The sequence below is a fragment of the Paucisalibacillus globulus genome (assembly GCF_900184735.1).
Lineage (GTDB): Bacteria > Bacillota > Bacilli > Bacillales > Amphibacillaceae > Ornithinibacillus > Ornithinibacillus globulus_B.
Genome location: NZ_LT855393.1, coordinates 1 through 57,274, shown reverse-complemented (window position 1 = coordinate 57,274; position 57,274 = coordinate 1). Strand labels below are relative to the sequence as shown.

General features: G+C 36.8%; 66 protein-coding genes and 1 other annotated feature (1 of these 67 cut by a window edge). Of the genes, 36 read left to right on the top strand and 30 right to left on the bottom strand.

The features are described 5' to 3' along the window. The 5 genes from BN999_RS12735 to BN999_RS12715 all read left to right on the top strand — a co-directional run. On the top strand, positions 1 to 515 hold the 3' portion of the coding sequence (locus BN999_RS12735; RefSeq protein ID WP_096271923.1) for a GNAT family N-acetyltransferase. It extends 157 nt beyond the left edge of the window; only the last 515 of its 672 coding nucleotides appear in the window; its start codon lies beyond the left edge, outside the window; its stop codon occupies positions 513 to 515. Between the two features lie 23 nt (positions 516 to 538). Next, positions 539 to 1,162: a LysE/ArgO family amino acid transporter gene (locus BN999_RS12730; RefSeq protein ID WP_096271921.1), complete on the top strand. Its 624-nt coding sequence runs from the start codon at positions 539 to 541 to the stop codon at positions 1,160 to 1,162. Positions 1,163 to 1,282: 120 nt separating this feature from the next. After that, complete coding sequence (locus BN999_RS12725; RefSeq protein ID WP_096271919.1) at positions 1,283 to 2,098, top strand: lipid II flippase Amj family protein; 816 nt, start codon at positions 1,283 to 1,285, stop codon at positions 2,096 to 2,098. 48 nt (positions 2,099 to 2,146) lie between these two features. Next, positions 2,147 to 2,485, top strand: coding sequence for a hypothetical protein (locus BN999_RS12720; RefSeq protein ID WP_096271917.1), 339 nt, complete (start codon positions 2,147 to 2,149; stop codon positions 2,483 to 2,485). A 74-nt stretch (positions 2,486 to 2,559) separates the two neighbouring features. After that, positions 2,560 to 2,961, top strand: a complete 402-nt coding sequence (locus BN999_RS12715; protein WP_096271915.1) for a DUF1761 domain-containing protein — start codon at positions 2,560 to 2,562, stop codon at positions 2,959 to 2,961. Between the two features lie 69 nt (positions 2,962 to 3,030). Here BN999_RS12715 and BN999_RS12710 read toward each other — a convergent pair whose 3' ends face one another. Beyond that, positions 3,031 to 3,750, bottom strand: a complete 720-nt coding sequence (locus tag BN999_RS12710; protein ID WP_096271913.1) for a YebC/PmpR family DNA-binding transcriptional regulator — start codon at positions 3,748 to 3,750, stop codon at positions 3,031 to 3,033. A gap of 671 nt (positions 3,751 to 4,421) precedes the next feature. Between BN999_RS12710 and BN999_RS12705 the strand changes: the two genes are divergently transcribed. Further along, entirely contained in the window at positions 4,422 to 6,317 is a 1,896-nt protein-coding gene (locus BN999_RS12705; RefSeq protein ID WP_096271911.1) for a PrkA family serine protein kinase, read from the top strand. A 175-nt stretch (positions 6,318 to 6,492) separates the two neighbouring features. Continuing rightward, a complete protein-coding gene (gene yhbH / locus BN999_RS12700) occupies positions 6,493 to 7,662 on the top strand; it encodes a sporulation protein YhbH (protein WP_096271909.1) in 1,170 nt (389 codons plus the stop codon). An 857-nt stretch (positions 7,663 to 8,519) separates the two neighbouring features. Here the strand turns inward: yhbH and BN999_RS12695 are convergent. Then, positions 8,520 to 8,870: a hypothetical protein gene (locus BN999_RS12695; protein WP_096271907.1), complete on the bottom strand. Its 351-nt coding sequence runs from the start codon at positions 8,868 to 8,870 to the stop codon at positions 8,520 to 8,522. Positions 8,871 to 9,086: 216 nt separating this feature from the next. On the opposite strand from BN999_RS12695, the gene htpG reads away from it, so the two are divergent. Further along, positions 9,087 to 10,967, top strand: coding sequence for a molecular chaperone HtpG (htpG, locus tag BN999_RS12690; protein WP_096271905.1), 1,881 nt, complete (start codon positions 9,087 to 9,089; stop codon positions 10,965 to 10,967). Between the two features lie 68 nt (positions 10,968 to 11,035). On the opposite strand, the gene BN999_RS12685 is transcribed toward htpG, so the two are convergent. Further along, positions 11,036 to 12,028 (bottom strand): metal ABC transporter solute-binding protein, Zn/Mn family, encoded by a 993-nt coding sequence (locus BN999_RS12685; RefSeq protein ID WP_096271903.1) that lies wholly within the window; start codon positions 12,026 to 12,028, stop codon positions 11,036 to 11,038. Positions 12,029 to 12,171: 143 nt separating this feature from the next. On the opposite strand from BN999_RS12685, the gene BN999_RS12680 reads away from it, so the two are divergent. The 4 genes from BN999_RS12680 to arsC all read left to right on the top strand — a co-directional run bounded on the left by BN999_RS12680 (position 12,172) and on the right by arsC (position 15,812). Beyond that, complete coding sequence (locus BN999_RS12680; RefSeq protein WP_096271901.1) at positions 12,172 to 13,587, top strand: SpoVR family protein; 1,416 nt, start codon at positions 12,172 to 12,174, stop codon at positions 13,585 to 13,587. A 130-nt stretch (positions 13,588 to 13,717) separates the two neighbouring features. Beyond that, complete coding sequence (locus BN999_RS12675; protein WP_096271899.1) at positions 13,718 to 14,062, top strand: ArsR/SmtB family transcription factor; 345 nt, start codon at positions 13,718 to 13,720, stop codon at positions 14,060 to 14,062. Positions 14,063 to 14,087: 25 nt separating this feature from the next. Continuing rightward, positions 14,088 to 15,377, top strand: a complete 1,290-nt coding sequence (locus BN999_RS12670; protein WP_096272392.1) for an arsenic transporter — start codon at positions 14,088 to 14,090, stop codon at positions 15,375 to 15,377. Positions 15,378 to 15,392: 15 nt separating this feature from the next. Beyond that, entirely contained in the window at positions 15,393 to 15,812 is a 420-nt protein-coding gene (arsC, locus tag BN999_RS12665; RefSeq protein ID WP_096271898.1) for an arsenate reductase (thioredoxin), read from the top strand. Positions 15,813 to 15,977: 165 nt separating this feature from the next. Here the strand turns inward: arsC and BN999_RS12660 are convergent, their stop codons facing one another. The 9 genes from BN999_RS12660 to BN999_RS12620 form a co-directional block, all read right to left on the bottom strand. Next, positions 15,978 to 16,658 carry a SagB/ThcOx family dehydrogenase gene (locus BN999_RS12660; RefSeq protein WP_096271897.1) on the bottom strand — a complete coding sequence of 227 codons (681 nt, stop codon included), beginning with the start codon at positions 16,656 to 16,658 and terminating at the stop codon, positions 15,978 to 15,980. A gap of 48 nt (positions 16,659 to 16,706) precedes the next feature. Beyond that, a complete protein-coding gene (locus BN999_RS12655) occupies positions 16,707 to 17,075 on the bottom strand; it encodes a hypothetical protein (RefSeq protein WP_096271895.1) in 369 nt (122 codons plus the stop codon). Positions 17,076 to 17,281: 206 nt separating this feature from the next. Continuing rightward, positions 17,282 to 18,274, bottom strand: coding sequence for a S66 family peptidase (locus tag BN999_RS12650; protein WP_096271893.1), 993 nt, complete (start codon positions 18,272 to 18,274; stop codon positions 17,282 to 17,284). Between the two features lie 169 nt (positions 18,275 to 18,443). Then, positions 18,444 to 18,668 carry a hypothetical protein gene (locus BN999_RS12645; protein ID WP_096271892.1) on the bottom strand — a complete coding sequence of 75 codons (225 nt, stop codon included), beginning with the start codon at positions 18,666 to 18,668 and terminating at the stop codon, positions 18,444 to 18,446. Positions 18,669 to 18,889: 221 nt separating this feature from the next. Continuing rightward, positions 18,890 to 19,627 carry a hypothetical protein gene (locus BN999_RS12640; RefSeq protein ID WP_096271890.1) on the bottom strand — a complete coding sequence of 246 codons (738 nt, stop codon included), beginning with the start codon at positions 19,625 to 19,627 and terminating at the stop codon, positions 18,890 to 18,892. Beyond that, entirely contained in the window at positions 19,620 to 20,132 is a 513-nt protein-coding gene (locus BN999_RS12635; protein ID WP_096271888.1) for an RNA polymerase sigma factor, read from the bottom strand. Before BN999_RS12635 ends, BN999_RS12640 begins: the two co-directional genes overlap by 8 nt. A 74-nt stretch (positions 20,133 to 20,206) precedes the next feature. Next, positions 20,207 to 21,400 carry an MFS transporter gene (locus BN999_RS12630; RefSeq protein ID WP_096271887.1) on the bottom strand — a complete coding sequence of 398 codons (1,194 nt, stop codon included), beginning with the start codon at positions 21,398 to 21,400 and terminating at the stop codon, positions 20,207 to 20,209. A gap of 12 nt (positions 21,401 to 21,412) precedes the next feature. Further along, positions 21,413 to 22,456 carry an ArsR/SmtB family transcription factor gene (locus BN999_RS12625; RefSeq protein ID WP_096271886.1) on the bottom strand — a complete coding sequence of 348 codons (1,044 nt, stop codon included), beginning with the start codon at positions 22,454 to 22,456 and terminating at the stop codon, positions 21,413 to 21,415. A 137-nt stretch (positions 22,457 to 22,593) separates the two neighbouring features. Then, positions 22,594 to 23,763, bottom strand: coding sequence for a DUF4179 domain-containing protein (locus BN999_RS12620; RefSeq protein ID WP_096271885.1), 1,170 nt, complete (start codon positions 23,761 to 23,763; stop codon positions 22,594 to 22,596). Between the two features lie 166 nt (positions 23,764 to 23,929). On the opposite strand from BN999_RS12620, the gene BN999_RS12615 reads away from it, so the two are divergent. The 5 genes from BN999_RS12615 to BN999_RS12595 are packed head-to-tail and all read left to right on the top strand — an operon-like array spanning position 23,930 to position 27,777. Then, positions 23,930 to 24,280, top strand: coding sequence for an ArsR/SmtB family transcription factor (locus tag BN999_RS12615; RefSeq protein ID WP_096271883.1), 351 nt, complete (start codon positions 23,930 to 23,932; stop codon positions 24,278 to 24,280). 19 nt (positions 24,281 to 24,299) lie between these two features. Next, on the top strand, positions 24,300 to 25,589 hold the full coding sequence (locus tag BN999_RS12610) for an NAD(P)-binding domain-containing protein (protein WP_096271881.1): 1,290 nt from the start codon (positions 24,300 to 24,302) through the stop codon (positions 25,587 to 25,589). After that, positions 25,582 to 26,100, top strand: a complete 519-nt coding sequence (locus tag BN999_RS12605) for a GNAT family N-acetyltransferase (protein WP_255247460.1) — start codon at positions 25,582 to 25,584, stop codon at positions 26,098 to 26,100. Before BN999_RS12610 ends, BN999_RS12605 begins: the two co-directional genes overlap by 8 nt. An 18-nt stretch (positions 26,101 to 26,118) precedes the next feature. Continuing rightward, the gene (locus tag BN999_RS12600; RefSeq protein ID WP_096271879.1) at positions 26,119 to 26,316 is read left to right on the top strand and encodes a hypothetical protein; all 198 of its coding nucleotides are present in this window, start codon (positions 26,119 to 26,121) and stop codon (positions 26,314 to 26,316) included. A 54-nt stretch (positions 26,317 to 26,370) separates the two neighbouring features. After that, positions 26,371 to 27,777, top strand: coding sequence for a LysM peptidoglycan-binding domain-containing protein (locus BN999_RS12595; RefSeq protein ID WP_096271877.1), 1,407 nt, complete (start codon positions 26,371 to 26,373; stop codon positions 27,775 to 27,777). A gap of 61 nt (positions 27,778 to 27,838) precedes the next feature. Here BN999_RS12595 and BN999_RS12590 read toward each other — a convergent pair whose 3' ends face one another. The 5 genes from BN999_RS12590 to BN999_RS12570 form a co-directional block, all read right to left on the bottom strand. After that, positions 27,839 to 28,318, bottom strand: coding sequence for a tetratricopeptide repeat protein (locus BN999_RS12590; RefSeq protein ID WP_096271875.1), 480 nt, complete (start codon positions 28,316 to 28,318; stop codon positions 27,839 to 27,841). Between the two features lie 24 nt (positions 28,319 to 28,342). Continuing rightward, entirely contained in the window at positions 28,343 to 28,723 is a 381-nt protein-coding gene (locus tag BN999_RS12585) for a DUF4440 domain-containing protein (protein ID WP_096271873.1), read from the bottom strand. 282 nt (positions 28,724 to 29,005) lie between these two features. Next, positions 29,006 to 29,092: a hypothetical protein gene (locus BN999_RS21225; protein ID WP_373453635.1), complete on the bottom strand. Its 87-nt coding sequence runs from the start codon at positions 29,090 to 29,092 to the stop codon at positions 29,006 to 29,008. Between the two features lie 174 nt (positions 29,093 to 29,266). Next, entirely contained in the window at positions 29,267 to 29,461 is a 195-nt protein-coding gene (locus BN999_RS12575; protein ID WP_096271869.1) for a hypothetical protein, read from the bottom strand. 70 nt (positions 29,462 to 29,531) lie between these two features. Then, positions 29,532 to 29,933, bottom strand: a complete 402-nt coding sequence (locus BN999_RS12570; protein ID WP_096271868.1) for a hypothetical protein — start codon at positions 29,931 to 29,933, stop codon at positions 29,532 to 29,534. Between the two features lie 122 nt (positions 29,934 to 30,055). On the opposite strand from BN999_RS12570, the gene BN999_RS12565 reads away from it, so the two are divergent. Next, positions 30,056 to 30,793: a class I SAM-dependent methyltransferase gene (locus tag BN999_RS12565; RefSeq protein ID WP_096272387.1), complete on the top strand. Its 738-nt coding sequence runs from the start codon at positions 30,056 to 30,058 to the stop codon at positions 30,791 to 30,793. 134 nt (positions 30,794 to 30,927) lie between these two features. Continuing rightward, entirely contained in the window at positions 30,928 to 31,722 is a 795-nt protein-coding gene (locus tag BN999_RS12560) for a formate/nitrite transporter family protein (RefSeq protein ID WP_096271866.1), read from the top strand. Between the two features lie 55 nt (positions 31,723 to 31,777). Here BN999_RS12560 and BN999_RS12555 read toward each other — a convergent pair whose 3' ends face one another. The 4 genes from BN999_RS12555 to BN999_RS12540 all read right to left on the bottom strand — a co-directional run bounded on the left by BN999_RS12555 (position 31,778) and on the right by BN999_RS12540 (position 35,323). Then, positions 31,778 to 32,479, bottom strand: a complete 702-nt coding sequence (locus BN999_RS12555; RefSeq protein ID WP_096271864.1) for a class I SAM-dependent methyltransferase — start codon at positions 32,477 to 32,479, stop codon at positions 31,778 to 31,780. A gap of 99 nt (positions 32,480 to 32,578) precedes the next feature. After that, the gene (locus BN999_RS12550; RefSeq protein WP_096271862.1) at positions 32,579 to 33,589 is read right to left on the bottom strand and encodes a hypothetical protein; all 1,011 of its coding nucleotides are present in this window, start codon (positions 33,587 to 33,589) and stop codon (positions 32,579 to 32,581) included. Then, entirely contained in the window at positions 33,582 to 34,061 is a 480-nt protein-coding gene (locus BN999_RS12545; RefSeq protein WP_373453632.1) for a sigma-70 family RNA polymerase sigma factor, read from the bottom strand. The genes BN999_RS12550 and BN999_RS12545 overlap by 8 nt, the downstream gene beginning before the upstream one ends. A gap of 188 nt (positions 34,062 to 34,249) precedes the next feature. Beyond that, the gene (locus BN999_RS12540; protein WP_096271860.1) at positions 34,250 to 35,323 is read right to left on the bottom strand and encodes a helix-turn-helix domain-containing protein; all 1,074 of its coding nucleotides are present in this window, start codon (positions 35,321 to 35,323) and stop codon (positions 34,250 to 34,252) included. Between the two features lie 299 nt (positions 35,324 to 35,622). Between BN999_RS12540 and BN999_RS12535 the strand changes: the two genes are divergently transcribed. The 3 genes from BN999_RS12535 (at position 35,623) to BN999_RS12525 (ending at position 37,613) form a co-directional block, all read left to right on the top strand. Continuing rightward, a complete protein-coding gene (locus BN999_RS12535) occupies positions 35,623 to 36,210 on the top strand; it encodes a sigma-70 family RNA polymerase sigma factor (protein WP_096271858.1) in 588 nt (195 codons plus the stop codon). Further along, positions 36,195 to 36,986: a hypothetical protein gene (locus BN999_RS12530; RefSeq protein WP_096271856.1), complete on the top strand. Its 792-nt coding sequence runs from the start codon at positions 36,195 to 36,197 to the stop codon at positions 36,984 to 36,986. Before BN999_RS12535 ends, BN999_RS12530 begins: the two co-directional genes overlap by 16 nt. A gap of 204 nt (positions 36,987 to 37,190) precedes the next feature. Then, complete coding sequence (locus BN999_RS12525) at positions 37,191 to 37,613, top strand: hypothetical protein (protein ID WP_096271854.1); 423 nt, start codon at positions 37,191 to 37,193, stop codon at positions 37,611 to 37,613. Positions 37,614 to 37,656: 43 nt separating this feature from the next. Here the strand turns inward: BN999_RS12525 and BN999_RS12520 are convergent, their stop codons facing one another. Then, positions 37,657 to 38,376, bottom strand: a complete 720-nt coding sequence (locus BN999_RS12520; RefSeq protein ID WP_096271852.1) for a CAP domain-containing protein — start codon at positions 38,374 to 38,376, stop codon at positions 37,657 to 37,659. 152 nt (positions 38,377 to 38,528) lie between these two features. Between BN999_RS12520 and BN999_RS12515 the strand changes: the two genes are divergently transcribed. Both BN999_RS12515 and BN999_RS12510 read left to right on the top strand, forming a co-directional pair. Beyond that, positions 38,529 to 39,203, top strand: a complete 675-nt coding sequence (locus tag BN999_RS12515; RefSeq protein ID WP_096272384.1) for a response regulator transcription factor — start codon at positions 38,529 to 38,531, stop codon at positions 39,201 to 39,203. Beyond that, positions 39,196 to 40,557: a sensor histidine kinase gene (locus BN999_RS12510; protein ID WP_096271851.1), complete on the top strand. Its 1,362-nt coding sequence runs from the start codon at positions 39,196 to 39,198 to the stop codon at positions 40,555 to 40,557. The genes BN999_RS12515 and BN999_RS12510 overlap by 8 nt, the downstream gene beginning before the upstream one ends. Before the next feature lie 71 nt (positions 40,558 to 40,628). On the opposite strand, the gene BN999_RS12505 is transcribed toward BN999_RS12510, so the two are convergent. Beyond that, positions 40,629 to 41,858 carry an MFS transporter gene (locus tag BN999_RS12505; protein WP_096272382.1) on the bottom strand — a complete coding sequence of 410 codons (1,230 nt, stop codon included), beginning with the start codon at positions 41,856 to 41,858 and terminating at the stop codon, positions 40,629 to 40,631. Between the two features lie 74 nt (positions 41,859 to 41,932). After that, positions 41,933 to 42,199: a binding site (T-box leader), on the bottom strand. A 300-nt stretch (positions 42,200 to 42,499) separates the two neighbouring features. On the opposite strand from BN999_RS12505, the gene BN999_RS12500 reads away from it, so the two are divergent. From BN999_RS12500 to BN999_RS12460, 9 genes are all read left to right on the top strand, one after another. Beyond that, positions 42,500 to 43,183: a zinc metallopeptidase gene (locus BN999_RS12500; RefSeq protein WP_096271849.1), complete on the top strand. Its 684-nt coding sequence runs from the start codon at positions 42,500 to 42,502 to the stop codon at positions 43,181 to 43,183. A gap of 17 nt (positions 43,184 to 43,200) precedes the next feature. After that, positions 43,201 to 43,629 (top strand): YwnF family protein, encoded by a 429-nt coding sequence (locus BN999_RS12495; RefSeq protein ID WP_096271847.1) that lies wholly within the window; start codon positions 43,201 to 43,203, stop codon positions 43,627 to 43,629. A 21-nt stretch (positions 43,630 to 43,650) separates the two neighbouring features. After that, the gene (locus BN999_RS12490; protein WP_096271845.1) at positions 43,651 to 43,938 is read left to right on the top strand and encodes a hypothetical protein; all 288 of its coding nucleotides are present in this window, start codon (positions 43,651 to 43,653) and stop codon (positions 43,936 to 43,938) included. A 40-nt stretch (positions 43,939 to 43,978) separates the two neighbouring features. Further along, the gene (locus tag BN999_RS12485) at positions 43,979 to 44,395 is read left to right on the top strand and encodes a Spx/MgsR family RNA polymerase-binding regulatory protein (RefSeq protein ID WP_096271843.1); all 417 of its coding nucleotides are present in this window, start codon (positions 43,979 to 43,981) and stop codon (positions 44,393 to 44,395) included. A 378-nt stretch (positions 44,396 to 44,773) separates the two neighbouring features. Then, positions 44,774 to 45,940 carry a TraB/GumN family protein gene (locus BN999_RS12480; RefSeq protein WP_096271841.1) on the top strand — a complete coding sequence of 389 codons (1,167 nt, stop codon included), beginning with the start codon at positions 44,774 to 44,776 and terminating at the stop codon, positions 45,938 to 45,940. A gap of 58 nt (positions 45,941 to 45,998) precedes the next feature. Next, on the top strand, positions 45,999 to 46,640 hold the full coding sequence (locus BN999_RS12475; RefSeq protein WP_096271839.1) for an alpha/beta hydrolase: 642 nt from the start codon (positions 45,999 to 46,001) through the stop codon (positions 46,638 to 46,640). Positions 46,641 to 46,739: 99 nt separating this feature from the next. Further along, positions 46,740 to 47,987 (top strand): hemolysin family protein, encoded by a 1,248-nt coding sequence (locus tag BN999_RS12470; protein WP_096271837.1) that lies wholly within the window; start codon positions 46,740 to 46,742, stop codon positions 47,985 to 47,987. A gap of 1 nt (position 47,988) precedes the next feature. Then, on the top strand, positions 47,989 to 48,291 hold the full coding sequence (locus tag BN999_RS12465) for a TFIIB-type zinc ribbon-containing protein (RefSeq protein WP_096271835.1): 303 nt from the start codon (positions 47,989 to 47,991) through the stop codon (positions 48,289 to 48,291). Positions 48,292 to 48,401: 110 nt separating this feature from the next. Next, positions 48,402 to 48,518: a DUF4023 family protein gene (locus tag BN999_RS12460; protein ID WP_096271833.1), complete on the top strand. Its 117-nt coding sequence runs from the start codon at positions 48,402 to 48,404 to the stop codon at positions 48,516 to 48,518. A gap of 1,128 nt (positions 48,519 to 49,646) precedes the next feature. On the opposite strand, the gene BN999_RS12455 is transcribed toward BN999_RS12460, so the two are convergent. The 5 genes from BN999_RS12455 to BN999_RS12435 all read right to left on the bottom strand — a co-directional run bounded on the left by BN999_RS12455 (position 49,647) and on the right by BN999_RS12435 (position 55,031). Beyond that, entirely contained in the window at positions 49,647 to 50,264 is a 618-nt protein-coding gene (locus BN999_RS12455; protein WP_096271831.1) for an NADPH-dependent FMN reductase, read from the bottom strand. A 20-nt stretch (positions 50,265 to 50,284) separates the two neighbouring features. Then, positions 50,285 to 50,839, bottom strand: coding sequence for an NADPH-dependent FMN reductase (locus BN999_RS12450; RefSeq protein WP_096271829.1), 555 nt, complete (start codon positions 50,837 to 50,839; stop codon positions 50,285 to 50,287). A 234-nt stretch (positions 50,840 to 51,073) separates the two neighbouring features. Then, positions 51,074 to 52,774, bottom strand: a complete 1,701-nt coding sequence (locus BN999_RS12445) for a methyl-accepting chemotaxis protein (RefSeq protein WP_096271828.1) — start codon at positions 52,772 to 52,774, stop codon at positions 51,074 to 51,076. A gap of 150 nt (positions 52,775 to 52,924) precedes the next feature. Next, entirely contained in the window at positions 52,925 to 54,439 is a 1,515-nt protein-coding gene (gene dacB / locus BN999_RS12440) for a D-alanyl-D-alanine carboxypeptidase/D-alanyl-D-alanine endopeptidase (protein WP_096271827.1), read from the bottom strand. A gap of 118 nt (positions 54,440 to 54,557) precedes the next feature. Then, a complete protein-coding gene (locus tag BN999_RS12435) occupies positions 54,558 to 55,031 on the bottom strand; it encodes a GyrI-like domain-containing protein (RefSeq protein WP_096271826.1) in 474 nt (157 codons plus the stop codon). A gap of 154 nt (positions 55,032 to 55,185) precedes the next feature. Between BN999_RS12435 and BN999_RS12430 the strand changes: the two genes are divergently transcribed. From BN999_RS12430 to BN999_RS12420, 3 genes are all read left to right on the top strand, one after another. Next, positions 55,186 to 55,590: a hypothetical protein gene (locus BN999_RS12430; RefSeq protein ID WP_096271824.1), complete on the top strand. Its 405-nt coding sequence runs from the start codon at positions 55,186 to 55,188 to the stop codon at positions 55,588 to 55,590. Positions 55,591 to 55,947: 357 nt separating this feature from the next. After that, the gene (locus BN999_RS12425; protein WP_096271822.1) at positions 55,948 to 56,139 is read left to right on the top strand and encodes an H-type small acid-soluble spore protein; all 192 of its coding nucleotides are present in this window, start codon (positions 55,948 to 55,950) and stop codon (positions 56,137 to 56,139) included. A gap of 16 nt (positions 56,140 to 56,155) precedes the next feature. Beyond that, complete coding sequence (locus tag BN999_RS12420) at positions 56,156 to 56,335, top strand: H-type small acid-soluble spore protein (RefSeq protein WP_096271820.1); 180 nt, start codon at positions 56,156 to 56,158, stop codon at positions 56,333 to 56,335. Between the two features lie 40 nt (positions 56,336 to 56,375). Here BN999_RS12420 and BN999_RS12415 read toward each other — a convergent pair whose 3' ends face one another. Then, a complete protein-coding gene (locus BN999_RS12415; RefSeq protein ID WP_096271818.1) occupies positions 56,376 to 56,942 on the bottom strand; it encodes a YpjP family protein in 567 nt (188 codons plus the stop codon). Between the two features lie 97 nt (positions 56,943 to 57,039). Continuing rightward, positions 57,040 to 57,274 (bottom strand): hypothetical protein (locus BN999_RS20875; protein ID WP_217988480.1); only part of this gene is annotated, 235 nt, incomplete at its 5' end.

The following is a 57,274-nucleotide window of genomic DNA, read 5'->3' as shown; positions in this document are numbered from 1 at the left end:
AATTGCGTAATCATGTGAGCCTGTTTCCAGAGGGTGCATTATGTGTAGAAGTAAATGGTGTGTTAGCTGGTTCTATGACAGGGTTATTGGTAGACTTTGACCCTACCAACCCTTTTCATACATGGGAAGAAATCACAGATGATGGCTATATTCGAAATCATAATCCCAATGGCAATACGTTGTATGTCGTTGATATTTGCATTCGACCATCTTATCGCAAATTAGCATTAGGTAAATTACTGATGCATTCCATGTATGGAGTTGTGATTCATCAAGGGTTAGAAAGGTTGCTTGGTGGTGGACGAATGCCTGGTTATCATAAACATGCGGATAGATTATCGGCTGAAGAATATTTGGAAAACGTGGTCAGTGGTAAATTAACGGATCCAGTGATTACCTTTTTATTAAATACGGGAAGAAGGCCGATTGGTGTAATCCCTAATTATCTGGAGGATGAGGAATCCTTGAATTATGCTAGTTTAATGGAATGGAAGAATCCATTTAAGATTTCATAGATTCATAGAAGGATGGGGAAGTAGTGGAAGCATTTTTACATGGAGTTATTTTAGCTTTTGGTCTAATCCTTCCTTTAGGGATACAAAATGTATTTATTTTTAACCAAGGTGCTATACATACTAAGCTGAGAAAGGCTTTGCCGGCGGTCGTTACTGCATCTATTTGTGATACCATACTGATTACATTGGCTGTAGCTGGAGTGTCTGTAATGGTTCTTCGTTTTGATGGTATTGGTCTGGTATTGTCGTTGATTGGTTTTCTCTTTTTGCTCTATATGGGTTGGGTTATGTGGAGGAGTAATCAAGGTGGAGGTCAAGCAGATCGTAGTCGGTATTCAGCTAAGCGTCAGATTACATTTGCAGCATCTGTCTCATTACTCAATCCTCATGCTATCTTAGATACGATTGGTGTTATAGGGACGAGTTCGATTGTTTATGAGGGGTATGACAAGCTGGTGTTTGCTTTATCTTGTATTATCGTATCTTGGATTTGGTTTTTCGGACTGGCAATTGTTGGGAGCCGAGTAGGGCAATTAGGGAAATCTGGTGCGTTACTGAAAAGGCTTAATCAGGTATCTGCAATTATTATTTGGATTATGGCCTTGTATATGGGATATCGATTCATAGATAGTGAACTACTTTGGTGAGCTAAAGTCTTCCGATTAGGAAGGCTTTTTATTATGTGAAACCATACCAGGAAATTGGGAAGAAAAATGATCACTATGGTACAATTTGGGTATTCAATTTTCGTGAGAGAGGTTACCTAAATGGAATTCTTCAATGAAAAATTATTATATATAGCTTTGTTTATTTTTATCATCCATTCAATAGAAACCCTAGCTTATGCTGTAAGGTTATCAGGTGCAAGAGTCAAAATGATAGCTTCCGCTTTATCGCTCTTTAATATAATGGTCATCGTATCAAGACTAGCAAATATGATGCAACAACCTTTTACTGGGAGCCTAATTGATACTGCTCCGAAAGAAAATGCACTAGAGTTTGTAGAAACCCAATTTCGAATACTGATTGGTGCATCAACGGTGGGAACTGTGTTTGGAATAATTCTACTTCCTACTTTTATAGCTTTATTTTCACGGGCGATTATTCATTTATCAGAGGAAAAAGGGTCTGTTCCTTCCCTAATGAAAAAGATTTTCTCATTACATTATATAAAACGAGGCATTACCCATTTTAGTCTACCTAAATTCTCCTATTTACGGGACACTAGAGCGAAAGATATACCAATTAAATTATTTTTTGTAAATATGATAATTACATCCATATATACAATCGGTGTATTATCTGCACTATATGCAGCACTATTAGCTCCTGAAAGGGCTTCTACGGCAATTATGGCATCAGGTTTGATAAATGGGATAGCAACAATACTTTTGGTTGTTTTTATTGATCCGAAAATCTCTGTAATAGCAGACGATGTTGTTAACCAAAGAGGAAGCTATAATAAGCTGAAGAGTATGTCGTTAATGATGGTAACGTCAAGGTTGTTTGGAACGATACTTGCCCAATTCCTTTTCGTTTGGGGAGCTAAATATATAGCATGGTTTACGAAATTTATCGTATAACGACTAACAAGCATAAATAAGGTTTTGTTTAGTAGGGAGGGGATTGTCATGAAACGCTATATAGGTTTTCTTTTAGCTTTAACTATAAATGGATTAAGTGTTTTCTTCTCCGTTAATTTTGAAAAGAGCTTTACCCCTTATATTTGGATATCATTATTCTTCTGCATCATCTTATTTCTTTGGTGTATGTACGAAGCTTATAAAGACCGAGGTGTAACACATATTCCAATTTTATTGAGCATATTGGTTTTATGTGCATTACTCACATTTTTTGAGGTTCCTAATTTTATTCTTATCACAATGGCATATACTTTTGTCTTGTTTCTATATTTTATTACCTTTAATAAGAAAGAAAGTATACAGAGAGAAGAAACCATTCAGAAGTAGCTGATATTGCTTTTCATAATATTTTTTTTAATAATGGAAAAGCTTGTAAGAACTAATACGTTGGAGGTAATAAAGTGGATTTTGACGCAATCAATTTTTTAGCAGTAATAATAAGTGCGGTAGCAATCTGTATTCTTGGTTCCATCTGGTATTCGCCTAAGGTTTTCTGGAATACATGGCAAACGTTAAAGGGATTGAAGGATGAAGATCTTCCTAGCGTGGGAAAAGTGATGACAGGCTCGATTTTGATGGCTATTATTAATTCCTTTTTGTTAGCAATAATTGCAGAATGGGCAAATATCGATAGTTGGGTAGACGGATTATGGCTCGGGTTGGTAGTAGGTCTTGTTATTGCTGGTACTTCTGCAACGAATGCGCTTTATGAAGGGATGAAGTGGAAACTATATTTCATTACTGCTGGTTTTCATGTTGTTAGTATGATACTTGCAGGGGTCATTATTGGGAGCTTTTCTTGATAGATACTTTTAATAATAAAACGGTCACTCAAGTAGAGTGACCGTTTGGTCTTCATTGTTCCGTTAGGTTTATTCACCTAAATCAACATTATGGTAAACCTGTTGAACATCCTCAAGGTCTTCTAACACATCAATCAACTTCTCAAATTGGGCCTTAGACTCTTCGTCTAATTCAACCTCGTTTTGTGGAAGCATTGTTAATTCAGCAACAGTAAACTCTGTAATGCCAACGTTTTTGAATGCTTCTTGTACAGCATGGTATTGGTCTGGCTCTGCATATACAACCACGATTTCATCTTCTTCTAATACATCACGAACATCTATATCAGCTTCCATTAATAGCTCCAGAACATCATCAGCAGTTTTGCCTTCAATTCCAAATACTGCCGTTGCATCGAACATATAAGCAACAGAACCACTTACACCCATATTACCGCCATTTTTACCGAAGGCAGCACGTACTTCAGATGCCGTTCTGTTTACGTTATTAGTTAAGGTGTCCACGATAAGCATAGACCCATTTGGTCCGAACCCTTCATAACGAAGCTCATCATAGTTTTCGTCGTCTCCACCTTTAGCTTTATCGATTGCTTTTTCGATAATATGTTTTGGAACACTGTATGTTTTCGCACGTTCTAAAACAACCTTCAAAGCCTGGTTAGCTTCAGGATCTGGTTCCCCTTGCTTAGCAGCAACATAGATCTCACGGCCGAACTTAGCATAAATGCGACTAGTATTTTTGTCCTTTTCTGCTTTCTTATCCTTAATATTATTCCATTTACGTCCCATAGAAGAACATCTCACTTTCTTGTCTTTTGTCTTACTAAAATAATGGAGTATCAACTGATTGACTATCCTATTATACAACATCTTAATCAGATTTTCTCGGGGAAATTTAGTTGGAGGGTGGATTATTTATAAGAATGTTTGTGTTGGAAACCGGTTGTTAAAGCGCCTCATGATGTTTCTGGAGAGATAATTGAGTGAAAAGATGATGAGGAGAGTTCTCGTGATGATTTTGAGAGATATTTGGTTTGAAAAGGTGATGAGAGGTGCTCTCATGACGATTTGGAGAGGTAATTTGGTTTGAAAAGATGATGAGGAGAGCTCTCATGATGATTTGGAGAGGTAATTTGGGGAGAAAAGATGATGAGAAGTGCTCTCATGACATTTTAGAGAGAAAAATTGGAGAGAAAAGATGATGAGGAAACCTCTCATAACGATTTAGAGAGATAATTTAGAGTGAAAAAATGATGACAATGTCCCTCATGATGTTCTAAGAGATTTACCTGGAGAAGAAGTAATGCTAAAGAGGGCCAGTCATTATCCAATCCGGTAAGTACCTATAAAAGTATTAATCAAACTGCCACTTGGACAACCTTTCGCCTAAATTCTCGGCATCTCGACAGGAAGTCTTGCATAAGCTATATAAACCGCGTCCAAGATGGAGGGAAGATAATATGGATATTCTTAACAAGGTAAAGAGCTTTCGTGAAGAGGAGAATCGTTTAAAGTGGGAAGGTACATTCGCGGAGTACTTAGGGTTAATAAAAGAAAGACCTGAAGTTGCCCAGACTGCTCATTCGCGAGTTTATAATATGATCAAAGCAGCTGGGGTAAAGGAACGAAATGGTCGGAAGATGTTTGAGTTCTTTGGAGAAGAGATATTTGGTTTAGAAGATGCTATTGAACGACTTGTTGAGGAATACTTTCATCCTGCTGCAAAGCGGCTAGATGTAAGAAAACGTATTCTATTATTAATGGGCCCGGTTAGTGGTGGTAAATCTACTATTGTAACCATGTTAAAACGAGGTTTAGAAAAATATTCACGAACAGATGAAGGTGCAGTTTATGCCATTAAAGGCTGTCCAATGCACGAGGATCCACTCCATTTAATCCCACATCATTTACGGGAAGACTTTTTCCATGAATATGGTATTCGAATTGAAGGTAGTCTATCCCCGTTAAACACGATGCGTCTGGAGAAAGACTATGGCGGACGTGTGGAAGATGTAATGGTGGAGCGTATTTTTCTATCGGAGGATAAACGTGTTGGAATTGGAACCTTTAGTCCGTCTGACCCGAAGTCCCAGGATATAGCAGACCTAACTGGGAGTATTGATTTTTCAACGATAGCGGAATATGGATCGGAATCAGACCCGAGAGCTTACCGGTTTGATGGAGAATTAAATAAGGCTAACCGTGGAATGATGGAGTTTCAGGAAATGTTGAAATGTGATGAGAAGTTCTTATGGCATTTACTATCTTTAACACAGGAAGGTAATTTCAAAGCAGGTAGGTTCGCACTAATCTCAGCCGACGAGCTGATTGTTGCACATACGAACGAATCGGAATATCGCTCCTTTATTTCCAATAAGAAGAATGAAGCACTGCATTCTAGAATCATTGTGATGCCAATTCCATATAACCTAAGGGTAAGTGAAGAAGAAAGAATTTATGAAAAGATGATCAATCAGAGTGATATGTCCCATGTTCATATTGCCCCACATGCATTACGCGTTGCAGCTATCTTCTCTGTCTTAACGAGATTAGAAGACTCGAAGAAACAGGGAATGGATTTATTGAAGAAAATGCGCTTGTATGACGGGGAGAATGTAGAAGGATATAACCAAGTTGATGTGGAGGATTTGAAGCGTGAGTTCCCAACAGAAGGAATGGATGGAATTGATCCTCGTTATGTCATCAACCGAATCTCCTCTGCTATTATCCGTAAAGAAGTGCCATCAATCAATGCTCTAGATGTATTACGCTCCTTGAAAGAAGGTCTTGACCAACATGCATCGATTTCAGACGAAGACAGAGAAACTTATATGAACTATATCTCCATAGCTAGGAAAGAGTATGACGAAATTGCTAAGAAAGAAGTTCAGAAAGCATTCGTTTACTCTTACGAAGAATCGGCAAAGTCGTTAATGGATAACTATCTTGATAATGTAGAGGCATTTTGTAATAAAAATAAGCTACGGGATCCATTAACCGGTGAGGAAATGAATCCAGATGAAAAGTTAATGCGTTCAATTGAAGAGCAAATCGGTATTTCTGAAAATGCCAAACGTTCTTTCCGTGAAGAAATTCTCATTCGAATCTCTGCTTATGCAAGAAAAGGGAAACGATTTGATTATAATTCACATGATAGGCTACGGGAGGCTATCCAGAAGAAGTTATTCGCAGATTTAAAAGATGTGGTGAAAATAACCACCTCGTCTAAGACACCAGATGAGTCACAACTGAAGAAGATTAATGAGGTAATTGCTAGATTGATAGATGAATATGGATATAATTCGGTATCAGCGAATGAGCTCTTACGATATGTGGGAAGTTTGTTGAATCGATAATTATGCATGATGATATGGTAACAAGAGTGGCCGAAAGCTAGTCTTGTTACCTTTTTTTAATCTATTATTATTAATAAATTGCAATAATATGCGCCTAACTGCATATTATAGAGAAAAGTATCGAAATCTTCTTAGATGTCGGTACTTTTATCAACAATGAATAGGAGGGGATGTTGTGCAGGAAGGTAAACAGAACTTTGTCATCTCCGAGGAAAACTGGTCCCTCCATCGCAAAGGCTTTCAAGACCAACAGCGACACATGGATAAAGTAAAGGAAGCCATTAAAAATAATTTACCTGATTTAATAAGTGAAGAAAGTATCGTGATGTCTAACGGGCGAGATGTAATCAAAATTCCAATCCGTTCACTAGATGAATACAAAATCCGATACAACTACAACAAGTCAAAGCATGTAGGGCAAGGTAATGGAGACAGTAAAGTAGGAGATGTAGTAGGAAAAGATCCGAACGCAAAAGGTCAAGGAAGACCAGGTCCTGGCGATGGAAAGAAGGCAGGCGATCAGCCTGGCAACGACTACTATGAAGCTGAGGTATCGTTAGAGAAGTTAGAGGAAGCCCTATTTAAGGAATTAGAATTACCCAATCTAAAGGAAAAAGAGAAGTCAGAGATTATAACAGAAAAGATTGAGTTTAATGATGTGCGGAAGAAAGGCTTAATGGGAAATATTGATAAGAAACGAACGATATTAACTGCCTTAAAACGGAATGCAAGAGAAGGGAACCCTGGAATTACTCCAATTTATAATGATGATTTACGTTTCAAAACATGGAATGAAGTAATCAGACCAGAATCAAAGGCAGTGGTGCTTGCCATGATGGATACCAGTGCTTCCATGGGATCATTTGAAAAGTATATGGCAAGAAGCTTCTTTTTCTGGATGACACGATTCTTAAAAACCAAATACGAACATGTAGATATTGCCTTTATAGCTCACCATACCGAAGCAAAAGAAGTGACGGAAGAGCAATTTTTTAATAAAGGAGAAAGTGGCGGTACCATTTGTTCCTCCGCCTATGCAAAAGCAATCGAATTAATTGATAGTCGCTATAACCCTTCACGCTATAATATTTATCCTTTTCACTTTTCAGATGGTGAGAATATCACCTCTGACAACCCAAAATGTATCCGTCTCGTAAATGAAATTATGGATGTTTCCAATATGTTTGGCTATGCCGAAGTAAATATCTATAACCGTCATTCCACCCTGATGCGTGCCTATAGCACCATTGAAAATGAAAAGTTTCGCCACTTTATTTTAAAAGAAAAACGAGATGTCTATCATGCGATGAAGAGCTTCTTCCAGCGTGAAGCCATGACGGTGTAATATATGAAAATCCCTAGGAGAACATTCCTAGGGGTTTTTCTGGGCTTGTAATAGGGGGAAATTAATGTTCTTACATTAGTTCAGTACTTATTTTAGTTCGAAATGATAGAGAGCATTGAGCATTGTTATTTATCATCTTATCTGTATTAGCTGATCAAAATGATGTACAAGGTTCTTTCATACTTCATTTCATTTACTTTGCCTGTTCAAAATGATGCATAGGGCACTCTCGTATATCATTTCATTCACAGTGCTTGTCCAAAATGAAGTATAGGGTGCTCCCAAACGTCATTTCATTTACACAACCTATTCAAAATGATGCATAGGGTGCTCCCAAACATCATTTCATTTACATGGCCTATTCAAAATGAAGTATAGGGTGCTCCCAAACATCATTTCATTTACGTGGCCTATTCAAAATGAAGTATAGGGTGCTCCCAAACATCATTTCATTTACATAGCCTAATCAAAATGAAGTATAGAGTGCTCCCAAACATCATTTCATTTACATGGCCTAATCAAAATGAAGTATAGGGTGCTCCCAAACATCATTTCATTTACATGGCCTATTCAAAATGAAGTATAGGGTGCTCCCAAACATCATTTCATTTACACAGCCTAATCAAAATGAAGTATAGAGTGCTCCCAAACATCATTTCATTTACATGGCCTATTCAAAATGATGCATAGGTTGCTTCTATACATCATTTCATTTACACAGCCTATTCAAAATGATGCATAGGTTACTTCCATACATCATTTCATTCACAAAGCCTTTCCAAAATGATGTACAAAGTACTCACATGATTCATTTCAATCAAAAACCCCGTTCATAAAGATGTTTAAAGCTCACTTACTCAAGCTAACTCAATCTTATAAACCCCACGCTCTGTCGTGATGAAAAATTTCTCCCCATCATATTCGTACAGCGAATTATTCTGAAGCGGAATTTCATATACAGATGATGGAAGCGGCTGGGTACTCATGGCTGCCAGTGTTTCAATATGTCCATCCCCGTTTAGAAGTAAATTATGCATGGGTACATAATCGTCTATTCGTCGTGTGTTCTGTTCGTAGGATACGTCACTTAGATTCATTACCGTTTGGTCCACATCATCCATTTCGTGTTTGGTTATTTTTATGGATCTGCCATTCCATTGTTGTATTAATGCATTAAACTCCTCGATTGATAAAAATTGATGATTCATGCTATCCCTCCTGCCTTTAAATTTTCCTAATTCCATTGGAAATATGCGGTTTCGTTATTTCCGTATCTTAGAGAATAAACCAATTGACATGTTCAGGATGAATATGATATTTATTTGGTAGTGAAAAAATTAGCACTCTAACCTTGAGAGTGCTAAAATAAAAATGTCCATCTCATAACACCAAACAAAAATAACGTATTGAAGGAGTTGTTGGAAATGGGAAAAAGGAAATTTAAAGCAGAATCGAAACGATTACTTGAATTAATGATTAACTCCATCTATTCACAACGAGAGGTTTTTCTTCGAGAATTAATCTCTAACTCAAGTGATGCGATTGATAAGATTTACTATAAGGCGTTGACGGATGATAATTTAACGTTTAATCAAAGTGATTATTATATAAAGCTTGAAGCGGACAAGGAATCTCGTACTTTAAAGATTGTAGATACAGGTATTGGGATGACACAGGAAGAGCTTGAAAAGAACCTAGGTACGATTGCGAAAAGTGGATCCTTCAGCTTTAAATCGGAAAATGAAATTAAAGATGGCCATGATATTATTGGTCAGTTTGGTGTTGGATTCTATGCGGCATTTATGGTTGCCGATGTTGTAACCGTGGTAAGTAAAGCACTTGGAAGTGATGAAGCTTTCAAATGGGAATCGAAAGGTACGGACGGGTATACGATTGAGCCTGCTGAAAAAGATACAGTAGGTACAGAAATTACCCTGAAACTAAAAGATAACTCAGAAGATGAGAATTATGATGAGTACTTAGAAGAATACCGACTAAAAGAGATCATTAAAAAATATTCTGATTTTATTCGCTATCCAATCAAAATGGAAGTTACCAAGAGTAAAAAAGAAGATGATAGCGATGAATATGTGGAGTATAAAGAAGAAGAAATCATCAACAGCATGGTTCCAATTTGGAAAAAGAATAAGAGTGAGCTGACAGATGAAGATTATGAAAACTTCTATCAAGAAAAACGATATGGCTTTGATAAGCCACTGAAGCATATTCACTTAAGTGTGGATGGAACCATTCGCTATAATGCGATTCTTTTCATTCCAGAAAACCGTCCGTTTGATTACTACTCTCAAGATTACCAAAAGGGGCTTGAGCTATATTCAAATGGTGTACTGATTATGGAAAAATGTGCCGATTTAATCCCAGACCATTTTAGCTTTGTAAAAGGGCTAGTAGATTCAGAAGATTTATCTCTAAATATCTCTAGAGAAATGCTTCAACATGATAGACAACTTAAGCTTATTGAGAAAAATATTAATAAGAAAATCAAGCAACAATTACTTAGTCTGCAAAGAGATGATAGAGAGAGCTATGAGAAGTTCTTCCAAGCATTTGGTCGTCAATTGAAGTTCGGAGTTTATAATGAGTTTGGTGTTAATAAGGATACCTTGAAGGATCTCTTGTTATTCTACTCTTCCAAAGAGAAGAAACTCGTTACATTAGCAGAATATGTATCTAGAATGCCAGAAGATCAAAAGTATATTTACTATGCAACAGGTGAGTCCATTGACCGTATTGACAAGCTTCCACAAACAGAGCTTGTAGCGGATAAAGGATACGAAATCCTTTATTTCACCGAAGAAATCGATGAATTTGCTATTCGTGTCTTAATGAACTATGAGGAAAAAGAATTTAAATCGGTATCTAGTCATGACCTTGGTATTGATTCCGAAGAAGAAAAGGCATCTGAACAAGAGACAGAAGAAAACAAAGAGCTATTCGGTTATATGAAGGACAAATTATCAGGAAAAGTGAAAGAGGTTCGTGTATCTAAACGCCTAAAGTCACATCCAGTTTGTTTAACAGCTGATGGTGAAATTTCCATTGAAATGGAGAAAGTCATTAGTGCCATGCCTGATAATCAACAAGTAAAAGCGGAAAAGGTACTCGAAATTAATCCGAATCATGAAGTCTTCCAAACATTAAAGGATGCATTTGAGAATGATAAGGAAAAATTAGACCTGTATACGAATATCCTGTTTAACCAAGCTTTACTAATCGAAGGATTACCAGTTGAGGATCCAGTTGAATTTACTAATAATATGTGTAAAGTAATGGTTGCGCAATAATAAAGAGAAAACCCAATGTTGGAATGATGATTCCAACATTGGGTTTTTCAAATAGTCGCTTGCGCTATTTATTTTAATGCTCTATCTAAAGTCTCTAGGTTCTTCTTCATTAAACTAAAATAGTCTTCCTCATTCTCCAGGTCATCCGCTGTTAAAGTCGATAGATTATGCAAGTATAGTGGCTCTGCATTGATTTCATTCTGAATCACTTCGGCTACTTTTGGTGTGACGTTTTGTTCAAAGATAATATACTTAAAGCCTTTATCTTTGGCTAATTTAATAAGCTGTGCCAGTTCGCTTTGAGAAGGCTCTTGGCTTGAGGATAACCCTGCAATGGGTATTTGTTTAATGCCATAGCTTTCTTCCCAATAACCGTAGGCAGCGTGGGAAACAAGCATTTCAGGGTTTTCTTTTGTTTCTACTACATGATGAAATTGCTCATCTAAATCCTCTAAATTACTCTTTAACGCTTCAAAGTTTTTCTCAAAATCTTCTTTTGCATCTGGCTTCAAGTTTACTAGAGAATCCTTAATATTCTCAGCAAGCAGGATAGCTCGGTGCGGGTCTAGCCAAATATGTGGATCCTCATCTCCATGGTGATGGCTGTCCTCTTCCTCGCTATGATCATGTTCAGTGGTTTCTTCATGGTCATGGTCATGTTCCTCATCCTCGTGATCATGGTCATGCTCATGAGCTAATGCTTCCACCCCATCGGATGCGATAACCATTAATACATCCTCATTTATTAGCGTGTCATGAATGGATTCTGCATAAGATTCCATCCCAAGTCCGTTATAAATAAATGCATCAGCTTTAGCAATGTCCAATACTTCTCTTGAGGTCGGCTCATATGTATGGCTATCTGCACCCGGAGGAATAAGGGTTTGAACTGTTACATGAGAACCGCCAATTTTTTTAGTGAAATCCTCTAATGGATAAATCGACGTAAAGATGGACAATGTACCTTCCTCTGCCGATTTATCAGAATTCACCTTGTCACTACATGCCCCTAAAATGATGATTAAAACGAAGAGACCAATCAAATACAAGTTTCTTTTCAATACGTAAACTCTCCCTTTTTTTAAAGTCAAATCAGATTATATCGTAATGATTCCGATTTGTAAATAGTAATCATTACGATTTATGTTTATTCCATATCTTGTTCATCATTCCTATTTTTGTTCATAAACTGTATAAAGCACACATGGAGGGATCATCATTGACGGAATCAAAAGAGCTTCATAAAGCCATTGCGGAAATCACGGAAATTGCAGAAGGTTTTGGCTTGGATTTTTACCCGATGCGGTATGAAATTTGTCCTGCTGAAATCATTTATACATTTGGTGCATACGGAATGCCGACGCGTTTCTCCCATTGGAGCTTTGGAAAACAATTTCATCGAATGAAGCTACAATATGATTTAGGCTTAAGTCAAATATATGAATTAGTGATAAACTCGGATCCTTGTTATGCATTTTTGTTAAACACCAATAGCTTGATACAAAATAAACTCATAATTGCACACGTCTTAGCGCACTGTGATTTCTTCAAAAACAATGTCCGTTTCTCTAATACGAGAAGAGATATGGTAGAAAGCATGACGGCAACAGCGGAAAGGATTGCGGAATATGAAATCATACATGGAAAAGAAGAAGTAGAAACATTTTTAGATGCAGTGCTAGCCGTGCAAGAACATATAGACCCATCAATCGTTCGTCCTAAGTTGCCAGCGTATGCTTGGGAAGATGAGGAATCACCGATAAAGAAGGCGAAATCTCCTTATGATGATCTATGGGGGTTAGATGATAAACCAAAAGAGACAAAGCCAAGGGTAAAACGCCGAAAAAAATTTCCACCGAAACCTGAAAAAGATATTCTTCTATTTATTGAGCAATACAGCACGGAGCTGGAAGACTGGCAACGAGATATTCTAACCATGATGCGAGAGGAAATGTTATACTTCTGGCCTCAACTAGAGACGAAAATCATGAACGAAGGCTGGGCTTCCTATTGGCACCAACGCATTATGCGTGAGTTGGACTTAACGTCTAGTGAGACAGTTGAATTTGCAAAGCTAAATGCAAATGTCGTGCAGCCTTCTAAACAACGAATTAATCCATATTATTTAGGCTTAAAGATTTTTGAGGATATAGAGGAACGATACAATAATCCTACTGAAGAAATGAAAGCCAGAGGTGTCAAACCTGGTTCAGGGCGAGAAAAGATGTTTGAAGTAAGAGAAATCGAATCGGATATCTCGTTCATCCGAAACTACCTCACAAAAGAACTAGTAGAACAAGAGGATATGTATTTATTTGAAAAGCAAGGCATGTATTATCGAATTTCGGATAAGGATTATGAAAATATTCGGGACCAATTAGTATCTATGCGGGTGAATGGCGGTTTTCCATACATCACAGTGGTGGATGGGGATTATATGCGTAATGGAGAGTTGTATTTAGTACACGGATATGAAGGAACAGAACTGGATCTTCACTATTTGGAAAATGTGTTGCCTTATCTTTATCAACTATGGGGTCGGAAGGTTTATATGGAGACGTATGTGGATGAAAAGTTGACGGTTTATTCTTATGATGGGGACCGGGTTTTTAAGAGATAGATAACTAAAGGGCTTACTTCGTGTAAGCTCTTTTACTATTTAGTCTTGCAATATTCTTAAGTATTATCTATTGAATATATAAGCAAATAACTATATACTTATATACGAATATATTAGGTGGTGAAAAGTTATGCTAAAAACTTCCATTGAAATGGAAAATGCGGCATCTGTTTTGAAGTTAATGGGGGACAAAACACGTTTAACGATGATGAAGATTATGGACAAACATGATTGTTGTGTGTGTGAATTTGTAGAGATATTTAATATGAGTCAACCATCCATCAGCCAACATCTACGTAAATTAAGGGACCTAGGCTTAGTAAAGGAAGAACGTAGGGGACAATGGATATTTTACTCGATGAACAAAAAGAATATGTATTACCCATTTATTCAACAGATTCTCGAGCATCTACCTAGTCAAGATGATAAATTACAGAAATTAGAAGAACAAGGGACTCGAATTTCTTGTTGTTAATTTAGGGGGAACTACTTTGTCAGCTATGGTTATACTAGCAATACTTATCTTTTTGGCAACACTTGTATTAGTCATTTGGCAGCCAAAAGGATTAAATATAGGATGGTCTGCTTGTGGCGGAGCTATCCTGGCACTACTTGTAGGTGTAGTCGATTATCATGATGTGATGGAAGTGACTGGAATTGTATGGAATGCTACCTTAGCGTTTGTTGCTATTATCCTTATTTCACTGATTTTAGATGAGATCGGATTTTTCGAATGGGCATCCTTGCATATGGCAAGAGCTGCTAAAGGTAATGGAATTAGAATGTTTGTTTATGTCAGTATCCTTGGAGCAATAGTAGCGGCATTTTTCGCCAATGATGGTGCAGCACTCATCCTTACTCCAATTGTTCTTGCTATGGTTCGGAACTTGAACTTTCAAGAAAAAATGGTCTTTCCGTTTATTATGGCCAGTGGCTTTATCGCGGATACCACTTCCTTGCCACTTGTGGTTAGTAACTTGGTAAACATTGTATCTGCAGACTTCTTTGATATTGGATTTGTTGAGTATGCAACGAGAATGTTTCTACCAAACATTTTCTCACTTATTGCCACGATTACCGTTCTATTGATTTACTTTAGAAAAAGTATTCCAAGGAATTATGATATTTCACAATTAAAAGAGCCATCAGAAGCAATTCGAGATAAAAAGATGTTTAACATGTCTTGGTATGTCCTTGCCATCCTATTAATTGGTTATTTTACCAGTGAATTTATTAATCTCCCTGTTTCTATTGTTGCTGGGGTTATCGCCATTTTCTTCTTATTAGTTGCTAGAAGAAGTGAAGTGGTCAATACAATGGCAGTTATAAAAGGCGCTCCATGGAATATTGTGTTCTTCTCCATAGGAATGTATGTAGTTGTATTTGGCTTACGAAATGCAGGATTAACAGACTTGTTAGCTGATGTCATACAGCTAGCAGCAGAACAGGGATTATTTGTTGCAACAGTTTCTATGGGATTCATTGCGGCAATACTATCCTCCATTATGAATAACATGCCAACAGTTATGATTGATGCGATAGCAATTGCTGAGACAGATACAACAGGTGTTATCCGAGAAGCATTAGTGTACGCGAATGTAATTGGCTCTGACTTAGGTCCGAAGATTACTCCAATCGGTTCACTAGCAACGCTATTATGGCTTCATGTTTTATCGCAAAAGGGAGTCAAAATCTCTTGGGGGACGTATTTCAAAACAGGGATTATTTTAACCATTCCAATCCTGTTTATCACCTTATTAGGTCTATATGTAACATTAACTATATTTTAATAAAGGAGAATCATCATGGCTAAAAAGACAATCTATTTCTTATGTACGGGTAATTCTTGTAGAAGCCAAATGGCAGAAGGATGGGCTAAAAAACTTCTAGATGACGAATGGGAAGTGAGAAGTGCCGGGATTGAAGCACATGGATTAAACCCTAATGCAGTAAAAGCAATGGCAGAAGTGGGAATTGATATTTCTGACCAAGAATCCGAAATGATAGATAATGAATATTTAAACAATGCAACAATGGCAGTAACGCTTTGTGGGGATGCAGCTGACCGTTGCCCAATGACACCACCACATGTGAGAAGAGAACACTGGGGATTTGATGATCCTGCCAAGGCGGAAGGAACAGAAGAAGAAAAGTGGCAAGTGTTCCAGCGAGTTCGTGATGAGATTGGGGAGCGTATTAAGCGTTTTGCGGAGACGGGAGAATAAGTACTTCTAATTACGTTTTGAGATATTAAAGTAAAAACATTATCATATTTAGCAAGTGGATTAATAACAAGATTCACTTGCTGTTTTTTTACTTTAATTTCATTGTTTATTTCTTTGAAAACAGGACCTTTATATTATCTCCCTTAAATGTTTATTATTAGAGTGTTATTTTCCAACTGGAATTAATAATAAAACCTTAAACTCATTAGGTAATCTATCGTTTATTACTTCATCTCGAAAACCACCAATCGGTGCTGATTTCCATCCCATGACACTAGCTACATGTAACATGTTTTGGGAAATGTGTCCCGCCTCCAGTAGGCAGAATCGATATCCTCTTAAGCCATATTTTTCTTGTGATTTGTTAAGGTCCGATGCAATTACAAAACAAAGGTTTGCATCGATTCCGTCTTGTAGTAAGGCACCTTCATATATATAATTGCTAGATATTTTTACTATGGAGTGATCCTTTTCATCATACCAATATAAGCCATCATCTATGTTTAAGTTATTTCTAATAAATATAAATATATGATTCGGATAACTTCCTCCTGCTGATGGATAAACTCTCTTTGATTTATCATTAAATCTAGTACCAACAGACCATTTGAGAAAAGTTCCCAATTCCTCTATACTCACATTTTCCAAAGGGCTGATCTCTTTTGTTGTATATCTTTCCTGAATGATTTTAGAGAAGTTTTTTTCAGGTATATTATTATAATTTAATTTAATCTTTGGTAATTCTTTAAAGTGCATCTTACTTGTTGCATTGCCATCTAATGTATTAGGAGGTTTTTTTAGAGTATCCCACGACGACATTTCATGAAATTTATGAATCTCTTTCATTTTTATACCCCCCTCTCTTAGCGAATTTAACTACAACTATTGCCTCTGTTAGTCAAAGACCCATTCATTCAATGATTCTTCATTAATGTTCTCTGTCGTGGTAAATGGGAGCGTGTGATACTCCCAATCGAAGAAACCGTTTTTCATTCCTTTAGTTAGAAATATCATCTCAAATTTGTCTTCCGCATAAACTTGTGTTAAATAAATATGGTTTCCTGCGTATTTTGTATAAATGTCAAGATCTGATATTTCTAACAAATCTTGACCCTTTCTATCCCTTTCAGCATTTATTTCACTGATATAGTAATCTGCATCATTCCAATTATTTTCTTGTGATTTTAAGTATATTGCATCCGAATTAACTAAAATAAAAACAACAAATATTATTAGAACACAAGAAAAGATAATTTTCTTCATAAATTCGCTCTCCTTAAGTCACTAATCACTTCTCTCATATTTCTGCCCCGTTCGCATAATAACAACTAATTAGATACTAGCATAATATTCCGAAAATAAAATTAGTATTTTAGCATAGAATATGGTAATCATAATTGGATCAGCCTTGTTTCTCTAATACACCTGTTTGTTGTATAAGAACTAATGTTCTATTTTATATTACAACCTTATAACCAGCTCTCAATACAAACTACCTTTTTGGCATCTGCATCTAATTTCACTTTTTTACCGATAGCCAATGGATGCATCGGATGGGTATGAGATGTATCAAATTCAGCTAATATAGGGATGTCTATTCCGTCTAACTGTTCGATCAATAAATCTAAGGGTTGTTTTCCTGTACCCAGGTCATTGTAACGTTCATGTTTTCCTAGTATTATGCCGGCAACTTTTTCAAAAACACCATGAACTCTAAGCATTGCGAAGTTTTTCTCAACAATTGAAGCATCCTTCGTGCAATCCTCAATTAATAATATATCGCCATGCTCTATCTGTGGAAAATACGGCGAACCAATAAAACCGTACATTGAATTTAAATTACCACCGATTAATCTCCCATCTGTTACCCCTCCTTTCCTGGTTATCCACTCATTACTATAGAGTTTTTTCTCCGTTGTTTTTTCAAGCCAATTTACTGCTTCATCGGACCAAAATGGTGGCATTGGTACTTCGTATGGAAGACTAGTCTCCTCCATAAAATATTGCTTAAAATAGCTATATGTATAATCTACGAGGGGTTCGAATTCACCAAAAGAAGGAATCAGAGCAGGACCATAATATGTTGTGATGCCTGTTTTTGCAAAAAGTGCGAGTAAAATAGCAGTGGCATCAGAATATCCAACAACTAACTTCGGGTTATTCATAAATGCTTCATAATCAATATATGGCAACATACTATTTGCATTTGTGCCGCCTATAGTAGACATAATCATTTTAATATCTGGGTTTCGTAATAATTCATTTAGTTCATCTGCACGTGCTTTGGGTGTACTTGAACGATATACATCCGATTGTCCAGTCAATTTTCCTTCTACAATAACAAAACCTTTCTCTTCCATAAAAGTTTTAGCACGCTGATAACGCTGTTTAGCTGTAACTGTTGCTGGACTAGATGGACTAAATATCCCGATTTTATCTCCTTGTTCTAAGTGTAGAACCATAATAACACCCCTACTTTCTAATCATAAATTAAAGAAAATATTTAAAAGTAATAATACAAAAAATCATGAGCTTATTGAATTAACCTGCTGCGTTAATTGAATGAGGGTGCAATCACTATTGAAGTAAAGCACCCGTTAATGGTAAAAAAGTGATATTAATTCTATGAGTTTATAAAATGATAAAAGTAATAAAAGCAATAGCAGAAAAGATAAAATGTAAAAACGCATTCTTCTTTCTTTTGTCACCTAATTCAGACATTCCAATAAATATAAACATTATCCCCACTATAAACACTGCAAAAGGTAATACGATATATGTATCAGCTATATCTATGTAGATACATAAGGAAAGAACACTAACCGCTAATACTAAAATAATTATTATTTTTTTCATTGTAATCCCCTTAAGACTAATTCATTGTATATTATTTTATTCAACTCTTTTGCCCCGCTAGTTTAACAACATTACTTCACAATCTTTTCTTATCTTACCACACGATAGGTAATATTCTGAATAGCTATTGGAAGATAACCAGCAAAGGTTCCGTCCATTAATTAGACGGAACCTTTGCTGGTTATTCATGCTATTTAGCTATAAAACAACTCCAAAATATCTTATTCTAGATATTCCTCAACCCACTCTACATCAATCGGCCCATTCAACACTGTATAATACTCACCACTATTTTTAAATTGTAGCCGATTCTCATAAATGTTAGCAGATATCGGTTTCCCGTTAGAATAGATTGTGATACGAAAACCCTTTTCTTTTGAAACATCACTATCCCACTCACGATCTTTCATCTTCTTCACCCGGTATTGACTAAGAAAGTCCTTTAACACTTTTCCATGCAACGTTTCACCTGTTACCTTTTCATCATTAATCATATAATAATCCACTTCTGCTGTATTAAAACGAATGACATCATCCAAGTCTTTCTCCTTATAATCATGGAATACCATAAAAGCGAATAATAGAATCGGAACCATAATCATTACCGTAGTAAAAATCTTAAAGTATCTATCCTTTCCAAGTCCCTTCTTTACGGAGTAGATAGCAAGTTTCTCCGATAAAAATGCTGATACTGGAATAACAATTATAAAGAACAGTAATACATAAATAATGTCCACTATATAATGAGGGTGCCAAGGTGCGAAATGTGCTAAGTTCCTATAAAGCAGGTAGTAAAGATAAGAATTTACCATTAATAGGAGGATGAAAAATATCACATACAATCCTTTACTCTTCTCTCTATGTTGCATGATGGAATCTAGCATTTCCTTTTTCTTTTCCGGAGCAAGATTAGTTTGTGGCATCGTCTCTAGCATCTTTTCCAATTTATCTTTACTCATGGAAGGTCCCTCCTAATCTTGTTTTTAATGCCTTTTTCGAACGATGATAGGTGGAGCGCACTTTATTTTCACTCCAGCCCAAAATCTCAGCAGTCTCCGTAACAGAAAATTGGTGTATCCCTCTTAATAAGAGCACTTCCTTATATCCAGACTTCAAAGAAAGGATTGCATGGTAGAGTTCTTTTTTTTCCTCATTTAGATGTAGTAATAAATCTGGTGTTACCTCAGTACTTGGTTCATGGTATGAGGAAAATGGAATGATAGATTTCCACTTTTTACGATTTCTTCTTCGAATCTCATCTATGGCTAAGTTTTTCGCAATACTATATAGCCATGTTTTGGGACTAGCGTTTTCCTGGAAGCTAGATAATCCATTCATCGCCCGGATAAATACCTCTTGTACTAAATCATCAACATCGGCTTCCCCGAGCCGGTAGATGAAGAAGTTATAGATTTCATCACTATATTGGTAGAACCAATCGGTGATTATTTTTTCTTGGTCCATAACAAAACGACCCCTCTGTTTTTCTATCTATCTATTTAGACGACATACCGGTATTGTTATCGCACATAAAATGATTAAACTTTATTCGCCATGAGATTTTTTTCCCGTAATAACCAATAACCTATAAAAGCTGTAATGCAAATTACACTACCAATCAATACGTATAAAAAGCGGATGGCTACAAAGGGAACCGTAACCATAGCAAACAAAATACCAAGTGGCAACATGGTTCTCATAATTAATAATCTTACCGATATCACTTTTCCCATTAAGTGATTCGGGATGACTTGTTGGATCAGTGTGATGTTATAAATGTTGAAAATCGCGATAACGATACCTGCAATGATCTCCGTAACAACAGCCAGTACATACCACGGTGTAACACCTAAGAAAAGGTAAGTACACCCACCAACGAATAGGGCAGAGAAAAGTATTCCGACCTTATCTAGGTTACCTATCTTTTGCTTGATGAAGGCGCCAATTACATAACCAATAGGAAAGCCAGCCATAAATATTCCATAAGCAATAACGGATTGATCAAGAACGGTAGTGACAAAAGGGAGAGTCGTTACAACGGTTACTCCAACCCCAAACTGGACAAAGCCAAAAAACACCCCAAGCCAAACTAGTAATCTATGATGAAAGTACATGCTAAATCCTTCACGAAATTCCTGTATCCAGGGTTTTCTTACTTTGGTTGGCTGATAGTCTTCGTTTACTGTTAGTATCATTATAGAGCTTAATAAAAAGGCAGCTGTAATGATGAGCAGAACCCATTCCACGACTAAATAATCAACAAAAACAGCAGCAATTACCGGCCCCATAATGACCATCACTTGGCGAGTGCTATCTAGGGAAGCATTCGCTTTAGAAAGATATTCTTTTTCCATAATTGTCGGTAAGATAGCCTGGTTAGCCGGAGCAAAAATAGGCATCATCAGCCCAACGATGACTTGTACGATAAAGATAAACGTAATGGTGAAGATATCAAACCATGAGGCAACGAGTAACATGGAAGCTAATATCATCCGTACTAATTGACAGCTAATCATAATCCATTTACGACTCCAGCGGTCGACATACGGGCCAATAAAGAGCTGCATGAAAAATGAAGGGATGTAATAGACAAGCCAGACCGATCCAAGTGCCGTGGTGGACCCTGTAAGTTGAAACACTAAGATAGAGTTACAGGCTATAAACAGAGCACCTCCCAACTCAGAAGTGGCATTGCCAAGCCAAATAGACTGATAGCTAGAACGATTCTTCACCTTATCTTCTCCTTACTTTTTTAAATAGAGATGTAGTTCCTCTCCTAAGAACTTAAGTGCTTGTGTCTTTAGGGAGTACTTTGAATCTACTATTTCCACGAGCTTTGCAGAGCGAAGAATCTTCAGGTGATGGTGGACGGTAGACTTTCCAAGATCTAGATGATCAGTAATTTCTTGTAGTGTACGTTCTTTATCAAACAACAACTTCACTATCTTCATTCGAGCCTCATCTCCTAAAGCCTTGTACTTTAGAACCATAAAATCATCAGGCATGTAGCGATCATTTGGGGAGATGCTTTCATTTGAAATCGGATAGTAGAACACTTTTGTATCTTCTAAATCAGCTTCAATATTCCATGGCCGGTAAACATACTGGGGGATTAGTAACACTTGATTTACACTTGGTTCGGGTTTATAACTAACTCCACCAGTTGCCCATTCGACCATTGCTTCGGGTTCTAATTTGTTTAGCATATCTCTTTTCATTTCATAATCGGTTTGTAACATGTTATGTAATTCTTCTATATCTTTCTTAATCACAGCTTCATACCATCCCAGCATGATCGTGATGAGGTGTTCTTTCAGAAAAGTAGAATCTACCGTGCAGATATAATCTATATACTGAGGAAAAAATGGATTGTCTTTTGTTAGCTTTTTCATTTCGGAAGTAGCGGAACCATTCCCTGAAGCTGCTTCCTTTCGCAAATCCTGGAACGGGTGTCCAATGAATGGTAGACAGACAAATTTCAATTGATCCTCTGTAAGTTCTTGTATATGGGATGTAAAATCCTGTAAATCGTTAAAACGTCTCATGTGAAGCAACTGAAGTAATGCCTTCCAGGTGTTATGCTTCTCTACATAGTCCAGTTCTTTTATGAACTCTTTGGACATATTCCCTTTGATAGTAGTCCAATAATCTAGCGGCTTCTCTAGTGTGTTGATTATGGGGGTGTTGGTAATAGCAGCTATTCCTAAGGCACATTCCCAAAGGAGGGAGTATTCTAGTTTGATTTGGTAGGTAGTTCTTTTCCTGCTAGTAAAATGCAAAACATCCATTTGTATCACCTCATTACCATCTTGTCTAACATTCTATATTATTAGAATTTAATATTCAATAAATTTAGAATAGGAAAAAACACCTAAAATACATTCCTATTTTAGGTGCTCATCAACTTATTGGTAATTGAAATAGCTTAATTCTTAAACTTTAAACTAGTTTCTAATTCCTTCACATACTTCAAAGGAAGTAACTTCGATGTGGCAATATAGAGATCACTTATCGTACCTGTAGCTGGAAAAGTAAGTTGGAATGTATTTTTACGTAACTGCTTTGGTGGATAAATTCCTGTGACTAGTTTTCCGTCTTCATTTTCCAGCCAAATAGTAGCTGCCTGTTGAAAATCTTGCTTGCCACTTATTTCATAGGTAACGGTGTGAAGGTCTTTTTCTACTTGAACATCTATTACGGTTAGGCTACCGACATCACCTTGGGAAAGTGTGAATGGTTTTCCTTCCCATTTCTTTCGTACATTCTCAGGTTCATAAGTATGCAGGTCAACTTGATAGGGTTGAATGAGTAAAGACTCTGGAATGGGATCTAAAGGCTCAAATAAGTAGCTAGAGCGGACCAAAATTTTCCCGTTTTCTAATGGCTCCGATGAACTTCCGCCCCTTATCGGTTGAAGGATATGCCCCTTTTCATCCGTTACTTTTAAATTTAAATCCATAGGAAGATGTTTCTGTTCTTCCTGAATAAAATTTTGTACCTGTATTTCAGTTCCGGTTGGGTAAAAGATAATGTTGTCAAAGGTAATCACCTTGGTGTCCATCTTTTTAGTTTCCCTGATAGGGAAGGATTTGGCCACACCTTTTAGTGTAATGGGAATTTCGACCATGTTGGAATCCATACCAGGTGACGACATTCCTAACATAAAGGAATCAGGGATGTTTTCGTGAAAATCAATGGTTATTGTCCCTGCATAGTACCCGTTATCTAATAACTTCCCACCGGCACTCATATGATTAAAGGTTAGTGGTTTTCCATTAAGAGTGAATGCAATGTCTTCTAAGAATTGATTTGTCATAGCACCTTTCTTTGATTTGGATCTGGTTATCATGTAAGCCAGATGTATACTGGAACCATCATAGAGACTTTCTGTTATAAGAATCGTTTCATTTTTTAATTCTAATGTTTTATTTACAGGAATGGCGAGCCCTTTTTTGCTTGCGTGTTGTTGACCAATATCACCAACCATCTCAAAGATGGATTCCTCAGGAGGCTCTGTACTTTCAAATGAAATGCTGTTTGGGTATATGGTAAACGAAAGAAGTACCATACTAACGGCAGATAGGAATAGTTTCATATAAAATCTCCTTCCTAATTCATACCTATTAGTTTCTACATTAAATAGGAAAATTATGTAATGAACTAATATATCAAAATAATTTGATATATCACTTGAACATCAAAATAATTTGATATATACTTTAAACATCAAAAATAGTTGATGTAATGGAAGGGGGATGGCAATGGGAACCAAGGCACAGGAGTTACAAGCTACTTTTAAACAATATGAAAAGACATTCAAGGCACTTGCAGATGAAAAAAGGTTAAAGCTGCTTAATTTGTTAGCAGATTCCAAAGAAGAATCTATCTGTGTATGTGATTTGGAAGAAGAAATGGAAATGGCACAATCCAAGCTATCCTATCATCTAAAAATCCTTATGCAAGCAGATCTAATCGAACGAGAAAAGAAAGGCACTTGGCACTACTATTCTATTAATAATGAAGTCATGAACCAAATACTTTCAGAAGAGTTATGTTGTTTATTCCGAAGAGCAAGTAACGAGGATACATCTGATTTAACTTGTGGTTGTTAAATTAAAGGGGGATGGGACCGTGAAAAACTTACCTACATTAGTCATTGGGGCAGGGCCTATTGGGTTAGCTGCAGCAGCGCATTTATATGAACGGAATGAGGACTTCTTAGTCGTTGAAAAAGGAGAAAGAGCAGGGAGTAACCTTCTGGAATGGGGGCATGTGCAACTATTCTCACCATGGCAATTTAATATGAATTCCGCAGCTAAGAAAATACTACATAACACCGATTGGATAGAACCAGAAGCAGATAAACTTCCAACAGGGAAGGAAATCGTAGAAGAATATCTTGAACCATTATCAAAACTACCTCTGTTCAACGGGAAAATATTATATCATACAGAAGTTACTGCGATTACGAGAAAAAATAAAGATAAAATGAAATCTACTGACCGTGATGAAAGTCCGTTTGTTATTTATGTGAAGTCAAAGGGGCAGACAAAGAAGCTAGAAGCAAAAGCTGTTATTGATGCAAGTGGAACATGGAATAATCCAAATCCTCCTTTTGCGGATGGTGTATGGCAAGACGAGGATTTAAAGCACCGTAACATCACAACCATTCCTAACATTCAAGCAGAAATAGAGAAGTATAAAAACAAACACATCGCAGTAATTGGAAGTGGTCATTCTGCATTAAATACACTGAACGATTTAGCACAGGTTAAGGAACTTTATCCGGAAACAACAATTTCATGGATTGTACGGAAACAACAGGTGCAAGAAGCTTTTGGTGGGGAAGAAAGTGATGCCTTAGAAGCGAGAGGGGCACTTGGTACGAAAACACATAAAATCGTAGACAATGGGGTAGTGAATGTATTTACAGGTTTTCATGTGGAGGAGATTGAACAAGGGGTCAAAGGTTTTACTGTTTCTTCTACAAATGGCGCGGTAGTTCATGAAGTAGATGAAATAATCGTAAATACTGGGGCAAGACCAGATTTCTCATTCTTATCGGAACTACGATTGAAGGTGGATCCTGCAGTGGAAAGCACACCACAACTGGCACCTTTAATTGATCCGAATCTGCATAGCTGCGGGACAGTAAGACCACATGGTGAGGAAGAATTGCGACATCCGGAACATAACTTCTACATTGCAGGAGTCAAGAGCTATGGGCGCGCACCTACCTTTTTAATGACAACCGGGTATGAACAAGTCCGCTCCATCGTTGCGTATATTTCTGGGGACGTAGAAGCGGCTAAGAAGGTGGAGTTAAAACTAACGGAAACTGGTGTATGTAAAGTAAATCCAGCACCAAAACAACTACAAATTATTGGTGTTTCGGACTGTGGGGATGGAAGCAGTGGCTGATAATTCTTCTCCTAATAAAACCTTACATGATCATCCTATTACTATTCGTCCAATGAGAAATGAAGATAATGAGGCAGTATTGCAAATTTATACAAAAGGTATCGAAACTAAAAATGCTACCTTTGAAACCCAAACCCCAACTTGGGAAGTTTGGGATGCGAACCACATATCGCATAGTCGTTTCGTTGCTACTTTTAATGGAATTGTGGTTGGTTGGAGTGCGCTAACACCTTATTCAAGGCGTGCGGTATATCAAGGTGTCCATGAACTAAGTATTTATATTAATCCAGATTATGCTGGAAAGGGTATTGGTTCGAAACTCATGAATACTATTGTAAAGTCTGCAAGAGATAATGGCTCTTGGATGTTACAAGCAAGTATCTTTCCGGAGAATCAAGCAAGTATTTCTTTACACAAGAAGTTTGGTTTTCGTGAAGTTGGATACCGGGAACGAATTGCGCAATTAGACGGAGTATGGCGTGATGTTATTCTTCTTGAGAAAAGGTTCTAATTTCAGAGGTGATATAGGATGGTATTAAATCGCGGTGGAGCTTTGACTAAGGATTACTTTGTGGCATATCTGAAATTAATTATGAATACGAAGGAATGTCCTATAGTGGAGGCAAAAGAGATTGCGTTTCAAAGGCTTTTTCGTGGTAATCGAAATACCTTAGGTTTAGAGAGTTATGAAAGGTTTTTACTTGCCATTGACTCGTTAACAAATTAATAGAAGTAAAAGTTACAAGAATGGAGATAGTAAAGAGTAAAAGGGGTGTAACTATTGGGGCCTTTTACTCGATACAAAATAAATGAAACAGAAGATGGAATTGAAGTTATTCTATATATGGATGAGAATCTAACGGAATTTTCAAGTGAGTTAGGAATTGCCTCCAAGGATCAAGAAACTAATATAGAGAAGGAAGCGGTAAGTTTTGTTAAAAAGCGGTTTCCTTCGTTAAAAGTAAAGAGTGTTAAGGTTATGGCAGGGGCTATGTTACTGACATCTATTGGAATAGGTGCACTTCCTATGACGAAAGCATCTGCAGCAGAAGCTACCGTCACGCAGTCACGGACAGATCCGTCCTCATACATTGTCTCACCAGGTGATACATTGTACAGTATTGCCAAGCAAAAGGGGACAACAGTCGATGCGATTAAACAGACCAATCATTTGTCTTCGGATTTACTAAGCATCGGACAGAAGTTAACCATTCCAACTGGTACGACATCAGCCCCATTCCAGGCGGAAACGACTTCGTATAAGATTGTATCTGGAGATACATTATATAGTATTGCCAAACAAAATGGGACCACGGTGGATGCCATTAAGCAAGCTAATAATCTATCATCGAATATCTTAAGTATTGGGCAGACGCTGAGGATTCCTTCTGGAAATACTTCTCAGACTGCCCCAACACCTATAGAAACCCCATCTCCAGCCCCAACAACCTCCTATAAGGTTGTATCTGGAGATACGTTATACAGTGTTGCCCAACAAAATGGAACCACGGTGGATGCGATTAAACAAGCTAATAACTTATCCACTAATACTTTAAGCATTGGGCAAGCATTGACGATTCCTTCTAGTGGCAGCCCTGCACCGTTGCAAACAACTACAACTACTCATACAGTTGTTTCAGGGGATACATTATTTCTACTTGCTAAGGGAAACGGAACAACAGTGGATGCAATCAAGCAAGCTAATAATCTGTCCTCCGATATCCTGAATATTGGCCAGAAGTTGATTATCCCTACTGGGGTTACAGTAACAACGCCAACGACGAATTCATCGGTCCAATCAGAACAAGAGATAGCGGTGAACCAAGAAGAAGTGGAATGGCTTGCAAAGATGATATACAGTGAAGGTCGAGGAGAATCATTAGAGGGACAGATTGCTATTGGTGCTGTCATTATGAACCGGGTTAATAGCCCTCTTTTTCCTAATGATGTTAAATCAGTCCTATTTGAAAAAAGCTATGGCTATTATCAATTTACACCAGCAGAAACAGGTGTCATTCATACTGCTAAACCAAATGCCCAAAACTATGAAGCAGCAGAACGGGCAATAAATGGAGAAGCCCCAACAAATGGTGCATTGTTCTTCTATAATCCAGACAAAACATCCAGTAGCTATCTAAGAAGTCGAGATGTTTCTACTACAATCGGGAATCATATTTTTGCTTTTTAGAGCTTATTACATCGTAAGGGGCATGCTAGGGACATTTGCTCTTTACGATGTTTGAACTCTACTACCACACCTGATCCAGTTTATTTGCATAAAACCGAATTGCTTTTTCATAGCTTAAAATATCTTTGTCAGAAGTCGTATCGATTAAGGAAGTTAACAATAATTCCATTGCCTTGTCGTGTTCCTTCAAGTTATATAAAGTCATCGCATAAAAGACTTTAAATGTATGATTGTTAGGAAATAATTCTATGCCCTTTTCGAATGTTCTATTTGAGCTTTCGTAGTCACCTAGTGTGCGATAGGTGCTGCCTAGCCCTAACATGGCTCCCTCTAATGTTTCGCCTGATAAGCCTAGTTCAATTGCTCGCACATAATAAGGTACTGCTTTTGTTTCCTCTCCTAATACATCGAAACTCCAAGCACACTGATAATTTATCTCTGGATGATTGGGATATTCTTTCACAAGTTCTAACAATAGTATATTAGATTCGGTTAGCTTTTCTTGTTTTCTTAGTGATATTGCTTTATCTATTTTTTCCATTTACGTTGACTGCCCTTCCCTCTGTTAACTTTCCATTTCGATATATTCCCTAACTAGTTTCCATTCGCCGCTTTCCAATTCCCATGTATACAAACATTTAGCACGGTGTGTTTGTCCTTGAATGGTACTGGACTCCGTACCAAAGATTAAGTAATTCTTCCCGTTCTTCCGTATCGTTGTGGAGAGTACCTCAAATTCCTTATGAGTGAATTCATCATACTGTTCTAAGACTGATACAATATCATAGTCATAATCATATTCTTCCGGTTTTTCAATACCTGAGAAGGCCCAGTATCCGGTGAATTTTTTTGACATAAAGTATTTTATCTCAACATCAGTCTTCGTCTTAAAACCATCGGTCCAGCTATTGTAATACTCTGTTAACACTTCTTCTATATTTTTCATAAACAATTTCCCCCCATACACCTTTTTGGAAATTATAGCATAAATATTTTGAAAGTTAATTATATGTATGAGTAGTGAATTTACAAAGGTGTAGACAATAGAGGTAGCAGTGGGTATAATATGACTAAAATCAGCATAAAATGAACCGAGGATGCTACCGAACATCCCCGGCTCCGCATGGTTTGTAGTTCAGGTGTGGGATCCCCTCTGAACATCTTACAACTGTAAAAATGAACAAAAGAACCCTCACCTTATAGTGATTTAGCCGTCACGGGTGGGGGTTCACTTTTTGTTAATCTTGTCGTCAATTAACTGCCTTACGAACTCCAGCAATGATATCAAAAATGAACCCGCTGCCACTAGTAACATCAAAATTGATATTACTAAATTCTCCAAAGGCACCCCTCCTTTCACCAATCAATTGGTTCCAGAGGGGAGTGAAAATCCCACCCTAACGACTCACCATGCTTATCTTCATTGTAGCCTAAAACAAGTAGTTGGTAATCATTCAATAGTCATGGGTGTCAAAATGGTAAAATATATCTAGTCGTCTATTTTAGCTTGAAGTTCATCCATCTTTTCTTCCAGTCTATCTAGTCGGTCTTTTCGCTTTTTGGCATTCAGAAGTACGAATACTACGAGAATAATCAACAATATAGGGATAGCGAAGAATAGCAATTGAATTAACATATCCCCAACGTGGAACTCACTGATAGATGCTGCTAATGTAAGTGTCACCGATATTACCCCCTTTTAATATTCTTATGCTGTTCTCTAGACAGCTATTTCTTACTATAAGTGTATCACTCTATATTCCAGGTTTCGAGTTGTTTTCCAAAATATTCTGAAGTTCTTTTGATTCATCGATTTCTAGTGTTCCGAGTCCTTCATTTTCATGATCCCAAATCGAAGCTCCGACGTCAGTAAACCAAATAGAAAACTCGTACAGTCTTTCTGGCTTATTAGAATCGGTTGAAATAAATAGAGTTAACTTTACCGATTCATTATCATCTGGCTTTTCTTCACCCTGTTTTTTCTCTATTGTCTCCCAAATAGTTGAAAACTGATGAATAGTTTCTTCCTCCACAATCATTTTGTCTTCCCCTTCAGGAAAATCAATGTCTATTCTGTTAATCAAACTTTCTTTACTGCTACAGCCGGTTATGATTACTAAGGTTAGTAGGATAAATATGAGCCAACCCTTTTTCATTTTGTAGTCCTCCTATAAAATCAGCAGATTTTAGTTGTCATTTAATTGCTATATCATTATTTTAAATGTTTGTTAGAATATTAGAAACAAATAAGGGGGTAAATTGAGTGAAAACGAGTGAAATGATTCAAATCAATAAACAAGGATGGGAGAAGTCTGCGAAACGTTTCTTCGGAAGAACAGCCCTTCCGGAGCTAGGACCACTTGCACCTACAGAGGACGATCTAAATCTTTTTGGGGACATACAAGGGAAAAAGGTACTTGATATTGGCTGTGGGAGCGGTCATTCCCTAGAGTATATGGGAAGTAAAGGTGCTCTGGAACTTTGGGGAATCGACCTGACAACCAAGCAAATTGAGACAGCTACTGAATTGCTTGTGGGACAACAAGCATTGGTGAAGTTGTTCGAATCGCCAATGGAAGAGAACCCAGGTCTTCCAACCAATTACTTTGATATTGCCTATTCCATTTATGCATTAGGTTGGACGGTGGATCTGGAGAAAACACTGGAAAACATACATAGCTATTTGATTCCTGGTGGAACATTTATATTTAGCTGGGAGCACCCGATTCATGACCGTGTGAAACGGGATGGTCCTAAGTTTACTTTTGAAAAGTCCTATCTAGAAGAAGGACCGGAATATAATGAAGCATGGAATCACTCTGTCATTATTTATCATAGAAAGTTAACTACCTATATTAATACGTTGATAAAAGTTGGTTTTGAGATTGAGAAAGTTATAGATGATGTTGTTTTGCCGGATATTGTTCCAGAAGGTAATGATCTTAGGTGGTACTCAGTAGAAAAGGCAAAGTTAGTTCCGGCTACGTTTATCATAAAAGCTAAAAAGAAAAAGTAAGGTTATGTTTTTGACTTTATTTTGAACACTTTCACCTGAATTATGTTTTCATTTTGTAATTGTGACATAATACACAGGTTATTACTTCCTCCCTAGATAAAATAAATGAAAAATTCCTTATGGGAGGAATATTGATGGATTACGTAAGACCAAATGAAGTTATTCAAACCATTGCAGTTGCTGGACAGAAAAAAGCAAACCTATCTATCCTACATATCTTAATAAAAGGATTTTTGTCAGGTGCATTTTTGGGGTATGCCACTACTTTAGCTTACCAAGCTTCCACTCAGACAGGACTAGACATCGTTGGGGCAATAGTTTTTCCAACTGGTTTCGTGTTAATTCTTTTGTTAAATCTAGAACTTGTTACAGGATCATTTGCGATGCTGCCTATTGCGAGATTAAGAGGACTCACCACAACACCGAAGATATTACGTAATTTCACATGGGCTTTTACCGGGAATTTAATTGGTAGTGTGTTTTATGCATTTCTTTTCTATATCGCGATTACTAAGTTTGGTCATTCATTTGATGCAACTGTTATCGATAAGATTATCGCGGTTGCGGAAAGTAAAACGCTCGATTATAAGGGATATGGTAGTAACGGGTATGTGGTTGTTTTTGTAAAGGCTCTATTATGTAACTGGATGGTGACGATGGGTGCCGTGATGGCTTTTACCTCACAGGCAACCATTGGGAAAATTGCTGCGATGTGGATTCCGGTTTTTATATTTTTTGCTCAAGGATTTGAACACGCGGTTGTTAATATGTTTGTCATTCCAGCAGCAATGATGCTGGGGGCAGATATAAGTTTTGGAGATTGGTGGGTGTGGAACCAAATCCCGGTGACCTTTGGTAATTTAATCAGTGGTATTTTGTTTACGGCTATTTGCTTACATACAATTACAAAGGAAAAGAGTAATTCTTAGTAAAGATACCAAATGTTAATCCCACCGTTCTAAATGGTGGGATTAACATTTGGATTTATTTTCTAAATAGGCAAGCCCAAAATGCGGATGTTCCAAATAAATTGTTTTCATCCTCTACATCATTCATCTTCCGTATCTCAATTTCCTCAAAGTCTTTAAAGATTTGTCGAAGTTTCTCTTCTGTAAAGCCAAGTCCTCCCTGCAGATTCCTTCTGCGGTACACTTCCCAATCTGAGATATCAGAACCACCGTACTTTCCACCTTCCTCAAAACAAGTAATGGCGAAGTGTCCCCCAGGTTTCAATGCTGCCATAACTAATTCTATGTATTGCATTCTACGATGGGGTGCAATGTGGTGAAAACAGCCAGAATCATAGACTAGTTCATAAGAATTCTCTTCTATTTCTAAATTGAAAATATTGCTTTTGATAAAGTTAATATCTAGATTTAATTCCTTCGAACGTTCACTGGCCCATGCTAAGGATTCCTTAGATAAGTCAACCGCATCAACTGAAAATCCGTTTTGGACAAGATAAATGGCATTTCTCCCGGGCCCACAGCCAAACTCTAAAGCTTTACCAGAATTCAATAATCCTTTCTGAAAATAGGAATCTAAGTTTTCATCAGGTTTATTCGCAAAGAAGGGGATTGGTTTTGTACGATCTGAATAGAAGTCATCCCAGAATTCTGTTGGCTCACGTAAGAGTGAATCTAGCATGTTTAACAGGTCATCGTAATTGTAAATTGCTTCATTCATTTGGATCCATCCCTTCATAAAACTATTATAATTTTACCATATATTGGGCGGCTGGCGGTGTGGAAACAACAAAAAAACCCTCATTTAGAGGGCTTTCTACTACTTCTTTTCTAGTTCGAAATGAACCGATTTATTCACTCGGACAAGGTATAATAGATTCTCCACGGTCACATCAATATACTCCGAGGATTCGGCAAAACTCTTATAATAAGTTTGAGAAAAGATTCCCTCCGCCATGCTTCCTCCATGTACTTTTCCAATGTCCCCGTTATTATTTCTAGCGGTTATTAAATTTGGAGAACCCGCACTTTCTTCCCCAAAATACTCATTAATGGAGTAGCTGGCTAATTCAATTTGTTGATTTTCTTTCTTAGCCTTGTAAACGATTGTAAATTGCAATCCATCATTTGTGTAGGATACTCGGTCTAAGAAGATACTCGTATCTTTAATTTCGGCAATCTTTTGACTCATATCCCTTCTAGGTAGGCTATCTGAATCCTCAAGTTCTGAAGTATCAATGGTAAACTCATAGGAGTCATTTCCATATAAGTGGATATTATGGATGGTAATCGTAATATCATCTGGAACCTGATTAAATGCTTCTGATTCTATCACAATGTTATTACTTTCTGGTTCTTCATTATGAAAATAAAGTGAGATTAAAGGATGGTCCCCACCAATATCAATGGTTCCATCTCCATTTAGTAATTTAATACCGTCTTCTAGCTCAACCGTTCCATACATTCGATTCTTCGAGACACCCATTTCAAAAGTATGAAGATGAATAGTCCCACCGGGGAAGGTGATAGTTTCGTCTATTGCTGTGGAAACAGTACTTTCATTTTCTTGATCGTATTTATTTGGGATTTGAACTTGATCTAACTCGGAAGGTGAATCTCCTGGTGTAAGAAATAAGGATCCATCCTTAACCAAGGTAATTCCAATTGCTAGGAACCCTATTACGAATGCAACTGTTAACAGTTGTGGTATAACATGTCTTTTACGACGAACCTTGTGAACACGATTAAAGAACTTTTCTTTATCATCTTCCGAGTAAAGCGAATTTTTACCAAAATAGGCATCAAAGTCTTTTTTTGAAAGATTACTCATTGAGAAAATCCTCCTTTAACAAATCTTTCAGCTTTTCCTTGGCCCGCATAATTCTAGTCTTAATTGTTGATGGGTTTACCTTTAATAAATCGCTAATCTCTTGAATGGTGAACTCTTTATAGTACTGCAAAATAAGAACTTCGCGATATTTTATTGGGAGCTTAAGAATAGCTTCTATTACAGTCCGTTTCTGCTCATCGAGAAGATACGTGTTCTCCGGTGTTGAATTAGTAACTTCTCCAGATATCTCTTCCTTCCATATAAAGATTCGATGAAAGGGAGAACGCAGATAATCCTTACATTTATTTGCAGTAATTCGATATAACCAATTTTTCAAGGATGATCGCCCTTGAAAGGTATCTATTTTTTGATAAACCGTAAACAGAACTTCTTGAAAGATATCATCGGTTTGGGCTTTGTTTTTCACATAGGTATAGATAAAACGTTTGAGACTTTCTCCGTACTCATCCATAATCCACTCCATAGCTTCGTCGCGACTCAGGGTGTGGATATAGAGGGGATACTCCATATTCCCGTTCAAGGTTCTCACCTCTCTTTTGTTCTACAATCGATTGTACTAATAAAGACGGATGGTGTACAAAAAAGTCCCAAAATCTTCTTGTGATATAAAAAAGCAGCCAGAATGAACTGGCTGCACAATCAACTCTTCATCTTTGTAATTAATTTGACTAACGATTCCTGACTTAGAAAAGGTGCTAGATTTGCTAAAGCGCTAGGACTTATACTATTTAAATCAGCTTCCTCTACAAGTTTACCAAGTTCTCCTTCACCGAGAAATGGAGCTATGGCGATAAAGGAATGGTCATCCAGTTCAACAGACATAGCTATTTTTCCTAGAGTTTGTTTACTTACGAATGGTGCTAATGCTGATAAGTGATGGCTCTCGGCTTTTTGGCCACTAATGCGTAATGCAAGTTTGTCGGTTGTTTCTTGATCTAGAAAAGGAGCAATAGCCACCACTTTATTAAAGGAAATTTCATCATTTATCGCCTTTTCTACAAGAGTTTTTAGTACGTCGAGTGATACGAATGGTGCAAGCCCCGTAATGAATTTCCAAGGGACACCTTCTAAAGGAATATCATTAATCAGATTATCGATCTCTCCACCGAGAAAAGGACCGAGATGGGCAATATCACCGATGCTTAATGAGTTTCTTTTACTCATTAAGAGTTTAGTTAATAGCTCACTTCTCAAAAATGGTGCTAATTGGACAATGTCTTTGATGGAATAGGAATCATCATCACTAATCCTATTAAATAATTCTTCAAGTGACTCCTCACTTAAGAAGGGTGCCAATTGACCAATATGATGAATGGATAGTTTTTTATCATCAAGATTTTTCGTTACACTATCTATTGAACTTGTTTTAAGTACTGGGGCAATGGATATAAGATCCTCTAATTCAGATTCCCCATTATTCACTAAGTCGGCCGCTTTATGGGTATCCTTTTTCGCGATATTATATACGATTGGTCCAACATTCTTGAATGACTTTTCATCTTTTTTACCACCGTTTAAGAGGTCGTCAACTGATAGATTAAATTCATCTGCAAGTAACACTAATGTACCGATATCTGGTACAGAATCTCCTCTTTCCCATTTCGATACCGCTTGGTGACTAACATTTAATTTATCCGCTAATTCTACTTGGGTTAAATCTTTCTCTTTTCTCAATTTAGAAATGAATGAACCGATTAATTGGCTGTTTAACATAATATGAACCTCCGGGTTAGTTGGTTTAAACAGTGCGCTCTGTTAACTAGAGAATAGCATAGGGGTGTTCAATATGCCTATCAACCGTTAGTTGAATGGGTGTTTTTTGGGGATTCTACTAGCGGTAGAGTTTCATTATGTTAGTATTCTAGATAGAAGTTACTAGGCTAACGTGGCAGAATTGCAGATATGAAAAGAGGTTTAATAGGTAAATTCATAATATATTTTTTAAATAAATTAGTAGATTTTGTAAGTTTTTATAACTTCATAACGTCTTATACATAAGGTGGTGTTTTTTAATGGGTGCAATAGAAGAAAAATCTCAACAATCATTAGATTACTTACATCACAAACCAAGTGAATCTATTGTCGAGATCATGAATATCTATGGGGATGAAATCAAAAGGCTGGTGTTTTCTTACGTCAATAATGAAGTGGATGCAGAAGACGTAACACAAGAGGTGTTTGTGACGGTTTATCAAAAGCTACATACCTATCAAGGGGATTCTTCGCTAAAAAGCTGGATATATTCCATTGCCATTAATAAAAGTAAAGATTACTTGAGAAGTTGGCATTCTAGAAATCAGAAGTTACTTAACAAAATCAAGAACTCAGGCAACCTGCTTGTTGTATCAAAAGAAACACCAGAGAAGGAAACCATCAAACAAGATGAATCAGATAATCTTTTTGAAAAAATTATGGATTTACCTATTAAATATCGTGAAGTCATCGTTCTATATTATTATAAAGAACTTTCGCTTAAAGAAATTAGCAACATTCTAGGACAAAGACTACCGACTATTCAAACAAGGTTGTTTCGTGCCAGAAAAAAATTAAAAGACCTTTTATTAGATGAGAAGGAGGGGTACACATGGATAAACAATTAAGGAATTTGAACTTTGATGACAAAATTCAAACAGTCTTTTCAGACGAAGGCAGACAGAACGTGGTGAAGCGAATAAAAAAGTTAGAAAAAAAGCCTAGATTAAAGCTCTATATTCCTAAGTTCGTGTCCACTCTCGTCGTAACAGGAGTTCTGTTTTTGGGGATTGTACTCATTTCAAATGAATATAATAGTCCTCGTGAAACAAATACCGGGAGTCACGCTTCTGAATCTATTAACGAGTCTAATTCTGAGGATGGTTCCCATTACAGTTTAGATGTTGATAACAATAAAGACCCCGATGAAATAATCAATGGTATAATAGACGAATTCTCTAAAGACCAGTTGAAAGTGGATGCGTATGTTGACAGACAAGATTCAACTTATAATCCATATAATTATAGCTTGTATATGGCTCATTTAGATTCGGCTGTCATGACTGGAAATTACTTTTATCATTCCGCGTTCGAAGGCCCTCCTAATACAATAGAAGAAATTCAATTATATTTAGAAAGCATACTAGAACATTTGAACATGATTGTCTACGAAGAAGAAAGCGAAGAGAGGATTAAAGAAGTGATTGAGTTAACGAATCATGCAATAGAAAGGAAAGCAAATCTTGACGATCCAATTTATGATGAGATACATGACATTCTTCATCAATTAGATGAATACTACAATATGAATCCATTTATAGATGATATAACGACAGAGGGCGGCGCTGTAGTACCAGAAAAAATTAGAGATTTTGAAGCCGAGGCAAGGGAAAGTAAGAAATAAATTCGAATTCAATTGAGGTTAAGAAGACTGGGGGATTGGGGATTTATATTGGATAAAATAACAGTACCCTTTTAGAGAACAGCATACTAAAAAACAACAGACATGGTAAGTTTATAACTATAACATTTCAGAATATTTTGTACAAACATCGTTTTGTGTTATATTTAGTATAAATAAACAAGGACTTCTAACAGGGGGAACCTTATGATTAAACGACTTGTTTTTCTATCATTCTTATCTGTACTTTTATTATCAGCTTGTAGCAATAACGATGAATTATCGGGGAAAACGTTCGATGTTAGCGGTGTGTCGTCACCTGATAATCCTGATAAATTTTACCCTATGATGACATTAGAATTTATAGATGGAAAAGTAATCACTAATTCTATTGCTGGTGAAGAAGGGACATATGTGCTGGAAGATAAAGAACTTGTGATTCAGTTTGAAAATGAACATGAGACTTTAGAAATGGAGTTTACACTTGAGGAAAGTGATAAAGACTTTAGCGAGTATTCAGCAGTTATTAGTGATTCAAGTTTCCAGATGAAAGATTCTGAGCAAGTAAGCAAATATAAAGGATTCTACTTTAATTTACCAAGTTATCAAGTTGAATTTATAGAAAAATAAATATGAAAAAACGCAGAGATATAAACATCTCTGCGTTTTCTGTTTACTTAGTTATAAACATCTGTGTCCAGTGTTGTCCTTGTGATTCATACCCAACACCAATATGGGTAAAGTTTGCATTTAAGATATTCTCACGATGTCCTTGACTATTCATCCATGCTTGTACCACTTCTGCAGGAGATGTTTGTCCTTGGGCAATATTTTCTCCTGCTGAGCGATACGTAATGCCATTATCGCGCATCATATCAAAAGGCGAACCATAGGTTGGACTCGTGTGAGAGAAGTAATTATTTCGTTGCATGTCATTTGATTTTTCACGAGCAACCTGGCTTAATTTTGTATCAATCTGTAATGCAGATAAACCTGCTTGTCGTCTTTCCTTATTGGTTAAGGTAACAACATCACTTTCAAATTGACTAAGTCCATGATTCTCTGTTTGCTGTGGTGCTTGTTGTTGCTGTTGTGGAGCTTGTTGTTGATTATTGTTTCCTGTATTATCTGCATTCGGAACATTTTCCCCATTTTGATTAGCGTTTTGTCCCTGGCGTGGTGTCGTACGGAAATCATATTTAGCATCTTGAGTTTTAATTGGTTGTGTTTCAGGATAATCATTACTAGATTGATCCGTACTCATACTAGATATGTTATCATTGTTGCCGTTGTCATTATTGTTATTATTATCACCCGCATTATCGTTACAAGCAGCGAGAACAATAACCAAGCAGATTGCGAAAAACAGCTTTATTAATGTACCTTTGAACATAAAAAATCACTCCTTTAAAATGGTTTGTTCATAGTATTTGTTTCTTCTGGAAAAATATTGATAATTATTTTTTAAAAATGAGGCTTTCTAGTTTTACGCATTCTATTACCTGAGCTAAACTGAAACTAGAAACTAGTAGGAAGTGATGGATGATGAATACAGTACTTGTTGTGGATGATGATGCACATATTCGAAAGTTAATTAGACTCTACCTAGAAAATAGTCATTATCAAGTGGTGGAAGCAGAGGACGGTCAAGAAGCGCTAGAACTACTTGGTAAACATAGTATTGATCTGGCAATTGTAGATGTCATGATGCCGAATATGGATGGGTATGAGTTAACGGAGGATATACGATCCTTTTTAGATATTCCTATATTGATGGTAACAGCTAAAGGAGAATCACAAGACAAAGTCAAAGGATTTCGGGCTGGGACAGATGATTATCTAGTGAAACCATTTGATCCGGTTGAGTTAATTCTGCGAGTTGAAGTCCTTCTTAAGCGATACAATATTAGTGTGGAAGAAAAGGTGAAAGTCGGATCTGTGGTCATTGATAAGGATAGACTTACTGTTCAATCAGGTGAGAACGTGATTACCCTAAAAAAGAAGGAATGTGAGCTATTATTTGTACTCGCTAGCTCCCCAGGGAAAATATTCACACGGAATCAATTAATTGAAAAAATTTGGGGATATGACTATGAGGGCGATGAGCGTACGGTAGATGTACATATTAAACGGTTACGGGAGCAGCTAGAGGGTTTTGAGGATATTACGATAACAACGGTAAGAGGATTAGGGTATCGGTTGGAGGAGAGCCATGGTTAAAAGTCTCTACCTGAAAATTGTTGGGACTTTTATTGGTGTTGTGATTATCAGTATTTGTCTTTCTTACTATTTAACACCATTCTCCCTAAACCAAGAGAAGATTTTCCGTGAAGAATTATCGAAAATATCAATTGGGTTAGCAGAGGTTATTCAAATAACTGGACCAGAGAGTATTCCGAAATTATTGGATGACTTTGATGATATGGATTTTGATGTACTCATCACCAATGGGAGAGATGTCATTTATGAAAAACAAGGAAATACTTCCATTCCTATTCGAATAGAGGATGTTGAGGAGATTCTAAGACACTCGTTCGATGATCCAGTGGTATTGGTAGATGAGCATAATAGTTCTGCCAGAATAATTGGGGTGCCTATCCAATTAGCGAGTGGCAAATTTGCATTAATAACTCGGATTGATTATGAAGATGAGTTTGAGGATATTCAACAAGGTATATTCATTTCCTTGGTTATCGTGTTATTAATCGGAAGTATGTTAATTGTACTCGCCTCCACTTATTTGGTTAATCCCATTCGAAGGTTAACCCTTGCCGCACGTAAAATAGCCAAAGGTGATTTCTCTGTTCGCGTAGAGAAAACGAACCGGCAGAATCAAGATGAGGTTGGGGAATTAATTGATAGTTTTAATCATATGACAGCAGAATTAGAAAAGATTGATGCGATGCGTGCTGATTTTGTAAGTAATGTTTCGCATGAGATTCAATCACCGCTAACCTCCATAAAAGGGTTTACGAAAGCGATTATGGATGATGTGGTACCTAAAGACAACCAAAAGGAATACTTAAACATTATCTATCAAGAAATTGAACGTATGTCCCGGTTGAGTGATAATCTACTACGAATAGCCTCACTGGATTCGGAACATCATCCATATAATCCAAGGTCTTACCGATTAGATGAGCAGATTCGAAATTCTGTCCTTACAACGGAGCCTTTGTGGAGTAAAAAGAAAATTGATATGCAACTAACCATAGAACCTGTTGAGATTTACGCCGATAAGGATTTAATGGAGCAGGTATGGCTAAATTTAATTACAAATGCTATTAAGTATACAGACAAGGAAGGTAGTATAGATATAAACATACGAATTACCTCTAGCCAAATTAAGGTCAGTGTTAGGGATTATGGTATTGGAATACCTAAGGATGCACTACCTAACCTTTTTGGTCGTTTTTATAAAGTAGATCGTTCCAGAAACCGATCGATTGATGGAAATGGATTAGGGTTGTCCATTGTTAAGAAAATCTTAAACATCCACAAATTTACTATTAAAGTGGATAGTGAAGAAGGAAAAGGCTCTACTTTTACAGTAAATATTCCATTGAGTCAGTAAGTGAAGGATGAATGTTTTAAAATATGAAACGCTCCAGTTATTGGTGCGTTTCTTAATTTCGGTAACTTTTTTTAAGCGGAAGTACTAAAGTAATGTCGCTTAGTTGGTTGTAACGTGATAAGTAGTAATATGCTAGTTAGCACAAACATTATGATGGCCCCCAGCACAACTACGAATTTAATGGGGAATATCATGGTTAAAGCAGCAAATAAAGAAGTAGCGATAATGACTAATAATGCTTCCAGAAAACCGTATATACTCCCAATCCGTCCAATCACCTCTACAGGAATATTATTTTGGTAAAAGGTATAAAAGCCAGTATTGGCAAAAGCAAGTGAAAACCCCAGCAAAAATACCCCGACAGATGCCATCATAAACTGACTAGAAAAAGCAAAAATGAGATATCCAATCGAAACCATGAGTGATCCCATGCTAATAAGGAAAACTATCGTAAGTTTCTTTGTAAATATGGCATTGATGAAAGACCCAATCAAAATGCCTAAACCGGCAATACTTACGAGGATAAGATAATCACTATCTGAAAGAGAGATTACTTCTTTTGCAAAGGATACTTCCAGTGAATCAACTGCTGTCTGCATCACAATGAAGACACTAAATAGGAAATAGATAATCATGACATAGGCAAACCGACGACTAAACTGGATGACTACTTTTAAATCTTCCTTAATTAAGTTTAGCGTTAATCTTGGCGTAGTTGCATTAGGTGAAATATGCTTTTCGACGTTAGGCATGAATAGGGTAATGAATGCTGAAAGGTATAAAGCAAATGCATTCATCATAATGGCATAGAGTGGTGACTCTACCAAAAATAATAGCGCCCCAATTGCAGGACCTAATAAAAAAGCTCCAGAATCAAGCAGACTTCTCAAAGAATTAAATCGTTGCCTCTGTTCCCTTGGAATTAGTCTTGTAACATAGCTAACAGAAGTAGGTTCAAAAATAGAAGTTGCAATATTAATCAAGAATACCAGCAAATAAATTACCCATAGTGCATGGATTGACATTGCTAAACAAGCGATTAATGTTGCTTGAATGATGTCCAAGATTATCATGAGATGCTTTTTGTTTACTCGATCAATGACACTGCCGCCCCATAGATTGGTGAATAAAGTAGCTAAAGGCTTTATGATATAGAGTATGGCTACTGCAAGTGGAGAACCGGTCATATTAAATACAATGACATTTAAGGCAAGAAAATATATCCATGAACCAATACTTGCTATTCCAATTCTAACTAATAAAATGGCAGGGTATCTCCAATATTCTACGACCTTTCTAATCATCACATATAAACCTCCTCATTGAACAAAGTAGAGTCCATTAAACAAAAAAATCCCACCCCCAAGACATTCATCTTGGGGGCGAGATTCTGAATAAACGATATTCGCGGTGCCACCCCAGTTTGTTAATATGTCGCCATATTAACCTCTTTAAGTACGGCAGCACAAAGACTGCTTATACTCTAGCTCGTTAACAGGAGCTCCTGTCACGCCATCATCAATTAGAATCCTGCGCGATGCTCGGAGGCTTGTTTCAATGAAATACTTCATACTCCTTCTCAGCAATCTGGAGCTCTCTGTTATGACGACATTTCATTTACTCTTCTCTTCATTGCATGTTCCTATAAAATTTCATACATTATAGCATTATGGGAATTTCCAGACAAGACTCTTTCTTTAAATATCCAACTATGCTTCATGATATGAAAAATTTTTTTAATTATTTTTTATAGTTCATATTCAGTTCATATTATTTTTTTATAATAATGTTACACCCAGAAAAGTACAATTATTTTTATATTTGTGCAACAAAATACAAAGTTATTTCGTATATAACAGTAAGGAGATAATTTAATGTATAAATCTGGGAGGATATTGTCAAGCCTTAGATATAGAAATAAGAGACACCAGGGGGATCTGACATGTTCTTTCATCCAATGGATTTTATAATACTTATTGCTTTTGGACTCGCCATGTTGGCACAGACAAGAGTGAAGAGTAATTTCCGCAAGGGTTCCAAGAATAAAGCTTCTTCTGGAATGACCGGAGTAGAGGTAGCAAGGCGAATCTTAGATAGTGAGGGGCTTTCGGATGTCAAGATAGAGCTTTCTAGAAGAGGAGCATTATCAGATCACTATGACCCGACTGCTAAAGTAATTCGTTTATCTGAACCAGTTTATCGAGGGAATTCTATTTCCTCACTGTCCGTTGCGGCTCACGAGGTTGGGCACGCCATCCAACATGCGAATCATTATTCCATGTTAGTTCTCAGGCATAAGCTTGTTCCATTTGCTAATATTGGTTCGCAGCTAGCACCATTCTTATTAATTGCAGGCTTTCTACTAGATATGCTGAATTTAATTGGAATTGGTATCATTCTCTTTTCGGCAGCTGTGATATTTCAACTGATTACATTACCAGTAGAATTTGATGCTTCCAATCGTGCAAGAAACAAGCTGCTAGAACTCGGTTTGATTACCAATCATGAAGAGAGAGGCGTTAAAAAGGTTCTAAATGCAGCAGCCCTAACCTATGTAGCTAGTACATTAATTGCGGTACTTGAGCTAGTTAAATATATAATGATTTTCCGAGAAAGAGAAAATTAATAAAAGGTGGTATTAACATGAATCTACCAATGACTGATATGCCGAGCTTTATAAAAAAAGAAGTAGATAAATTGAATGATACAATTCACCCGTTCATCAAGAAAGTTTCCAAATATTCTTTTTGGGCATTTCCGTTGATTACTTTTTCTTTAATTAATCTATTCTTTATGCTGGTTGTGATGCCGGATAACAGAACAATTGTAGCTCTAATATTCTATGCGATTATGGGAGCTTTTGGATTTGCTCTATCAAAAGAGGCAAAGCATCAACGTAAAGAAATTCTCAAAATGAGTGAAGCTTTTATCGTCAAGCGCATCAAGAAAAGTAATGTGATTACAGATACTGTTAAAGAGCGCTATATCAAGAATGTGAAAGAACAACCTGGATTTGCAATGAACCACTTTATTAGATTCCTAGAAGAAGAAAATCGCTTGATGGATCAATAGTGTTAGTCTTGGAGGGATTTCGTGGAAATATTAGCAGAGCAGGAATATATAAAGATAGAACGTAAAGTTAATAGCCTTGAGCAAGTTGATATCGAGCATAAACGGTTTCTAAGCCTTTACACCGATAAAATCACGAGTTACCATCGTGAATTTCCCATCCAAGAAGTGCTCGATATGTCCTATCGTCAAATAGGTGGTGAAGGAGCAGGCCTTCTTTACCTACATACGACTCGTGGCGTTTATTCATATACTGTGAAATCCAATCCGATGCAATTCGTAAATGTATTCAAGCAGTATGTTAAAAAGTAACTTACTAAATTTCGAATTTAGATAGAAATGGGGAATGGTAATGTCTGTTATGATTTATGGTGCAGCATGCTCATCAACTAGAAAAGCTAAAGAATGGTTTAGAAAGAATAATATAAACTTTGTAGAACGAAATATACTAAAGGAACCATTAACGGTCCCAGAATTACAACAAATCCTAAGTAGAACAGTAGAAGGAACGGAAGAAATAATTTCTACTAGATCAAAAGTGTACAAGGAACTTAATGTGGATATCGACTCCCTTCCACTTCAAGAATTACTAGAATTAATTCATAAACACCCAAGACTCTTAAGAAGCCCAATCATGCTAGACGAAAAAAGACTACAAGTAGGATTTCACATCGACGACATAAGACAATTCCTACCAAGACAAACCCGAGAAATACAATGGCGCAGGTGGCGCATGAACTACCTACCAATGACCGAGATAGTGAAGTAGTCTGTTAGTAGTTTTTTAAAATAGTTTTTTAAATAGCTTATAGGGTAAAGATAATCAATAAACATTATAGCACTGAGCGGCCCGAATACACGGAGACTCCTTGAAAAAGAAGAGCGCTTTTTCTGCGTGCGATGTTACGCTGACGAAGCGCTTCTTGTCCTATGGGAGGATAGGCTTAGGTGAGACCCCGGAAGAGCGTAGCTCTGAGGAGGCTCAGCAGCCGCCCATGGAAAGCGAAGTGTATTCGGGCCGCGGACATGATAAGTAAGCCATATAAAATATTAGTTAACAAAAGTATGTTTTTATTAAAATTATTCAAATTTATACCAAACTAGTTTATTATTATATCTAAACAGATATATAAAAGGAAGGTACCATATGTCGGAAGAAAACATATCCCGTTTAGATATAAATGGTAAAGAAATCATTTTAATCGGTACAGCACACGTCTCCAAAAACAGCGCTGAACAAGTAAAAGAAGTAATCAATAGAGAACAACCTGATTCCGTATGTATAGAACTTGATGAACAAAGGTATAAATCTATCACAGAAGGTAAAAAATGGAAAGAAACAGATATCTTCCAAGTTATAAAAGATCGTAAAGCAACACTATTACTAATGAATCTTGCTATATCCTCATTCCAAAAACGGATGGCAAATCAGTTTGGTATTAATCCGGGGCAAGAAATGATTCAAGGAATTGAATCAGCAAAGGAGATCGATGCTAAGCTAGTTTTGGCAGACCGTGATATTCAAACCACATTTTCTCGTATTTGGCGCGGAATTGGCCTAAAAGGAAAAGCCATGTTACTAGCACAAGTCATTGCTAGTATTTTTACAAAGGAAACCATTTCCGAAGAAGAGCTCGAGAAGATGAAGTCTCAAGATATGATTGATTCCATGCTACAGGAGTTTACGGATAATTTTCCAAAACTAAAAAAGCCTCTTATCGATGAGCGCGATCAGTATCTTGCGCAAAAGATTAAAGAAGCGCCAGGTGATAAGGTAGTTGCGGTATTAGGAGCAGCTCACGTACCTGGAATTAAGGAGCAAATTAAACAGGATCATAATCTAGAGCACTTAGCGAAGCTCCCACCAAAATCAAAAATTCCCAAGATTATCGGTTGGTCTATACCAATCTTTATTATTGCGTTAATCGTTTATACATTCATGACGAATGCAGAAGCGGGTATGGCACAAATATTGAGCTGGGTTCTATGGAATGGCTCACTGTCTGCTCTAGGTACACTAATAGCATTTGGACACCCATTAGCTGTACTCACAGCATTTATTGCAGCACCAATAACATCCCTTGAACCATTTCTTGCGGCTGGTTGGTTTGCTGGTTTTGTTCAAGCGTATTTTAGAAGGCCAAATGTGAATGATTTTGAAAGATTATCAGATGATGTTCATAGTTTAAAAGGCTTTTGGAATAACAAAGTAACACGGGTTCTACTCGTTGTAATTTTTGCTAATATCGGAAGCTCTATTGGAACCTTTATTGGTGGAGCAGATGTTATCCGATTATTTATCGAAAACCTGTAAAATAAGAATTTCTAATCAATAGGCAATACAAATTAACTATAATAAGGATGAACTTATATTGGAACCACCCCTGTACTATAAGCTACTTAAGCCAAACAAGATAGAGTCCGGGAAAGTATACTCGGCAATATTCCTTATGCATGGAATGGGTAGTAATGAAGAAGACTTAGTGCCACTAGTTCAGGATTTAGCGGATTCCGCGTATATTTTTAGTATGCGAGGGCCAATCGAACAGCCACCAGGTTATGCATTTTTCACCATTGAAGGATTTGGTAAACCACATCGTACTGAATTTGACCAGGCAATAGAAAGCGTTGTTATGTTCATAGAAGAGATGTGTGAAAAGCACCCAATCGATTCTTCTAAAATCTTTTTAATGGGATTTAGCCAAGGTGCCATACTATCGATGAGCATCGGTCTCAAATTAGGACATAAAATAAAAGGTATAGCGGCATTAAGTGGTTATATACCGGATTTTATGAAACACGAGTATAGTGGTCAAAACCTAAAAGGCTTAAAACTATTCTGTTCACACGGGGAGATAGATCCAGTTCTACCATTTGATTGGGCAGAGGAAGCAAAAAATCTATATGAACAACTAGGAGCACAAGTTGAATTTTCTAGCTATCCTGTTGGACATCAAGTGTCACAACAAAACTTTCATGATTTTAGAAGTTGGTTGGAAGTAGCAATGGAATAAAGCGAAATACATTTTTCTTTATTCCATGTTCTAAATATTTTAAAGTTAAAGTAACCATTTAATATAAAGGATTGTAGATTTTTAAGGGGGAACTATCTAGTGATCATTGCGATCATCATATTGTTGTTTGTTTCATTTTTCTTTTCAGGTAGTGAGACTGCTCTTACAGCAGCGAATAAGATGAAGTTACAAACAAAAGCAAGTAATAATGATAAAAAGTCAGAAAAATTATTGGATTTAGTTTCAAAACCAAGCGAGTTTATTACAGCAATTTTAATTGGGAATAACATTGCAAACATTCTCTTGCCTACCCTTGTGACAATGGTAGCGCTAGAGTACGGAGTAAATGTTGCTATAGCTTCTGCTGTATTGACGATAACGATTATTGTTTTTTCAGAGGTATTACCTAAATCTGTCGCAGCAGCTTTTCCGGATAAAATCGCCTATATCGTCTATCCAGTGATTCGATTTTTTACCATTTTATTTAAGCCATTAACCATGCTATTAAATGGCATGACTGGTTTGATTATTAAAGTGTTATCAAAGAATGATGAAGACAACGTATCTATATCTAAGGAAGATTTGAGAACGATGGTAGATATTGCGGGTACAGAGGGTACCTTTAAACGTGAGGAGTCTTTCCGTATTAAAGGTGTTCTAGACTTCCAAGATTTAAATGTAAAGGATGTTTTGAAAACACCACGAATTGATATAGTGGCTGTACCACATGATGCTACGTATGAAGAAGTTCGAGATATAGTTATTCAAAATCAATATACGAGATATCCAGTTTATGACGGAGATATTGATAATATAATTGGAGTATTCCATTCCAAATACCTATTAACTTGGTCCATTGAACCGGAGAAGAAACTAGAAGAATATTGTGACCTAGACCCAATGGTGTTCTTTGAATTTCATTCGATTGAAATGGTATTCCGACAAATGACCAGAGACCGTAAACACCTTGCCATTGTACTGGATGAATATGGTGGAACAGAAGGAATTCTTACACATGAGGATATCATTGAGGCTATGATTGGTCTGGAAATTGAAGATGAGATGGATTTAGAGAGTGAAAAGCTAGTTGAAAAATTAACTGATACAGAAATTATCTGTGATGGAAAAATCACACTCCATCGCTTGAACTCCATATTTAATACCGATATACCAGAGGAAGAAGACGTCCTTTCGGGATACCTTTTAACAGAATTTAATCAATTCCCACAGCAAGGGGATATACTGGAAAAGGATAATCTTCATTTTAGAGTATTGGAAGTAGACGGAAGAACATTAAAACAAATTCAAATCGTAAAAGAAGATCTAGTCGAAGTGGAGGAAGGATAATATGAATTGTCCAGTGTGTGACGGCGTTAGGATGAGGGAAGTTCAAAAGGAAAATGTCTTAATTGATATTTGCCCGAACTGTAAAGGTGTTTGGTTGGACCGTGGTGAATTAGAAAAAATAACTGCTGGTTTAAAAGAAGAACAAAAGTATTATGAAGAAACCTTTGATTCCTACGAACGCGAATTTCGAGAGCGACCAGATTATAAAAAGGATTACCATAAGGGATATGATCCAAAGTATGGCCCGTATGGATATAAGAAAAAGAAGAAAAAAACGGTACTTGACTTACTTGATTTATTTTAATCCATACAAAGCTTTCTGTGAAAACAGAGGGCTTTTTTTTGTTGTGCTACTAGCATATTTCTTTCGTTTAGGGAAATACTAAATGAAAAATGATAAAGGAGGAATAGACTGTGGAAGATACGTCTACCTTTGTAGCCAAGTTTAACGAGCGAAAAAGAAAAGATGAACATAATAGAAAGAGACAAGGTGGAGGGAATAAAGCCAATCTGCCAAGTAAACGTCATTAGGATTGCACGTGGGGTTGCTATGTGTCATTTGGACACTGGGAAGTAGTTGAAAAGAAGAATGAGAGTGGTTCTTGGATCATTTAGCTTCAGAATCATGATTGAAGTGAAGAATGAGAGTGATTCATGCATCATTTAGCTTTATAATCATGATTGAAAATAAGAATGAGAATGGTTCATGCATCAATTAGCATCAGAATCATGTTTGAAAAGAAGAATGCAAGTAGTTCATGCATCATTTAGCTTTAGAATCATGGTTGAAAAGAAGAATGCGAGTGGTTCTTGCATCAATTAGCATCAGAAATATGACTGAAAAGAAGAATGCGAGTAGTTCATGCATCAATTAGCATCAGAATTATGTTTGAAAAGAAGAATGCGAGTGGTTCATGCATCATTTAGCATCAGAATCATGAGTGAAAAGAAGAATGAGAGTAGTGCATGCATCATTTAGCTTTAGAATCATGGTTGAAAAGAAGAATGAGAGTGGTTCATGCATCATTTAGCTTCAGAATTATGATTGAAGTGAAGAATGAGAGTAGTTCATGCATCAATTAGCATCAGAATTATGTTTGAAAAGAAGAATGCGAGTGGTTCTTGCATCATTTAGCATCAGAATCATGAGTGAAAAGAAGAATGAGAGTAGTGCATGCATCATTTAGCTTTAGAATCATGCTTGAAAAGAAGAATGCGAGTGGTTCTTGCATCAATTAGCATCAGAATTATGACTGAAAAGAAGAATGCGAGTAGTTCATGCATCAATTAGCATCAGAATTATGACTGAAAAGAAGAATGCGAGTGGTTCTTGCATCATTTAGCATCAGAATCATGAGTGAAAAGAAGAATGAGAGTAGTGCATGCATCATATAGCTTTAGAATCATGAGTGAAAAGAAGAATGAGAGTGGTTCATGCATCATTTGTCTTCAGAATTATGATTGAAAAGAAGAATGACAGAAGTTCGCACATCATTTTAGACCAAAATCATAGTAGTGATGATGTATGACAGGAATTCGCACATCATTTTACTCCAAATTCACGGTTAAAATGATGAATGCCTCCCAAACCAACATAAATAACGATATCCATAACAAAAAGCACCAGCCACAATATGTGGCTGGTGCTTTTAAACATGATTAACGTACTGTTTTAAGAGCACGGCTCCAAGAGATAACTTGGTCTAACATTCCGTTAGCATTGTCAGCATGGTAATCAGCTGGTTTGAATACACTCATGTTTTCAAAGTCAGCCATTAGTGAGAATGTAACAGCAGTACGAACGTCAGCAACTTGAAGTTCACCAAGGATTAGACGTAGGTTTTCGTGAGCACGAGTACCACCAAGACTTCCATATCCTACAAAACCAGCAGCTTTGTTGTTTAATTCAGGGTTTAGGTAGTCTAGAGCATTTTTCAATGCGCCACCTACTGTGTGGTTGTATTCTGGAGTGATGAATACATAGCCATCGAATGAAGCCATTTTTTCAGACCAAGCTTTAGCAGCAGCTTGAGCTTCTTCCGTTTGAGATTGCTTAGAACCTAAGAAAGCAAGGTCATAATTAGCAAGATCTACTAACTCATATTCAACACCTTCATCATTACGGTTGTTGGCGAAGTTTACTGTCCAGTCTGCAACAGCAGCACCGTTACGTCCTTCACGTACACTACCTTGAACAATTGCAATTCTTAATGTTTCAGCCATAGTCGTTACCTCTTCCTGTTTTGATTTTCCAAATAATTTATCAAATAATCCCATTTTATTTCCCTCTATCCTTTTTATCGAACTGTTTTTAGAGCGCGGCTCCATGAGATAACTTGGTCTAACATTCCGTTAGCATTATCAGCATGGTAGTCAGCTGGTTTGAATACGCTCATGTTTTCAAAGTCAGCCATTAGTGAGAATGTAACAGCAGTACGAACGTCAGCAACTTGAAGTTCACCTAAGATTAAACGAAGGTTTTCATGTGCACGAGTACCGCCAAGACTTCCATATCCTACAAAGCCTGCAGCTTTGTTATTCACTTCAGGGTTTAAGTAATCTAGAGCATTTTTCAATGCGCCACCTACTGTGTGGTTGTATTCAGGAGTTACGAAAACATAACCATCAAATGAAGCGATTTTTTCAGACCAAGCTTTAGCAGCAGCTTGAGCTTCTTCCGTTTGAGATGCTTTAGATCCTAAGAAAGCAAGATCGTAATCAGCAAGATCTACTAGTTCATATTCAACACCTTCATCATTACGGTTGTTAGCGAAGTTTAACATCCAATCTGCAACAGCAGCACCGTTACGTCCTTCACGTACACTACCTTGAACAATACCAATTCTTACCATAATCATTTCCTCCTCTGAGATGTGTTTATTAGCTGAAGTAAAGATAAGATAATTCAAAATAATCCGAAATAGTTTATCTTTAATTCAATATATTTGAATTCAACATTAGTAATCTTAACATGGTTATTAACCAATTGCAACTATTTATTATCAACTTACAAAAAGTAATTATAGTTATAAAAAACTATCTTATATTACTGAATGAACAGCAATATAAGATAGTTGTGCAAAAGATTATATCTTAAATTTCAAAATGAGTGCACGAGATTTTTCGGCTGTTGTGGAAAGAATGGTAATGGCTTCATTAACTTGATTCATTAATTCAACTTGTTGTTCTGTTCTGGCAGTAACTTCTTGAGTGTTAGTGGAAGCTGTTTCTGAAATACTAGTTACGTGGTCCATGGAGTTAACAATCTCCTGAGATCCTACCGTCATTTGTTGAGCAGCAGCAGAAACGTCTTGTATTTGCATACTTACGTTCTGAATATAACTAGTTAATTGTTCAAATGAATGTCCTACTTCTTCTACTATACCAATACCGTTACTTACTTCGTTCTTCGCTACATCCATAGACACTTCTGCTTCTCCCACGTCGTTTTGAGTAGCGTTAATTAACTGGGAGATTTGTAAAGCAGAGTTGGAAGATTGCTCGGCTAACTTTTTAACTTCATTCGCTACAACTGCAAATCCTCTGCCGTACTCGCCAGCTCTAGCAGCCTCAATCGATGCATTTAAAGATAATAGATTCGTTTGGTCAGCTATATCCGTAATGATTTCAATAATATGAGTAATTTCCTTGGACCGTTCCCCAAGTCCTTTTATTACAGTAGATAACTCGTTTACCGTGTTCTTGATTTCATTCATCTGTTGAATTGCTAACGTACTTGATTCTTTCCCTCTATTAGCATTGTCATTAGCTTCGACGGCGGTATTCGAGACTTCGTGAGCACTAGTAGCTATCTGTTGGATACCATCTGACATCACATTAATCGTGCTGGATGTCTCTTCGATCGTTCGAACTTGCGTATCAACACCTGCTGATAACTCTTCCATCGTTGCCGCTATCTCTTCAGATGCCGCGTTTGTCTGTTTCACCCTAGTTACAAGTTCCTTAGTAGAAACAGCAACATGGTCAGCACTTGAATTGAATTCTTTAATGACGTGTCTTAGATTTTCTGCCATTTGGTTAAATGTCTCTGCTAACTGACCAATTTCATCTTTGTTTTTAACTTCTAACTTTGGAACGGTTAGGTCTCCATTCGCAATTTGTTTCGCATAATCATTTAGTGATTTAAGTGGCTTTGTCTTTCTTCCAATGATGATAATGGTAATAATACAAGCAATAATTAAAGGAATAAGTCCTAGTAAAACACTATCTTTTACCGAGTTAATGGTCCGTTCGGTAACGATATCGGCATTAAAATCAATAGCGTTAAGCGCGATAATTTCCTTTGTTGGATCATGGTCCTTGAAGATTGGTGCATATCCTGTTAATCGCTTCATTCCACCAGCCTCATAAATTTCAGAGTAAGCGGGTGCCTTGGTATCGATAATGGTCTTAACTAAATCTTGATCGAGATAGAAACTATCCCCAGCAGATATCCCCTGTTTTTCAAAGTTATCGTCTGCAACCAGAATAGTCCCGTCTAAAGCAATAATATATTGATTTTCAAAAATATGCTTATGGTCTACCGTCCAATTGATTGCATGTTGTAGATCCATTTCTTTATTAGAATCGCCGTTAACCAACTCTTCTAATTCATTAGGATCAATTAAGCCAGTAGTAATATTGGCGCACCCTACGGCTTCAATCCCAGCGGCTTCATATGTGTTTTGGTAGGTGACCCAATAATTAGATATTGAAGTAATAATAAGTGAAATTAAAAATACGGCAATAATAATGATTCCCAGCTGTCTAGTAATTCCTTTTCTCATTTTCTGAACTCCTCTTTGATGTTATGGCAAGACATGTTAGATATATTATCGGTTAATTTTCCGAAAAGTTAAGTAAAAAGTCCTATGCAGAAAACCAATATAAAAAGGGCTACCTATTATTGATGAGATACAATAACAGGTAGCCTACTATTAAAATTCGTAATTTGCTAATTCAATTGCAATAGCATCTTCAATATTTCGTATAGCAGTGGAAGAACTTAAAAAGTTATTCACGACAACTGAGAAGATTAATTTTTGCCCATCTTTAGATGTGACATAACCTGATAATGAAGATACTCCAGTTAATGATCCTGTCTTTGCCATAACATTATTAGCTGCCGGTCCATCAGACATTCGGTATCGTAACGTTCCACCAACCAGACGCTCAGCATTTCCAGCCACAGGTAACGAGTTCTCAAAAGCAGGATACCACTCTTCATCCTGTACTTCAAAAAGTAGTTGGGAGAGTTCATTTGCAGGGATCATGTTTTTATGGGACATCCCAGAACCATCACGAAGGAGAATGGTTTCGTTGTTTACCCCAAATTGCGTAATAACTTCTTCCATCACATCTAGCCCTTTTGCCCAGCTACCATCATCATGCCGGACCTTACCCATTTCTTTTGCAAGTGTTTCCCCATGACCATTGTTACTTAGTTTCATAAATGGGATGAGTAATTCTTCTAACCTCATGGATTTCTTAGAAGTAAGTAATGTTGCATCTGTTGGAGTTGTTCCTACTGTTGCTTTGGAATTCCCTATTAGTGTAATTCCTTTTTCTTCTAAAGACTTTTTAAATACATCAACTGCGTATCCAGTTGGTTCCCAGATAGAGACCCAGGATCTAGCATTCGAACCTTCGAGAGGAATGACCCCATCAATTACAATGTTATTGGATCCGTGTTCTCTTTCGATTGAAATGGAGCGACTATGATCGGTACTGTCAGTTGAAGCGTTATTTACGATGTGTACATAATCCGTATGTGGTGTAAGTTTGACAATAGGTTTATCGCCAACTTCTTTACCCGGGTATACCTCTACTATGATAGTTCCTGCATCATAATCTTCATTTGGTGATAGTGTTAGTGCTGAAACTTGGGCACCAGTGTAGAAAGGCTCATCAGACCAGTTGAGGTCTTGAGAAAGTCGTACATCATCATACCAGGTATCATCGCCAATTAAGTTCCCTTTTATTTTGGAGATACCCTTTGCTTTTAAATCCGCTGCGAATTGATCCAAATCCGTTTTTAATAAAGTTGGGTCACCTTTTCCTTTTAAGTACAGATTACCTTGAAGTACTTCTCCTTTAATCGTTCCATCTGTTAATACTTCTGTTGTAAACTGATAGTCTTTCCCTAAAGTTTCTAGTGCTGCAATAGACGTCAGTATCTTCATATTTGAAGCGGGATGTAAGCGATGGTCGCCATAATATGAATATAATAGTTCTCCTGAATCTGCGTTTCGTATGCTTACACCTGTAGTCGTTCCATCGAGGGCACTGTTTGAAAGAATCTGGTTTAGTTTATCCGCTAATGATTCGTCTTGGGTGGTTTCATCTGAGGCGTTTACTGGCTGTGATTTATTATGTAAAACTAGAGGTACAGACAACAATAGTACAAATAAGAAGGCCAAAAGCCCCCTCTTCCATAGCTTGTTCGTAGTCATATTGCCACTCCTATCCATTTTTTACAAGTATATGATAATGAATTGTACTTATCCTAGGTCGATAGTACACTTTGTCAGTATTGCCATTAGAAGAAAAGGACTAAACCCCAATACCTAGTTAAGGTAATTTATTTACAGGCACACATATGTCTACAGTGGATTCACCATCATCTTTCCAAATCTCCATATTAAAACCTAATGGGATACAGCGATTTTTTTGAATCCAATTATTATAAAGATAATCATAGGTCTTATAAATATCAGAGCGGGATCCGTTGTGTTTACAATTAACATACATATTTTCTTCAATTGTGTAAAGATTAGTTTTTTCCGTACCTCCTTCTTCATTTTCTACTTCATACCCAATGAGTAAGCTGTCTTTATCTTGAAAAGGATTAAACTGTTCCATGGTTGGATAAATTTGAATGACTAGAATATCTTCCCTTACTTTATTTGGTATTTGCTCAGAAATAGATCTTAAATGGGAAACCGTTCTGTTGATATGATGTTGTTCTTCGTTTTGGTCATGATTTGGCGTGAGGCGGAATCCGATTAGTTTAAATGAACTTTTCTTTATTATCTTTGGTTCCAAACTAAATACACCTCCATGATTTTATCCACCATATATATTCAAGTTTTTCTAAAAAATGCTTCTTGATCACAGTAAGGCTCGTCCATATTTTTTGGAATGAAGTTCACTCCTCTTACATAGGAATGAATATACGTACTATTTGGAGGGGAGAACCATGGATAAAGTCTTAGCCATAACGGAAGAAGAGATGAAGCGGTATGTTGACTTAAATAAGCGAAAAAAAGAAATAGAAATAGAGATGAATGATTTAAAAAAGAAATTTCATGAAGCATTGGATTCGTCATTCGGGAAACAAAGCAAGGGAGAAATCAGACAAGGGAATTATAAGTTACAACGTCAGATCCGTTCCGCAGTTAGCTATGATGATGCAGGAACGGTGGAACAATTGGAACAGCTCAATTTAAAAGAGTTTATAATCGAAACGAAAATTCCAGACACAGAAAAACTAGAGTCCGCATTAAAGCTAGGTCTTGTAGAAGAAGAGGATTTTAAAGAACATAAAAAAGTAAGAGTAACGCAATCCATAATTGTCAAAGAAACTTTTTCAACTATGGAATAAATAATAGATGAAACTAGTTGGTTTATAATCCAACTAGTTTTTTATTTTGTTCGAATTTACAGAGGATTTACTTTGGCTCACCAATTGCTTAATCTTTCTTCCTTATACTTAAGGTAACGTTACCTTTATGGTGGGGTGAGAGAATGAAATTTCTTCTTAAAATCTGTGTCTGTCTGACGGCGGTTTTAATTTATTTTACTTTTTAGTATGTAACAAAAAATCATTAGAAAGAGCCTTCCTAGACACCTTTTAAAAATGGAAATTTGTTTCAATTCATCCCAGTTTTAACCTTGTATAGGACAATAGTATTTGCCAAAAATAATGGTACCATGAGGAAACAGAAGGAGAGAGAAAAACGTGGATATACAACGTGCAGAAAAGATTGTCCAGTCGGATGTTTTTGTAAATGTTCATTATCATGGTATCCCAGTTTATATTCAAGAAGTTAGCGGGGAGACAGCTAAAGTATTTCCTCTGGATGCGATTCATCATGAACAAGAAGTTGATTTAGAAGGACTAAATGAATCTGGACCAATATCGTTATCATAATGGAGGCTTATCAAACATGCATCGTATGAGAGCTGAAGAAATTTCACAATCACCGGATATGAAGCAAGTCACTTATAACGGGAGACAGGTGTATATTCAACAAGTAAATGAAAATAATACAGCAAGAATTTTCCCGCTGGATGATCCTCAAAATGAATTTGATGTTCAACTTACCAATTTATATGAACAACAATAAAAAAACCTCCATCGCTGGAGGTTTTCTTGTAGATATATTGTTATGCCATCCATTTTGGTGGTGTGTTCTTATCCCAGTAAATCTCGCCTAATGTATAATGAGTTTCGAAATTATCTTCCTTTACATGATAATGGAAGTTAAACCAATATCCTTCTAAAGGACGGTTGTCACGTCTAACATGAAACTTTGCAATATCTTCTTTTGTTAATTCATTATAGATATTAAAAATCCGTTCTCCATATCCATTAGATGGTTGTTCGGTAATGGAAACATAAGAAGTATCTTCATTTTCCAAAATAGTTACTAATGCTTGTTCGATTTTAGGTAAAATAATTTGATTGAATTCCACTTCTACTTTTTCAGAAATCTTAGGGCCAAACTTGGTTAAGCTTTGTTGTTTTGCTTTTTCTGTAAAGGTACTAATGACATCGATGTCTTCATCATCTTCGTTTGATACAACTTCAACGTCGATTTCACTATGATCATGACCTTTTGGAGAAACAACCTCATTATTTTCTTCATCTGCAATTAAGTAGGTTGGTGTGTATAGACCAAAAGTTAATACAGCAATTAAAGCAACGGCTATTTTTCTCATCCACAAGTTCATAGCAATTTCCCCTTTTAAATCTCTTATATAAATTTTATCACGATTTTGAAAGTTGTCTACTATATTCGCGGAATCTGAGTGAATTAGGAATTTAGACTTATTTAATTGTTGCTGCATTTTTTTCTAGATTTAAAGATAGCAGTGCGGTAATTTTATTTGATTTGGTGAAGCATGATGCTACCGCTCCGGCAGAATACTCGACACTAGCGAAGGAAATACACGGAGACTCCTTGAAAAAGAAAATCACTTTTTCTGCGTGCGATGTATCGCTTTCGTAGCGTTCCTTGGGACTGCGATTACTCGCCCCACCGAAAACCATTGTCCTGCGGGAG

What these genes read in the sequence shown, in the direction of transcription:
- BN999_RS12640 (WP_096271890.1), bottom strand. Translation starts at nt 19,627, where the DNA reads ATGAGTAAAGATAAATTGGAAAAGATGCTAGAGACGATGCCACAAACT.
- BN999_RS12565 (WP_096272387.1), top strand. Translation starts at nt 30,056, where the DNA reads ATGATTCAAATCAATAAACAAGGATGGGAGAAGTCTGCGAAACGTTTC.
- BN999_RS12540 (WP_096271860.1), bottom strand. Translation starts at nt 35,323, where the DNA reads ATGTTAAACAGCCAATTAATCGGTTCATTCATTTCTAAATTGAGAAAA.
- BN999_RS12620 (WP_096271885.1), bottom strand. Translation starts at nt 23,763, where the DNA reads ATGAAACTATTCCTATCTGCCGTTAGTATGGTACTTCTTTCGTTTACC.
- BN999_RS12635 (WP_096271888.1), bottom strand. Translation starts at nt 20,132, where the DNA reads ATGGACCAAGAAAAAATAATCACCGATTGGTTCTACCAATATAGTGAT.
- BN999_RS12515 (WP_096272384.1), top strand. Translation starts at nt 38,529, where the DNA reads ATGAATACAGTACTTGTTGTGGATGATGATGCACATATTCGAAAGTTA.
- BN999_RS12585 (WP_096271873.1), bottom strand. Translation starts at nt 28,723, where the DNA reads ATGAAAAATATAGAAGAAGTGTTAACAGAGTATTACAATAGCTGGACC.
- BN999_RS12680 (WP_096271901.1), top strand. Translation starts at nt 12,172, where the DNA reads ATGGAGGGATCATCATTGACGGAATCAAAAGAGCTTCATAAAGCCATT.
- BN999_RS12650 (WP_096271893.1), bottom strand. Translation starts at nt 18,274, where the DNA reads ATGGTTCTACACTTAGAACAAGGAGATAAAATCGGGATATTTAGTCCA.
- BN999_RS12420 (WP_096271820.1), top strand. Translation starts at nt 56,156, where the DNA reads ATGCATCGTATGAGAGCTGAAGAAATTTCACAATCACCGGATATGAAG.
- BN999_RS12710 (WP_096271913.1), bottom strand. Translation starts at nt 3,750, where the DNA reads ATGGGACGTAAATGGAATAATATTAAGGATAAGAAAGCAGAAAAGGAC.
- BN999_RS12560 (WP_096271866.1), top strand. Translation starts at nt 30,928, where the DNA reads ATGGATTACGTAAGACCAAATGAAGTTATTCAAACCATTGCAGTTGCT.
- BN999_RS12545 (WP_373453632.1), bottom strand. Translation starts at nt 34,061, where the DNA reads ATGGATGAGTACGGAGAAAGTCTCAAACGTTTTATCTATACCTATGTG.
- BN999_RS12625 (WP_096271886.1), bottom strand. Translation starts at nt 22,456, where the DNA reads ATGGATGTTTTGCATTTTACTAGCAGGAAAAGAACTACCTACCAAATC.
- BN999_RS12455 (WP_096271831.1), bottom strand. Translation starts at nt 50,264, where the DNA reads ATGGGATTATTTGATAAATTATTTGGAAAATCAAAACAGGAAGAGGTA.
- htpG (WP_096271905.1), top strand. Translation starts at nt 9,087, where the DNA reads ATGGGAAAAAGGAAATTTAAAGCAGAATCGAAACGATTACTTGAATTA.
- BN999_RS12445 (WP_096271828.1), bottom strand. Translation starts at nt 52,774, where the DNA reads ATGAGAAAAGGAATTACTAGACAGCTGGGAATCATTATTATTGCCGTA.
- dacB (WP_096271827.1), bottom strand. Translation starts at nt 54,439, where the DNA reads ATGACTACGAACAAGCTATGGAAGAGGGGGCTTTTGGCCTTCTTATTT.
- BN999_RS12500 (WP_096271849.1), top strand. Translation starts at nt 42,500, where the DNA reads ATGTTCTTTCATCCAATGGATTTTATAATACTTATTGCTTTTGGACTC.
- BN999_RS12525 (WP_096271854.1), top strand. Translation starts at nt 37,191, where the DNA reads ATGATTAAACGACTTGTTTTTCTATCATTCTTATCTGTACTTTTATTA.
- BN999_RS12660 (WP_096271897.1), bottom strand. Translation starts at nt 16,658, where the DNA reads ATGAAAGAGATTCATAAATTTCATGAAATGTCGTCGTGGGATACTCTA.
- BN999_RS12655 (WP_096271895.1), bottom strand. Translation starts at nt 17,075, where the DNA reads ATGAAGAAAATTATCTTTTCTTGTGTTCTAATAATATTTGTTGTTTTT.
- BN999_RS12415 (WP_096271818.1), bottom strand. Translation starts at nt 56,942, where the DNA reads ATGAACTTGTGGATGAGAAAAATAGCCGTTGCTTTAATTGCTGTATTA.
- BN999_RS12480 (WP_096271841.1), top strand. Translation starts at nt 44,774, where the DNA reads ATGTCGGAAGAAAACATATCCCGTTTAGATATAAATGGTAAAGAAATC.
- BN999_RS12520 (WP_096271852.1), bottom strand. Translation starts at nt 38,376, where the DNA reads ATGTTCAAAGGTACATTAATAAAGCTGTTTTTCGCAATCTGCTTGGTT.
- BN999_RS12530 (WP_096271856.1), top strand. Translation starts at nt 36,195, where the DNA reads ATGGATAAACAATTAAGGAATTTGAACTTTGATGACAAAATTCAAACA.
- BN999_RS12675 (WP_096271899.1), top strand. Translation starts at nt 13,718, where the DNA reads ATGCTAAAAACTTCCATTGAAATGGAAAATGCGGCATCTGTTTTGAAG.
- BN999_RS12720 (WP_096271917.1), top strand. Translation starts at nt 2,147, where the DNA reads ATGAAACGCTATATAGGTTTTCTTTTAGCTTTAACTATAAATGGATTA.
- BN999_RS12495 (WP_096271847.1), top strand. Translation starts at nt 43,201, where the DNA reads ATGAATCTACCAATGACTGATATGCCGAGCTTTATAAAAAAAGAAGTA.
- BN999_RS12570 (WP_096271868.1), bottom strand. Translation starts at nt 29,933, where the DNA reads ATGAAAAAGGGTTGGCTCATATTTATCCTACTAACCTTAGTAATCATA.
- BN999_RS12725 (WP_096271919.1), top strand. Translation starts at nt 1,283, where the DNA reads ATGGAATTCTTCAATGAAAAATTATTATATATAGCTTTGTTTATTTTT.
- BN999_RS12535 (WP_096271858.1), top strand. Translation starts at nt 35,623, where the DNA reads ATGGGTGCAATAGAAGAAAAATCTCAACAATCATTAGATTACTTACAT.
- BN999_RS12615 (WP_096271883.1), top strand. Translation starts at nt 23,930, where the DNA reads ATGGGAACCAAGGCACAGGAGTTACAAGCTACTTTTAAACAATATGAA.
- BN999_RS21225 (WP_373453635.1), bottom strand. Translation starts at nt 29,092, where the DNA reads ATGTTACTAGTGGCAGCGGGTTCATTTTTGATATCATTGCTGGAGTTC.
- BN999_RS12590 (WP_096271875.1), bottom strand. Translation starts at nt 28,318, where the DNA reads ATGGAAAAAATAGATAAAGCAATATCACTAAGAAAACAAGAAAAGCTA.
- BN999_RS12550 (WP_096271862.1), bottom strand. Translation starts at nt 33,589, where the DNA reads ATGAGTAATCTTTCAAAAAAAGACTTTGATGCCTATTTTGGTAAAAAT.
- BN999_RS12485 (WP_096271843.1), top strand. Translation starts at nt 43,979, where the DNA reads ATGTCTGTTATGATTTATGGTGCAGCATGCTCATCAACTAGAAAAGCT.
- BN999_RS12450 (WP_096271829.1), bottom strand. Translation starts at nt 50,839, where the DNA reads ATGGTAAGAATTGGTATTGTTCAAGGTAGTGTACGTGAAGGACGTAAC.
- BN999_RS12510 (WP_096271851.1), top strand. Translation starts at nt 39,196, where the DNA reads ATGGTTAAAAGTCTCTACCTGAAAATTGTTGGGACTTTTATTGGTGTT.
- BN999_RS12465 (WP_096271835.1), top strand. Translation starts at nt 47,989, where the DNA reads ATGAATTGTCCAGTGTGTGACGGCGTTAGGATGAGGGAAGTTCAAAAG.
- BN999_RS12600 (WP_096271879.1), top strand. Translation starts at nt 26,119, where the DNA reads ATGGTATTAAATCGCGGTGGAGCTTTGACTAAGGATTACTTTGTGGCA.
- BN999_RS12670 (WP_096272392.1), top strand. Translation starts at nt 14,088, where the DNA reads ATGGTTATACTAGCAATACTTATCTTTTTGGCAACACTTGTATTAGTC.
- BN999_RS12645 (WP_096271892.1), bottom strand. Translation starts at nt 18,668, where the DNA reads ATGAAAAAAATAATAATTATTTTAGTATTAGCGGTTAGTGTTCTTTCC.
- arsC (WP_096271898.1), top strand. Translation starts at nt 15,393, where the DNA reads ATGGCTAAAAAGACAATCTATTTCTTATGTACGGGTAATTCTTGTAGA.
- BN999_RS12695 (WP_096271907.1), bottom strand. Translation starts at nt 8,870, where the DNA reads ATGAATCATCAATTTTTATCAATCGAGGAGTTTAATGCATTAATACAA.
- BN999_RS12555 (WP_096271864.1), bottom strand. Translation starts at nt 32,479, where the DNA reads ATGAATGAAGCAATTTACAATTACGATGACCTGTTAAACATGCTAGAT.
- BN999_RS12705 (WP_096271911.1), top strand. Translation starts at nt 4,422, where the DNA reads ATGGATATTCTTAACAAGGTAAAGAGCTTTCGTGAAGAGGAGAATCGT.
- BN999_RS12430 (WP_096271824.1), top strand. Translation starts at nt 55,186, where the DNA reads ATGGATAAAGTCTTAGCCATAACGGAAGAAGAGATGAAGCGGTATGTT.